We start from the raw sequence: 54,698 nt of genomic DNA, 5'->3' as shown, positions 1-54,698 counted from the left end.
GAGAAGGAGCGCTTGGCAATCGAAAGCGAGTTCGCCGTCAAGGCGATCTATTCGCCCGCGGACATGGCGAAGCCAAGCGAAATCGCCGGGCTGATCGCGCTGGGTGAAGCGACGTTCGGGGCCGTGGATATCCTCGTCAACAATGCCGGCGTCCAGCACGTCTCTCCAATCGAAGAGTTTCCGCTCGAGAAATGGGATGCGGTCATCGCCATCAATCTATCCGCCGCATTCCATGCAATCCGTGCGGCGGTGCCGGGCATGAAGAAGCGTGGCTGGGGCCGGATCATCACGACGGCTTCGGCGCATTCGCGTGTAGCTTCGCCGTTCAAGTCAGCCTACGTCGCAGCCAAGCACGGGATCGCCGGCCTGACCAAGACCGTCGCGCTGGAGCTTGCGCGTTCGAAGATCACCTGCAACTGCATCAGCCCCGGGTATGTTTGGACCCCGCTGGTGGAAAAGCAGATCCCGAACACGATGAATGCACGCAAGATGAGAAGAGATGAGGTCATCAGCGACGTGCTGCTCGCGGCCCAACCCACCAAGGAATTTGTCACTGTCGAACAGGTGGCTTCGCTCGCACTTTTTCTGTGCAGTAACGAGGCCGCGCAGATCACCGGCGCCAATCTCGCGATCGATGGCGGCTGGACGGCGGCGTAGGCCCGCGGCGGTCGCCTCATGGCTGTCCCCACAGTGAGGCGATCCGCGCGCGCAACACGGAAAGTGCACGACATGGCATCAGACGCAATCGACGGTGACATCGACGAATCCAGCGGCCTGGCCGTCCAGCATATCGGCGTGCGCGGACGCACTCTGCAGCATGGTATGAGAAATGGCAGGCCGCTTGATCTTGGCGGAGACCGGAAAATGTCCGTCGCTCTGCGCAAGTGCGAGCACGCGTTCAACGAGGACGTATTGCCGCCTCATGCCAAGGTGGCAGAGCCACTCGAGTTCTACGCGGCGTCCAAGTTGGATAACCCGTCCCGCAGTCTCAGGGACGCGATAGGCAAGAAATCAGCTTCATCTGGAACGTCAATGCTCCTTCCTCATGTCGCTGCTTGAGATGACGTCGCTTCGGACGCAGACGCAACGAGTCGCTTGACGCAGGTTCAAAGTCGAGAACGATGAAGCCATGTGATGATCGCCAGCGCATCCGCTAATCAATGGAGATAGGTCATGTCAGAGCACAGCAGCATGCATTTTTACCTCAATTCGGCCAAGGAGCGAATCGACGAGATGGATGCCGCATTGGCTTCGTTTGAGGTGAAGGCGACGGAGGCCAAGGCGGAGTCCAAGGTGAAGGCAGAGCAGCTCATCGCCGATCTTAAAAAGAGGCGGGATGAATTTCAGGCGCACCTCAAGACGCAAGCGGAAGCCGGCGAAGCAGTCTGGGCGCGCACCAAACCCGATCTCGAAGAGCACTGGATCGGCTTCGAAGCGCAGATGAAGACCTATTTTGAGAGCGCCGGCAAGCAGATCGAGCAGCAGCAGGCCACGTTCAAAGACATCGCAGCGGCGCAGGGCAAGGCGTGGCACGAGGCCGCGAATCGATTCCGTGAGGCGGCCGGCAAAGTGGCCGGAGCGCGGATCACCGATCTCGATGCCGCGCTCAAGCAGCTGAAGTCTGACGCGTCCCAAGCGGAAGCACGTCTCCAGAAGCTGAAGCAGGCGGGCAGCGAGTCCTGGTCCGTGCTAAGCGCGGCGTTGGCAGAGTCCCGCAAGTCGTTCGATCAAGCAAGTCGGGCCGCGTGGGACACCCTGAGGGGCTCTGGCGCGAAGGGCTGATTCCATCCGGTCACAAGAAACCGCAGAAAGGCGCAGATTGCGTGTAAATCGGCACGGGATCTGGCCCAGTTGCAGCCCACCGTTCATGATCGAGCAGGGCGGGGAGCCCGCATGAGATCGCGGCGCGACGGCGCAAGCTCGCTCCGGCGCGGTAGACGCCGAACCGTCCAGAGCGTGTCCTCATTGACGGGGCGCAGCGGACCTCATCTGCGCCTTGACTGCCGCGGTTGTCTCCGGGAATGGCGCAAGGGCAGGCTGCGGCGCCGCCAATTCCTGACAATACATCCGATCGATCTTGTCCTGCATCAGCGCATAACAATCGCATGCAACGCGCTCGAGCCGCGCCCGGTCGATCTCCACAAACCCGCGCCGGTCGGACGGGACGGCGCCGGCCGCGCGCAGCTTGCCCATCGTCAGCGTCGCCGTCGTCCGCCGCACCCCGAGCAACTGCGCAAGCGCCTCCTGCGTCACCGGGAGGAGATCGGTGGGAACGCGGTCGTGGAGCTGCAGGAGCCACCGCGCCATGCGGCCATCCACCAGGTGCAGCGCATTGCAGGCCGCGACGTGCTGGAGCTGCAACAGCAACGCGCGGACGTGGACCTGCACGACATTCCTGATGGCCTCGCTTCGCGCATAGGCAGCCCGAAACCTGGCGGCGGAGATCTGCGATGCCGTGCCGGCCACACGAGCAACCGCGGTCACCGATGACAGCGACGGGCCGAGCGCGGAGAACGAGGCCAAGGCGCCTTCCCGTCCGATCAACGTGGTTGCAACCGTTTGCCCGTCCGGCATGTCGAGCATGAAGGCGATTGCACCGCTATGGGGAAAGAAAACCGGGTCGAGCTCATCGCCCGACCGCACCAGGACGGTATCGGGTTCGAACGAGACCTTCTGGAAGTGAGGCGTGAGCAAGCCGAGATCCGCCGGCGGCAACGCCGCCAGCAACCGATTGCCGACGCCAGCGCGGTGGACGGTCGCGATGCTTTCCGGTGAACGAGCCGTCATGAGCAACGGTATCCATTTCTCAGCTTCACTACGATGACCCGAAATTCGAATTGGCCAACGAAAATATCCAAACAGAGCCCTTGAGCGAGATCAAGCACGGACTATTGCGGTCCCAACCGGCATATCCTCCCGCGCAAACAGGATCTTGAACCCATCATACGGTTAACGATCGTCTGCATCCTAAGGGTTTCGATGAGATGGTCGACCAGCAAAGGTTGCGGCAGCGCAGGAGTGGGCGATTGGCCCCATGCGGAGGCCCCGCGCCGCCAATAAGGGCATGGCCGACGTCAAACGTGCCCCCTATCCGGGGGCCGCCGCTCTCGCCGGGGCGACGTTGACAGCGAGCTTGCCGTAGCGGTCGGTGAAGGCCTGGGTGTCGATCTCTTCCAGCTTGATTTCGCCGCTCATGACGCTCCTCTTCCAGGCGGCCTGGGCGGGATCGTTCTGGAACTCCGGCATCACCTCGCGGCCGAACAATTCGAGCGATTCGCAGATGTGCTCGTGGCTGTTCTTGCCGGCCTGGTTGAGCAGGATGACCTGGTCGATATGCGAGCTCTGGAAGCGCCTGAGCTTCTTGCGGATCGTCTCCGGCGAGCCGATCAGGCCGCCGCGCAGCGCCGCCTCCTGGGCCTCTGGATTGTCGCGCTTCCACTTGTTGTACTCGTCCCACATATTGACGGTGTAGGGCGCGGGCCGCTGGCGGTTCTGCGCGGCGCCGTAGAAGCGTAGCGCGAACTGGAAGAAGGTGGCGCCGTCGGCGCGGGCGCGCGCCTCCTCGTCGGTCTTCGCGCACATGAAGAACGACACCAGCGCCATGTTCGGGTTGATCTCGTAGTCCGCAAGCTTGTGCAGCCGCTTGGTCATGGCGTTGTAATAGGCGTGCACCCAGGCATGGGCGGCGTCGGCGCTGACGAACTGGAAGCCGAGCGCGCCAAAACCATGACGGCCGGCGCGCTCGATGGTCGGAAGCTGCGAGCAGGCCATCCACAGCGGCGGATGCGGCTTCTGCACCGGCTTCGGCACCACGTTGCGCAACGGGATGTCGAAATATTTGCCGTGATGCTCGCTTCCCGCGTCCCTGAACATCGGGAAGATCGCGGCTACGGCCTCCTCGAACACCTCCTTCTTGGTCTCCATGTCGCGGCCGAATGGCTCCAGTTCGGTGATCGAGGCGCTCTCGCCCATGCCGAATTCGCAGCGGCCGTTGGAGAGCAGGTCGAGCACCGCGACACGCTCGGCGACGCGCGCCGGATGATTGGTGGTGAGCTGGAGGATGCCGTGGCCGAGCCGGATCTTTTGCGTGCGCTGGCTCGCCGCGGCCAGGAAGGATTCCGGTGACGGCGAGTGCGAATATTCCTCGAGGAAGTGATGCTCGACGACCCAGGCATGGTCGTAGCCGAGCTTGTCGGCGAGTTCCATCTGCGAGAGCGCGTTCTGATAGAGCTTCAGCTCGTCCCCGGCGACCCATGGCCGCGGCAGTTGCAGCTCGTAGAAGATGCCGAACTTCATGGCGCCGCTCTCCCGCATTATTCTTTGTTGCGCTCATCTTAGTGAGCGGGGCGGCGCTGTCTACGGAGCAGCAATTCCGCCGTGCGGGAGAACGGTCCCCTCAACGCATCCGGCGTTATTGCGCGGCGGAGCCTTCCACCGCAACGACATGCGCCGCTTCGCGTGGTGCGCGGCGGCCGTTCAGGACCACACCGATGAAGGTGAAGCGCACCAGCAGATGATAGCTCGCCAGCATCGGAGGAAGCGCGACGGCGAGAATGATGGCGAACTTGATCGGCGCGGACCAGTCGAGCTGCGACACCGCAACTTGTAGCGCCATCACGATCGGCATGTGGATCAGATAGAGCCAGTAGGACGCATCGGCGAGGTAACGCCAGGTCGGGCTGAAGCCGGACATGAAGCGGAGCGCGAGACCGAGGACCGCGAAGGTCGAGATCCATATCGCCGGGGCATACAGGGTGGCGGAGACAAGCCTGAGCGTGGCGAAGCTGACCGGCAGTTTCGGCGCACCCGGCGCGGACAGCATCACACCTGAGAGCACGAAGCTGATCAGGATCAGGCCGACCGCGAGCAGGAGGTGCGGGAGCCAGCGCCGCTCGAGAAGCCGCAGCAGATCGACCTGCCGATGCAGCAGCCAGCCGACGCCGAATGCGGTGCCGAAGCCGATCCAGGCCTGCGCGTTGGTGACGAGCGATTGATCCGGCGTCCTCACCCCCATCACGTTGATCCACCGCGGGTCCAGGCAGAAGGCGATGCCGATCGGGATCGCCAGAACCAGCGGAGCCAGCGGATTTCGCATGATCCTCGCAAAGAGGCGGTCGATGACCGTTCGCAGCGTGCCGGAGGCATCAAGCCAGACAATTGCGCCGCGCAGCAGCAGCATGGCGACATACAGCTCCAGCAACACGTAGAGAAACCAGAGATGGGCCAGGGGGAAATTCGGCAGCACCGGCGGCCAGCCACGCGCGCCGGGAGTCGGACCGCCATTGGGAAAGCCGGAGGCCCAGATGACCACCAGAGCCATCGGCGTAAACACGATCGGCCAGCCGATCACGAGCGGCAGCCCGATCCGCTGCAACCTGTCCCTGACAAAGCCCCAGCTCCCCCGGCGATGGAAACTCATGCGGGCAAAGAAACCGGCCATCAGGAAGAAGGCCGTCATCCGGAAGACGTGGATGGTGAAGGTCAGCAGGCCCAGGAGGAGGCTTGGATGGGTGTCCTGGATGAACCAGAACCGGGGCGTGGCGGGCACGAACGACATTGCCGCGTGCAGGACGATGCCGAGCAGCAAGGCGCCGCCCCTGAGCGCATCGAGAGCGTGGAGCCGTTCCGATGTGGGGGTGGCGGCGGTCGAAGGAGACATGGGTGGGCTCATTCCGGCTGGCGAGAAGCTTCTGCCGGACAGTCTGCCCAATCGGGGCGCGGCCCTCTTGCCCAATCCAAAAATCGGCTAGCCGATTTCTCGACGCAGTTCGCTGATGTCGGCCCTACCCGGCCGGCTCAGCGCCTCGCGCCGGAATTCGGTCGGGGTCACGCCGGTTTCGGCCTTGAAAGCGCGATTGAAAGGTCCGATCGACTGGAAGCCCGCGTCCATGGCGATGGTCAGCACCGGGACTTCCCGCTGCGTCACGTCGGACAGCGCCAGCTTGGCATCCTCGATGCGATAGCGATTCAGGAACGCATTGAAGTTGCGATAGCCCAGCCCTTCGTTGATCGCCTGGCGCAGCCGATGCTCGGGAACGTCGAGCCGCGCCGCGAGCGTCCCGATCGCAAGACCTTCCTGCCGGTAGGTTCGTTCCACGGTCATCAGATGGTCGAGGCGCCGGAGCAGGAGCGGGTCGACGATGACCCGCCCCGCGGCGGCGCGATCGGCGACCCGGGCCTGTCTCCCCGCCTCGCCGGATGCGATCGCAGCCGTGGCGTCGTCGACGGCCACCGCCGCCGGTGCGCTGAACAGGCCCAGGCCGGCAAGCATGGCCACCACGAACAGGCTGAGCGCGGTCGGAAGACTGCCGGACGCGCCGGGCGCGGCAACCGGAATATCGGCGAAGCCCGCGACGGCGACGAGCCCGATCATCGCGACATTGATGGCGAGCATTGCCAGCCGCAGCCGGCGCCGCCGCATCACCAGATCCACGCGCCAGGTCTTGACCGTCTGGGCCGCGGCCGCGAGCGCCAGCACCAGGGCCACGATCGCAAGGACCTTGCCGCCGCCCTTGGCCAGAGTCGGCCATCGCGGCCAACCGAGCGACAGCGCAAATCCAAAGGCGACGATGGCCAGCCACAAGGCGCCATGCCACCGCCTGAGCACGAAATCGTCGTCAAACGCCGCGCGGGCCCACAACCAGAACACGGCAGGCATCGCGGACAGGATCGGCAACGTCCACCACCATGACGCCTTGGGAAAGAACGGCGCGGTGACGATCGCATAGAACACGCCCCCGGCGGACATGGCCATGCCCAGCAAAGCGTTCTGATTTGGAATGCGGCGCTGGAGCGCCACGAGGACGATCAACAGGAACACGCCGCTCGCCGCGCCGCGAAACCCGAGATCGATGGCCGTGAGCCCCATCTGGTTCACAATTCGCATTGCCCCGTTCGAGAGCTAAGTTTCGCATCGCGCCGGCCCGGGCACAACCCAAACTTGCGGTTGTGGTCACGGCCCAACCATCCTCGCAAATCGACGGATTGATACAGATCAACGCGTTGACGCCGCGGTTGCAGCACAAGCAAGGCAAGGTAACGGCCCGGATGCCGTCCCAATTCCCAAAATTTCAGAGAGACCGAATATGTCGGCCCCTGACGACACGACTTCGCGCGTGCGCCGTAGGCGCATGGAGATTTTCGCCTTCCTGTTCCTGACCGCGGTCGTGATGCCCGTCCTCGCCGTCGGAACGGTCGGCTCCTACGGGCTTGGCGTCTGGATCTACCAGATGTTTGCCGGTCCTCCCGGCCCACCAGCCTCCCCGCATTGATCCCCAAGGATCCCCAAGAGCGAAAGACAGGCATCATGGCCCAACCCTCACTCAATCATAAAGTCACGCTCAACCGCCGCGCCTTGATCACCGGCCGGGTGCTCAGCGCCGACCGCATCGTGCCGCCGCCGGGCGCCGAGATCGCCAGCATCATCGTGCAGGCGCGGCCCGAGCGCCTCGCCGAGGTCGAAGCCGAGATCATTGCGCTTGCCGGCTGCGAGATCCACGGCCGCGATCCGCGCGGCAAGCTCATCGTCGTGACCGAAGCGCCGGATGCCAGCAGCCTCGGCACCATGCTCAACACCATCCAGTCGCTGCAACACGTCTATTCCGCGGCGCTGGTCTTCCACGCCATCGAAACCGCCTGAGTCAGGAAGAGCCATCATGACATCGCCGAAGCTCGACCGCCGCCAGATGCTGAAGCTCGAGGCCGCCGCGATCGCGGCCGCCGCCGCTGGCCTCCCGGTGCCGGCGCTCGCCGCCAACCTCGCCACCGAGCGCGAGGTGAGCGAACTGAAATGGGACAAGGCCGCCTGCCGCTTCTGCGGCACCGGCTGCTCCGTGATGGTCGCCACCAAGGAGAACCGCGTCGTCGCGACGCACGGCGACATCAAGGCCGAGGTCAATCGCGGCCTCAACTGCGTCAAGGGCTACTTCCTCTCCAAGATCATGTACGGCCACGACCGCCTGACACAGCCGATGCTGCGCAAGGCGAACGGCAAATACGACAAGAACGGCGACTTCACGCCCGTGCCCTGGACCGAAGCCTTCGACATCATGGAGGTGAAGTGGAAGGAGGCGATGAAGAAGCGCGGCCCCAACGGCGTCGCCATGTTCGGCTCCGGCCAGTGGACGATCTGGGAAGGCTATGCCGCCTCAAAGCTGTTCAAGGCCGGCTTCCGCACCAACAACATCGACCCCAACGCGCGGCACTGCATGGCCTCGGCCGTCGCCGGCATGATGCGCACCTTCGGCATCGACGAGCCGCCCGGCTGCTATGACGACATCGAGGCCACCGACGCCTTCGTGCTGTGGGGCTCCAACATGGCGGAGATGCACCCCATCCTGTGGACGCGCCTGACCGACCGCCGGCTGTCCGCGCCGCATGTCCGCGTCGCCGTGCTCTCGACCTTCGAGCACCGCTCGTTCGACCTCGCCGACATCGGCATGGTGTTCAAGCCGCAGACCGATCTCTATTTGCTGAACGCCATCGCCAACCACATCATCAAGACCGGCCGCGTCAACAAGGACTTCGTCGCGGCCCACACCGTGTTCAGGCGCGGCCAGACCGATATCGGCTACGGCTTACGGCCCGAGCATCCGCTGCAGAAGAAGGCGACGGGCGCGGCGAAGGCCAACGACTCCACGGACATGAGCTATGACGAGTACGTCAAGTTCGTCTCGGAGTACACGCTGGAGAAGGCGGCCGAGATGTCCGGCGTGCCGCTCAACCGCCTGGAGGCGCTCGCCGAGCTCTACGCCGATCCCAAGACCAAGGTGGTCTCGTTCTGGACCATGGGCTTCAACCAGCACACCCGCGGCGTCTGGTGCAACAACCTCGTCTACAACATCCATCTTCTGACCGGAAAGATCTCCTCGCCCGGCAACAGCCCGTTCTCGCTGACCGGCCAGCCCTCGGCCTGCGGCACCGCGCGCGAGGTCGGCACCTTCTCGCACCGCCTGCCCGCGGACATGGTCGTCACCAACAAGGAACACCGCACCAAGGCCGAACACATCTGGCAGCTGCCCGAAGGCACCATTCCCGACAAGCCCGGCGCGCATGCCGTGCTGCAAAGCCGGATGCTGAAGGACGGCCTGATCAACGCCTACTGGGTGCAGGTCAACAACAACCTCCAGGCCGGCCCCAACGCCAACGAGGAGACCTATCCGGGCTTCCGCAATCCCGACAATTTCATCGTGGTCTCGGATGCCTATCCGTCGGTCACCGCACTCGCGGCCGACTTGATCCTGCCCACCGCGATGTGGGTCGAGAAGGAAGGCGCCTATGGCAATGCCGAGCGGCGGACGCAGTTCTGGCATCAGCTCGTCCCTGCCCCGGGCGAGTCGAAGTCCGATCTCTGGCAGCTCATGGAATTCTCCAAGCGCTTCAAGATCGAGGAGGTCTGGCCCGAGGAGTTGATCGCCAAGAAGCCGGAGGTGCGCGGCAAGACGCTGTTCGACGTGCTCTACAAGAACGGCCAGGTCGACAAGTTCCCGGTCTCCGACATCGAGCAGGGCTATCTCAACGACGAGTCCAAGGCGTTCGGCTTCTACGTGCACAAGGGCCTGTTCGAGGAATATGCCTCGTTCGGCCGCGGCCACGGCCATGACCTCGCGCCGTTCGACGCCTATCACAAAGAGCGCGGCCTACGCTGGCCTGTCGTCAACGGCCAGGAAACGAGATGGCGTTTCCGCGAGGGCAGCGATCCCTACGTCAAGCAGGGCACCGACGTGCAGTTCTACGGCTATCCGGACGGCAAGGCGCGCATCTTCGCGCTGCCGTACGAGCCGGCGGCGGAATCGCCCGACGGCGAATATCCGTTCTGGCTCTCGACCGGCCGCGTGCTGGAGCACTGGCATTCCGGCACCATGACGCGCCGCGTGCCCGAGCTCTACAAGGCCTTCCCCGAGGCCGTCTGCTTCATGCATCCGGACGATGCGCAGAAGGCGAAGATCCGGCGCGGCGACGAGGTGAAGGTGGTGTCCCGCCGCGGCTTCATCCGCGTCCGCGTCGAGACGCGCGGCCGCGACCGGCCGCCGCGCGGCCTCGTCTTCGTGCCGTGGTTCGACGAATCCAAGCTGATCAACAAGGTGACGCTGGACGCCACCGATCCGATCTCGCTGCAAACCGACTTCAAGAAATGCGCTGTGCGCATCGAGCGGGTGAACGTGTCATGATGAAACGATTTGGAATCGCATTGCTTGCGGTCGCGATCGCCGCGGGCGCGAGCTCGCTGACCGCGCAGACGGTGACGTCGGGCCTGCGCGGCCCGGCCCCGCTCAATGACGAGGGGCCCGCGCCGCCGATGCTGCCGAACCGCAACACCTCCGAGCGGGAGGTGCGCAATTATCCGGAGCAGCCGCCGGTGATCCCGCACACGATCGACGGCTACCAGGTCGACCTCAACGGCAACAAATGCCTGTCGTGCCACGCGCGGGCGCGCACCGCGGAATCGCAGGCGCCGATGGTCTCGATCACGCATTTCATGGACCGCGACGGCCAGTTCCTGGCCTCGATCTCGCCGCGGCGCTTCTTCTGCACGGAATGCCACGTGCCGCAGAACACCGCGACCCCGCCCGTCAGCAACGATTTCACCGACATCGACACGCTGCTGTCGCGCGCAAGCCCAGGTGGCCGCCGATGACGACGACCGCTGACGAGGCAAAAGCCAAGCGCGGCTTCGTCGCGCGAAGCTGGGATTTCGCGCGCGAGCTCTGGCAGGTGCTGATCCGGCCGAGCTCGGTGTTCGGACTCGGCGTGCTGGTGCTGGCGGGCTTTGCGGCCGGCGTGATCTTCTGGGGCGGCTTCAACACCGCGCTGGAATTGACCAACACCGAGAAGTTCTGCACCGGCTGCCACGAGATGAAGGACAACGTCTTCGCCGAGCTGAAGTCGACCATCCACTTCAGCAACCGCTCCGGCGTGCGCGCGACCTGTCCGGACTGCCACGTGCCGCACAACTGGACCGACAAGATCGCGCGCAAGATGCAGGCCTCCAAGGAGGTCTGGGGCAAGATCTTCGGCACGATCGACACCCGCGAGAAATTCCTGGACCACCGGCTCGAGCTGGCGGCGCATGAATGGGCGCGCTTCAAGGCTAACGATTCGCTCGAGTGCCGCAACTGCCACAGCGCCGATTCCATGGACATCACCAAGCAGTCGCCGCGGGCCTCGGTGGCGCACCAGCGCTTCCTGTTCACGGGGGAAAAGACCTGCATCGACTGCCACAAGGGCATCGCCCACCATCTGCCCGACATGCGCGGCGTTCCCGGCTGGCAATAGGATAGCCCGCCCCGCTTGAACCGGCGGGGCGAATGGTTAGTTTTGGGGGATGGCGAATCGCTTCGGCTCGCCCCTCCTCAAGACAGACATGGCCACTTTCACCCCGCATCAGGATGCCGCTCTCAAGGCCGTCGGCGACTGGCTCAAGGCCAAGCCCGGCCGGGGCGGCACGCCGCCGGTGTTCCGCCTGTTCGGCTTTGCCGGCACCGGCAAGACCACGCTGGCGCGGCACATCGCCGAGGGCGTCGACGGCGAGGTGAAGTTCGCCGCCTTCACCGGCAAGGCCGCGCTGGTGATGCGCAACAAGGGCTGCGACGAGGCCTCCACCATCCACTCGCTGATCTACCGCGCCCGCGAATCCGGCGAGGAGCAGCCGAGCTTCGAATTGTGGGACGACGCGCCCGCGTCCAAGGCCAAGCTGATCGTGATCGACGAATGCTCGATGGTCGATGCCGAACTGGGGCGCGACCTGATGTCGTTCGACTGTCCGCTGCTGGTGCTAGGGGATCCCGCGCAGCTGCCGCCGATCCAGGGCGGCGGCTTCTTCACCAACACCGAGCCCGACGCGATGCTGACCGAGGTGCACCGCCAGGCCCAGGACGATCCGATCGTGCGGATGTCGATGGACGTCCGCGAAGGCCGCGAGCTCGACATCGGCCGCTACGGCGAGAGCGAGGTGGTGTCGCGCAAGGAGCTCGATCCCGACCGCGTCATGGGCGCCGACCAGGTCCTGGTCGGCCGCAACAACACCCGCCGCGCCTACAACATGCGGGTGCGCCAGCGCCAGAACATCGAGGACGCCTTTCCGGTCGCCGGCGACAAGCTGGTGTGCCTGCGCAACAACCGCAAGAAGGGCCTGTTCAACGGCGGCCTGTGGCGCGTGAAGTCGCGCAACACCTCGCGCTCCAAATCGCGCATCCTGTCCATGCGGCTGTCGCCGGACGAGGATCTTGGCCACAAGGTGACGAAGGTCTCGGTGCGCGCCGACTGCTTCGAGGGCGGCGTCGAGCAGATCGCCTGGGAGCAGCGCAAGCCCTATGACGAGTTCGACTACGGCTACGTGTTGACCGTGCACAAGTCGCAGGGCTCGCAATGGGACGACGTCGTGCTGTTCGACGAGAGTTTTGCGTTTCAGGAGAGCCGGGCGCGGTGGCTGTACACGGGGATCACGCGGGCGGCGAAAAGGTTGAGTATCGTCGTTTAAGCGTCGATGCTTTGGCAACGCCGCGGCCTCAACCTCCGCTCGTCGTCCCGGACTAGCGAAGCGCAGATCCGGGACCCATACCCACAGGGAGAAGTTGGGCGAAGACCCGGAGTGGGCGCCTTGCCCGACACTTCTCCCTGGGGTTATGGGTCCCCGCCTTCGCGGGGACGACACCGGTTATGAGGCTCCGCCGTCGCATCCCACACGCAGCCCCTCACTTCCCCGCGGCGAAATAGAAATCCTCGCGCCCCGGAGGCGAGCCGTAGGTGAACGGCTGCTGCTCGTGCCTGGTGGCGGACCAGACGTCGTCGCGGACGATGTCGAACAGCTTTCTGATCTCGACGCGCGGCTCTTTGATCTCGCGGGCGAGCGCGGTGGCGAACGGGCTGTCGGTGCCGCCATCGCCGTCCATCGCGGTCTCACCGTGCTTGGCGGCGTAGACCACCATGAAGCCGGCGCCGGGCTCGATGTTGGAAAAGCCCTTGTCGACCAGCTTGAGCGACAGCGTCCGCTGCATGGTCGGCGCGAACGGATTGTCGCGGCATGCATCCAGCATCACCAGACGCACCTTTCGCGCGGCGCCGACGGCGGCGATCACCTGCTCGAGGGCGACGGCTTGAGCCTCGGCATCCCGGTCGGCGGCCAGCTTGGCGTCGACGGGAACGAGGTAGTTCACCCCGCCGATCTCGAATCCGTGGCCGGCGTAATAGACCACCGCCCAGTCGGCCTTCTCCGCTTCGGCGGCGAACGTCTGCAGCGCTTCGAAGAACTTGTCGCGGGTCAGGTCGCTGACCGATATCACGGTCTGGAAGCCGACGTCGCGCAGCGCGTTTGCGATCAACTTCGAGTCGCGCGGCGGATTGGGCAGGGCGTGCACGTTCTTGTAGGCGCCGTTGCCGATCACCAGCGCGACGCGGCGCCCGGTCGCCCCGGCCGGCGGCAGCGGCGTCAGCGCGGCGAGCCGCTCCTGCGCGACGGCGCGGGCGCGCGCGACGTCGAGCTCGTCGAATTTCGTCAGCGAATAGGCCGCCGCGCGGTAGTCGGCGCGGGCCTGGGCGAGATCCTTCCTGCGCTCGTAGATCTGGCCGCGGCCGGAATGGGCGCGGACATTGTTCGGGTTGATCTGGATGGCCGTGTTGTAGTCCTTCAACGCGGCGTCGAGGTCGCCCTTCATCATGCTGACATCGGCGCGGTTGTTGATTGCGTAGACGTTCTTCGGCTGCTTCTCGATCAGGCCGTTGCAATCGGCAAAGGCCTGGTCGTACTTGCCCATCATGCCCCAGGTGATGCAGCGGTTGCCGGCGACCTGCGGCGCGGCCGGATCGATCTTCTCGGCCTCCGCGAAATCGGCGATCGCGCCGTCGAAATCCTTCATCAGCGTGCGCACGCGGGCGCGATTGGTCCAGCCGAGCAGGAATTTTGGCGTGTACTTGATCGACAGGTTGAAGTCGTCGAGCGCGCTTTGCAGCGCGCCCCTGCGCAGATGGATGACGCCGCGGTTGTTGTAGGGGACGCCGTAGGTCGGGCGCTTCTGGAGCGCGAGGTTGTAGTCCGCCATCGCGAGGTCGTCCTTGCCCGAGCGTTCATAGGCAAGGCCGCGCAGGTTGAGAACGATGACGTTGTCCGGATCGAGATCGACGGCCATGGACAGGGTCTCGATCGCGCGGGTGTAGTCGCGCTTGTTGATCAGGGTGTTGCCGCGCACGGACAGCGCGATCGCCTTGTCCTTGCCGGCGAGGCGGTCAGCGTTGAGCAGATTGTCGCAGGCCTGCGCCCTGGCCTGGAGCTCGGCCTGCCGGTCACGGCAGATGGCGAGATCGTCGCCGGCCTGCGGCTCGGCCGCGGCGACCGCGACGGCGGAGATCAGGGTGACGAGGGTCAGGGAAACGACGCGCAGCATGTTGTCAGGCCAGCTCCAGCCACCACTTTTTTAAGTCGATCGTCGATCGCGCGGGTTCATCTAGCGCGGAGTTCCTCACCTCGCCAAGCCGGGCTGTCGCGGGCCGCGTTTTCTCACAGAGTCGTGTCCGCCGCGGCGTAACAATCGGCACCTGTCCCCGTATCTCAAGTGACTGAAATGCCGCCGGGCAGGCTGTTCGCCCGGCGCCAACCGACCTAGAATATCCACCTTCCGGAAAGAGGATCCGCCATGCGCCGTCCCGCCCTCCTGTCTCTGCTGGCTGCTACGACCGCCCTGACGCTGGCCTTTGCCGTGCCGTCCCGGGCCGCCGAGGATGCGGTCGCGATCCCCGCCCCGACCATGGACGCGGCGCCGGCGAGCGGCATCCAGACCGCCGTGATCGCCGGCGGCTGCTTCTGGGGCGTGCAGGGCGTGTTCCAGCACACTGCGGGCGTCGTCAACGCGGTCTCCGGCTATGCCGGCGGCACCAAGGCGACCGCCGACTACCAGACTGTCTCGAGCGGCCGGACCGGCCACGCGGAATCGGTCGAGATCAAGTACGACCCGAAGAAGATCAGTTACGGAAAGATCCTCCAGATCTACTTCTCGGTGGCGCACGACCCGACCCAGCTCAACCGCCAGGGGCCAGACACCGGCACGCAATATCGCTCGGCGATCTTCACCACCTCCGAGGAGCAGAAGAAGGTGGCCGAGGCCTATATCGCCCAGCTCAACGGCGCCAAGGTGTTCAGCAAGCCGATCGTGACCAAGGTCGGCGCGCTGGAGGCGTTCTATCCGGCGGAAGCCTATCATCAGGACTATCTGACGCTGCATCCGAACCAGCCCTACATCGCCTATAACGACCTGCCCAAGGTCGAGAACCTGAAAAAGCTGTTCGCGGATAACTACATTGAGAAGCCGACGCTGGTGAATGCCAGCAAGGCCACCAACTGATCGCGAGATCACCAAGAAACGGGAGACCCATGCCCGACGCCAAGACGAAGACCACGGACGACAAAGTCATCAAGAGCGAAGAGCAGTGGCGGCGCGAGCTGTCGCCGATGCAGTACGCGGTGCTGCGCGACAAGGCGACCGAGCGTCCCTTCTCCGGCGAATATGAGCACGACCACCGTGCCGGCACCTATGTCTGCGCCGGCTGCGGCAACGTGCTGTTCGAGTCCGACGCCAAGTTCGATTCCGGCTGCGGCTGGCCGAGCTTCACCCAGCCCGCCGTCGAGAGCCATGTCGACGAGGAAAGGGACGTGAGCCACGGCATGATCCGCACCGAAGTGCTCTGCGCCAAGTGCAGCGGCCATCTCGGCCATGTCTTCCCCGACGGCCCCGGGCCGACGGGCCTGCGCTACTGCATCAACTCGGCGGCGCTGAAGCTCGAGCCGAAATAAACGTTGCGCGCCGTTGGGTTCCGTCATGGAACCCGGCGGCGCGATGTGCTTTTCTTCTCTGGCGGTGCGGCCGATCATCGCGATTTGGCGGCCGCCAGGGAGGATGCCATGTCGCTCGGGACCATCCTGATCATCCTGGTGATCATCTACCTGCTCGGCGGCCTGTCCGGCCGCGTCGGCGGTTACGGCTACGGCATGGGCCATTCCGGCATGGGGATCGGTGGCGTCGTGCTCGTGGTGCTGGTCGTGCTGTTGCTTCTTGGCAAACTATAAACCATCCAACTAATTGAAATTACTTGGTTTATAGCCCTTGCGGGGCTGCCATGCGCGGATTCATCATCTCCCATCGCAGGGGTCGCAATTTTGTCAAAACGGCCTATATTAGAGGGCGAAAATGACATGTGCGGCGGGCCCACGCGATTGGCCTCCGCCCTCCCAAACCCCACGCGCTTAAAGCCCCAGAGAAGATCACGAGGTCTTTGACCATGCGTCCACTGCGTCCGTTCAACTTCAACACCTCCGCCGAGCTCTTCCCCGCCGCGATCCGCAAGAAGAAGCGTGCCGGCTTCACCTATCGCCGGTTCGGCACCGCGGCCGAAGCCGTGCAGTTCGCGATGGAGCAGTTGCCGACGGATTCGCTGAACGGCGCCTATCTCCAGGTCGAGGAAGCGCGCTTCGACCAGAATGGCATCCGCTCGCTCTATGAGAGCGAAGCCTTCCCGCTGCCCCGTCGCCGCAAGCCCGAACCGGCTGCCGAGGCCGACGCCGACGCGGCGTAAGTTTTTTCGCCAAACCCGATGTGCGCAGAAGGCGCGATGGCCGAAAGGCTATCGCGCTTTTTGCGTTTTTTTAGTTCTCCCTCTCCCGCTTGCGGGAGAGGGCTGGGGTGAGGGTGTCTACACAATCGAGGACTCTCAAGAGGCGAAAGCCCTCACCCGGCGCTACGCGCCGACCTCTCCCGCTTGCGGGAGAGGTGCACCGAGCCTGCCGCTCGCTCACCTCAATCGAGATACTTCCAGCTCCTAAATCCGCGGCTGCTTGTCGAGCCAGCGGCGGAGCAGGCGCATGTTGCGCATGTTGGCGCGGAACATGACGTCGAAGGCGTCGCCCGCAAGCGGCACCATGCCGACCACGCCGTCGACCGCGACATTGCCGAGCATGCGCGCGGTGAGGTACCAGGGCGCGCCCAGCGCGCGGGCCTCGCGCACCAGCCACAGCGAGATCGCGGTCGTGATGATGTCGCCGACGACGGGGATCAGTCCGATCAGGCCGTCGATGCCGTAGCGGATGTTGGTGCCGGGCAGGATGAAGGCGACGTCGAGCAGCCTGGCGATCGCCTCGAGCCGCGCGATGCGCTGCTCGCGCGTCAGGTTGCCGAACGGATTGCCTCCCAGCGGATTGCCCTGACCGAACTCAAAACGAAACTCGCGAAATCCCTGCTCCAGCGTCTCGGGCCGGATCTCGCGGCCGTCCTGGTCGATGATCGGCCCGCGTGGTTCCGTGCCTGAGAAGGTGGCGCGCGAACGGCTCCCGGAACGGGATTTGCGCGGAGCAAGAATATCGTCGTCGGACATGGTCATGGCCCAGGGGAAACTCGCGAGCGCGGCGGAGGTTGCTGCACCGCGCCCGAACGTCGCGCGGGTCAGGTCGGCGCCGCCGCCGCTTGCGGCTCCTCGACATATCTATGCACGAGCCAGGAGGAAAGCACCGACGGCACGAAGCCGACCAGGCCGTACAGGATGAACTGAACCGCACCCGAATCCGGCCCGCGCGAGCTGTAGGTCAGCGAGGCCAGGACGAAAGCGAACAGGCCGACCAGCAGCATCCGCAGCACCGGGCCGACCCGGCGGATGTGGAGCAGGATGTCATCGACCGCGCCGATCATCAGCGACGGCAGGAAGCCGAACAGATAGCTGTATTGCAGGGTCTTGAAGAATACTGCGAACAGCTTGCCGACCTCGCCAAGATTGGTCTGGGTCCAGTAACCGGACTGGTAGGTCGTCGTCAGCAGCAGCAGGAACCCGCCGACAAACGGCCCGACCAGCGCAAACACCAGATAGCGTTTCATCAAAGACCCTCACACTTTGGCCCTGTTATAGCAGCGCCTCGGGAACCTTGAATAGCGGGCGCCGACTCCTCCCCGGGGGAACAAGTGGCAAGGCGACGAGTTCAGACAGGACCTGAATGACCCCTCTCGGACCGGAGCCGCCGATGTCCCGCAAATTTCTTCTGGCGACGATCACGCTTGCAACCCTCGGTGGCCTGTCGAGCGCGCCGGCTCTCGCGCAAGGCCACATGGGCACACCGCAGGAGCAGAACGCCTGCTCGCGCGATGCCTCGCGGCTGTGCCGCAAGGACCTCGGCAATGACGGCGCGGTGCAGAACTGCCTGCAGGCCAACCGGGCCAAGCTGTCGAAATCGTGCAGCAAGGTGTTCGCCAGTCACGGCATGTGAAGATCGGAAACAGTCCCTGCGAACGGAGAGGTGAAGCCATGCTGCGCGACGAACAGCTCTCGATCCTCAGGGACATCAGTCAATCCATTGCCTTTGCCGACGACCGGCAAGGCAAGATGGGACAGTTGATCGCCGACGGCTACGTGATGAAGGACGGCGATCTGTTCGAGCTCACGGCGAAGGGCGTCACCGCCGTCGAGGAACACGCCGCCGCACTTGGCGAGAGCGACGCCACAAGCACGCCATCCTATCGCCTCATCTGACGCAACGCGTCGCTTTCTGCGTGACGTGCGCGCAACAATTGCGAATTCGTTCGCGCGGACCATTGCAGCCATACGACAATGGCGCATACTTGGCTCGGGCGGCGCAGCACTTTTCGATTCGAACATCACGAGAAATCGAGCAACCACATGCGGGATGAGGTTCCCGGCGTGATGGCTGAGACATGCGGCAGGTCAAGCCGCGTGAGGCGCCCCAAAACCAAGCGGCTCAAGCCCACGGAACTCGGGGACACATTCAGCATGACACGCAACCGGACCATCGCAACTCTCTTCGCCCTCGCCACCACCGTCGTCGCATTCCAGACATCGCCCGGCTTCGCCTTCTCGTCCGAAGCGCAGCAGATGTGCTCGGGCGATGCGATGCGGCTGTGCTCCAGTGAAATTCCCGACATCCCGCGGATCACCGCGTGCATGGTGCGGAACAAGGCGCAGGTCAGTCCCGGCTGCCGCGCCGTGATGGACCGCGAGCACGCCGCCGCCGCGGCATCGCGCAAGCGGGAAGCGGCCGCGCAGTAGTCATCCATCCAGGATGTCATTCCGGTTCGGTGCGCAGCACCAGTGGTCTAATCGCCCCACTGCGCGAAGGCGTCGTTGAAGGCGCGCTCGCCGGGGGCGCCCTTCTCGATCGCGATGATGGCGCGGCGCTGGTTGGCGTAGACCAGGGGCACGTCGAACCAGGAACGCTCCTTCAGGAGCTGGACGTTGCGGGCGCGGTCGGCGTCGACGTTGGACAGGCCGACCAGGAAGAAGCCGTCGGTGACCTTGACCGCGAGCCCTGCGAGCGGCGTGCCGCGCGCCTGCTCGTTCGACTTCATCAGAATGCCCGGCACGTTGGAGACGCTGCCGCCCGGGAAATCCTGCGGCAGGATGAAGGTCAATTCCGCGGTGTGGCTCGCCGGCAGCGAGGAGTCGGTGTTGCGGCGGAACGACATCGTCATCTTGAACTTGCGGTCGGGAATCTCGATGTCGGCGCGCACGGCGACGTCGGCCTTCTGGTTGCCCGACGCCTTGATCGGCTCGAGCCGCCACACCACCGAGCCGACATATTGCTTGCCCTTCGGATCGGACGGATCCTCGTCATAGAGCACGACCTTCTGCGCCACCGGCGCGACCGGCTGGTCGCTGGCCGAGGGCTGGCCGACACGATCGGGGATCTTCGGCTTGCTCTGCGGCTGGGACGCATCCTTCGGCGCCTCCACCACCTGGGTCGGCGAGGACTTGAACAGGCCGCTCACGGTCTGGAGCAGCGGCTTGCCCCAGAGAATGCCGGCGCCGACCAGAATCAGCACGATGCCGACGGCGATCGCACTCTTGAACGGGAAGACGGAGCGCGCGCGCTTGGGCTTCTTGGCGTCGCGGTCGAGGACGGGGATGTGCGGGCGCCCCGACGGCTGCCGCGGCGCATAGCGCTCGGCCTCCTCGACCGACTCGTCATAGGAATAGGGCGCATCGCCCTCGCCGGCGCGGTTCTCCAGGCTCGGCTCCAGCCGGTCGAATTCCGGCGAGGGCGAGGGCACGTTGGCGTAGGTGCGGCGCGCGGCGCGATTGGCCTGCGCGGCGGCGCCGCCGAGATCGTTGACGTCGGCGGTGATGTCGCGGAAGCCGCGCACGCCAGGTGCGGGCGGCAGCGGCGGCGGAGGTCCGATGTCCGGCGGACGGCGCCCACCCGCGCGCTCGCGTCCGGCAGGCGGCGGGACCGGCGGCTCGGGCGGCGGCGCCGGCGGACCGGGCTGGCGCGGCGCATCGAAACGGGGCGCGCGCGGCGGACGCTGGGCCTCGCCCTGGTCATCGACGTTGAAGGACGGGCGGTCGGCGCGCGGCGGCGGTGGTGCCGGACGGGCGCGCGGCGGAGCAGCCGGTGGGGCTGCGGCCGGGTTGCCCTCGGTGGCACGGGTGCTGGCGCGGCGGAAGGCATCGCCGCTGCCGCTGCTGCGGGTGCCGCCACCACCGGGGCGCGAGGCCTCGCGGGCACGCTGGGCGGCCTCCGATTCGACCTTGCGGACAGCCTCTTCCAGCGACAGCCGTTCGCGGGTGATCTCGGATTCGGAGAGCGGCGGCTGCACGCTGCGCAGCTGTGCGATCAGCGCCGTGCGCGCCCGCTCATAGAGCGCGCGACGGCTTTCGCCGGGAGCGTTGGGATCCAAGGCGGCAATAGCGCGGGCGATCAGCGGATAGTAATCAGCCATTTCTACTCAACTATACGCGCGTCCCGGTAAGAGATCGTTAAGCCTCAAACGGATTTTGCACCAGGATAGTATCTTCGCGTTCGGGGCTGGTGGAAAGCAGCGCGACCGGGCACCCCACCAATTCCTCGATCCGGCGGACATATTTGATGGCCTGGGCCGGCAGGTCGGCCCAAGACCGTGCACTGGCGGTCGGCTCCTTCCAGCCCTCGATGGTCTCGTAGATCGGCTCGACCCGGGCCTGGGCGCCCTCGCCGGCCGGGAAGTGGTCGATCTCCTTGCCGTCCAGCTTGTAGCCGGTGCAGACCTCGATCGAGTCGAAGCCGTCGAGGATGTCGAGCTTGGTCAGCGCGAGGCCATTGATGCCGCAGGTGCGGACCGCCTGGCGGACCAGCACGGCGTCGAACCAGCCGCAGCGGCGGGGCCGCCCGGTATTGGTTCCGAACTCGCGGCCACGCTCGCCGATCTTGCGGCCGATCTCGTTGTCCTGCTCGGTCGGGAACGGGCCCTGGCCGACGCGGGTCGTATAGGCCTTGCACAGGCCGAGCACATAGCCGACCGCGCCGGGGCCGAGGCCCGAGCCGGTCGCAGCCTGCGCCGCCACCGTGTTGGACGAGGTGACGTAAGGGTAGGTGCCGTGGTCGACGTCGAGCAGCGCGCCTTGCGCACCCTCGAACAGCATGCGCTTGCCTTCGCGGCGCTTGATGTCGAGCAGCCGCCACACCGTCTCGGCATAAGGCAGCAGCTGCGGCGCCAGCGCGGTCAATTCCTTCAGGATATCCTTGCCGTCGAACTCCGGCAGATTGAGGCCGCGACGCAGGGCGTTGTGGTGAGCCAGCAGCCGGTCGATCTTGTGCGGCAGCGTGTCGAGGTCGGCGAGGTCCATCAGGCGGATGGCACGGCGGCCGACCTTGTCTTCATAGGCCGGTCCAATGCCGCGGCGCGTGGTGCCGATCGCGGTCGCCGCATTGGCGGATTCGCGGTGCGCGTCGAGCTCGCGGTGCAGCGGCAGGATCAGGGTGACGTTCTCGGCCACGCGCAGATTTTCCGGAGAGACGGCGACGCCCTGCGAGCGCAGCTTGGTGACCTCGTCGAGGAACGCGGTGGGGTCGAACACCACGCCGTTGCCGATCACCGACAGCTTGTGTTCGCGCAGCACGCCCGAGGGCAGCAGCGCGAGCTTGTAGGTCTTGCCGTTGATCACCAGCGTGTGGCCGGCGTTATGGCCGCCCTGGAAACGGACGACGATGTCCGCCTGCTCCGACAACCAGTCGACGATCTTGCCCTTCCCTTCGTCGCCCCACTGGGCGCCGACGACGACAACATTGGCCATTCGCGGGTAATCCCTATTCAATCTGTCTCTAGGAGGCATGATCCTCGCGGAAAACCGGTGCCCACTTTTCCGGGATCATGCCTGCGCCAAGCCCTCTCCGCGGCCCAAGGCCGCTCGCACGCAAGGCAGCCAACCGGATAAAGGAAGCGGCCCCTCTAGGCAAGCAAGAACGGGGCTTTTTCGAGGTCGGAAAGGCACCCCAAGCCTTTGATATAACCTTAAAATCCTGAAAGATTCGCGGCCCCGCGACATCGGAATTGACACGCATCAACCGTTCCGGCCCGCGATTGCGCCAAGGGATGGCTGTCACCTCCACCGCTTACCCCTCCCGGGCCTAGAAGCCTCCATGCCGGATATGCCGTGACCAAGCCACCGAACAGCCAGGCGAGCCAGTTCTGGCGCCTCCCGACGGATGCGCTCTGCACCCAGCTCGGCTGCTCCTTGCAGGGCCTGACCGCGACCGAGGCCGCCAAGCGCCTCGGCCGGTTCGGGCCGAACAGCGATGCACCGCCGCGCATCGAGGGCGCGATGCGCGCGATCCTGCGCCGGCTGCTGGAGCCGCTGTCGCTGATCCTGCTGGTCGCCGGCATCGTCTCGATGCTGACCGGTGACGACATCGGCGGGCTCATCATCGTGCTGATTCTCGCCGGCTCGATCGGGCTCGACACCATCCAGGAGGGCCACGCAGTCCGCGCCGCCGAGATCCTCCGCCGTTCGGTGGCGCTCAAGGCCGAGGTCAGGCGCGACGGCGCCTTCTGCGAGATCGACGTCGACCACGTCGTTCCGGGCGACCTCCTGCGTGTCCGCGCCGGCGACATCATCCCGGCGGATGGGTTGATCCTGGAGAGTACCGCCTTCACGGCCGGGGAAGCCGCGCTCACCGGCGAGCCCTATCCGGTGCAGAAGCGCGCCGGCGCCGCCACCGACCCCGACGACACCTCGAACGCACTGTTCCGCGGCGCCGTGGCGCAGACGGGCGAGGCGATCGCGCTCGTCGTCAGGACCGGCCGCGACACCGTGTTCGGCGCGGCCGCCTCCGCGCTCGCCGAGACGCAGGCCCCCTCCCCCTTCGAGCGCGATTTGCGCGAGTTCGGCCTCGTGATCGCGCGGGCCACGCTCGCGCTGGTGCTGGTCGTGCTCACCGTCCGCGTCGTGTTCGGCCGGCCAGTGCTCGATTCGCTGCTGTTCGCGGTCGCGCTCGCGGTCGGGCTGACGCCGGAGCTGCTGCCGATGATCACCACGGTGACGCTGTCGCGCGGCGCACTTCGGATGGCCGGCCGCAAGGTGATCGTGAAGCGGCTGGCCGCGATCCACGACCTCGGGGCCATGACGGTCCTGTGCACCGACAAGACCGGCACGCTGACCTCGGCCGAGATCACGCTCGCCCGGAGCCTCGACGCCGAGGGCAAGGACAACGCCCGCGCCGCGCAGCTCGGCGCCATCGCGGCATCGCTCGGCGGCGATCGCGGCTCGCTCGATGCCGCGCTCGTCGCCGGCCGGCCGGACGCCGCACAGGGCTGGACCTTGGCCGGACGGCAGGCCTTCGACTTCTCGCGCCGGCTGGGATCGGTGCTCGCGACCGGCCCCGAAGGCACGCTGCTCATCGTCAAGGGCGCGCCGGAAGCCGTGCTCGTATTGTGCACGATGGACGAGCGCGCGCGCACGGCTGCGCTGGCGCGCGTGCGTGAGCTCGCGAGCGAGGGCCTGCGCACCGTGGCGATCGCCTCGCGGGCGTGGAGCGGCGTGCTGCGCGAGGTCGAGACGGAGGACGAGACCGATCTCGCCTTCGAGGGCTTTTGCGCCTTCGCCGATCCGCCGAAGCCGACGGCCGCGGCCGCAATCGCGCGGCTCGCGGCGAGCGGCGTGGGCCTGAAGATCCTCTCGGGCGACGACCCCGTGGTGGTGAAGCGGCTCGCGAGCCTGGTCGGACTGAACCCCGAGCGCGTACTGTCGGGGACCGACGTTGCGGCGCTCAGCGACGCGGCGCTCGCCGTGCAGGTGCGCTCCACGGACGCGTTCGGCCGCCTCGCGCCGGACCAGAAGTCGCGCATCGTGAGGGCGCTTCAGGCGGGCGGCGAAGTGGTCGGCTTCCTCGGCGACGGCATCAACGACGCACCGGCCCTGAAGGTCGCCGACGTCGGATTGTCGGTCGACGGCGCGACCGGCGTGGCGCAGGCCGCCGCCGACATGATCCTCCTCGCTTCGGATCTCGAGGTCGTCGCCGACGGCGTCGCGGAAGGACGGCGCACCTTCGCCAACATCCTCAAATATGTCCGCATGGGCGCAAGCTCGAATTTCGGCAACATGCTGTCGATGGCGATCGCCTCGATGGTGCTGCCGTTCCTGCCGATGCTGCCGACGCAGATCCTGCTCAACAACCTGCTGTACGATCTCTCGGAGCTCGGCATTCCCTTCGACCGGGTCTCGGCGCAGGCAACGGCGCAGCCGCAGGTGTGGAGCATGTCGAACCTGGCGCGCTTCGCCGCGATCATGGGACCGCTGTCGTCGGTGTTCGACTTCCTGACCTTCGGCGCCCTCATCATGCTGTTTCACGCATCGCCCGGCGAGTTCCGCACCGCCTGGTTCATCGAATCCATGGCGACGCAGATCCTGGTGATCTTCGTCATCCGCACCAACGGCCGACCGTGGCGCAATTGGCCCGATCCAGTGCTGTCGGCCTCGTCGCTGATCGCCTTGCTGGTCGCGATGGTCGTGCCGTTCACCCCGGTCGGCACCTGGTTCGGCTTTGTCGCGCCGCCGCCGTTGATGATGGCCGGCATCGCGCTGCTCGTCGTCGTCTATCTCGCCTGCGCCGAGCTGCTGAAGCCCTTCGCGATCCGCAGCAAACGCAAGCGATAGAGATTTGTGACCGCGATATTTCAGATCATTTCGGACCCGCACAAATTTCCACCGACAGCGATTGACGCAGGTCAATCGCGCCCCCTGCTGCGCGCTCCTAGTATGGAACCGGGAGCCATGGAGGCGGACCAGGCGTCTGCCTCAATGTTGCAGCGAGGTCACCCGAGATGTCACGCAGCTTTGACGCCATCACCATCGGATCGGGGCTCGGCGGCCTGACCGCGGCGGCCCTGCTCGCCCGCGCAGGCCACGAGGTTCTGGTACTCGAGCGCAACCAGAATTTCGGGGGAGCGGCCACGGTCTATCGTCACGGCCAGCTCGCGATCGAGGCCTCGCTGCACGAGATCGACGGCCTGGACGCCTCCGATCCCAAGCTTCCGATCCTGCGCGCGCTCGGCATCGATCGCGATCTGCCCTTCGTGGATGTCGGCGCGCTGCACGAGGTGCGGAGCCCTCTGTTCGAGCGCCCCTTCGTGATGCCGCACGGCCTCGAAGCCGCCTCGGCCGCGGCGAAGGCGCAGTTTCCGGCGCACGCCAAGGGCATCGCCCAATATTTCGAGCGCATCGACGCCGTCCGGCAGGCGGTGGCGCTGATGAGCGAGCATCAGGACGACCGCGACTGGTGGCTCTGGAACGCGCCGACATTGCCGTGGCGCCTGTGGCCGCTGATCCGCGACCGGCACGCGACCTTGAGCGAAGTGCTCACCCGCCTGTTCGGTGACAGCGAGGCGATCAAGCTCGCGCTTGCCTCCAACCTCAGCTACTACACCGACGATCCCGACACGATGCCTTTCATCCAGTTTGCGATTCCGCAGGCCTCCTATCTCGTCGGCGGCGGACACTATGTCCGCGGCGGGTCGCAGGCGCTCAGCGATCGCCTGATCGCGATCATTCGCGACGCGGGCGGTGCGGTAGAGGCGGGACGCGAGGTCGAGACCATTCTGGTCGACGGCGCCCGCGCCCGCGGCGTGCGTCATCGCGCGACGAGGGCCGATGATGTGCGCGAGGAGCTGGCGCCGATTCTGCTCGGCAACGCGGCGCCCTCCGTCCTGGCCTCGATGCTGCCGCAGGACAAGCGCGCCGCGTTCCTGTCGCGCTACGAAGACCGGCAACCATCGATCTCACTTTGGAGCATAGCGATCGGTCTCAGCCGGCCGTCCGGCGATTTCGGCGTCAGGCACTATTCGACCAGCGTGCTGCCGGGGTGGTTGACGAAACTCTCCGGTTTCCGCGAGGCCGGCGCACTGCTGGGCGAGGATCCACCGGCACGTCTCCCCCCCTACGGCTTCGTCGCCTACGATCAGATCGATACGGGCCTGAACGAGAGACCGCCTTATCTCGGCGCGCTCGTCGGCGTCGACCGGCTCGCGAACTGGACCGGTCTGTCCGCCGAAGCAAAGCGCTCCCGCAAGGAGCGCTGGATGGATCTCGTCATTGCCGATCTCGACCGGAATTATCCCGGAATCGCCGGCGCGATCACGCAGCGCGAGATGTCGACGTCCGAAACCTTCGCGCATTACCTCAACACGCCCGGCGGCGCGATCTACGGCTTCGCACCGCAAACGCGCGGATTCAAGCCAATGCCGGCGACCGCCATCAACGGCCTTTATCTCGCCTCGGCGTTCACGGGCGGCGGCGGCTTTACCGGCGCGATTCTCGGCGGAGGTTGGGCCGCACGGGCAGCGATGCACCCGAATGCGGGGCCAAGCGGCGCACAGGCGGCTTCCTGAAGTTTCGCCGTTCCGCGCGGCGCATGATGGCGATGCATCTGCGCCATTGATATCAGGCATATTTCCGTGTCTTTGGACGGTGCCGGGCTGCGAGCCGGCCCGGACATCGCCGGGCCGGGGCTTCGGCGCATGACGCGGGGCCATAACAATCACGATGTCCGCCACCAGCCAGACCACGAGCACCGAAACATCCGGTCACAACTGGGTCGCGAACCAGCCTTACCTGCTGCTCAGCATCACCGCGTTGTGCTGGGCCGGCAACGCCATCGTCGGGCGGCTTGCCGCCGGCCACATCCCGCCGGTGACGCTGTCGTTCCTGCGCTGGTCCTTCGCGTTCCTCCTGGTGCTGCCGTTCGCCTGGAAACATCTCGCACAGGACTGGCCGGCGATCCGCGGCAAGCTCGGCCTGATGGTGACGCTCTCGATCACCGGCATCGGTGCCTTCAACACCCTGCAATACTGGGCGCTGGAGCACACCCAGGCGCTCAACACGCTGCTGCTCCAGTCGGCCGCGCCGCTGCTCGTGGCGCTGTGGTCGCTGGCGATCCTCGGCATCAGGCTCACCGCGGCGCAGGCCTTCGGCGTACTGCTGTCGATGTGCGGCGTGCTGACCATCCTGCTGCATGGCGATTTCACCACGCTGTCGAACATCGAGTTCAACAAGGGCGACCTCATCTTCCTCCTCGCGCTGCTGATCTTCGCGCTCTATTCGGTGCTGAGCCTGAAGCGGCCGGCGATGCACGGCCTGTCGTTCCTCGCCTTCACCTTCGGCGCCGGCGCTGCCTGCCTCATTCCGCTGGAGATCTGGGAATTGTCCGCGCGGCCCGTGATGAAGTTCGACGCGCCGAACCTGCTGACCCTGTTCTATGTCGCGGTCTTCCCCTCCACCCTCGCCTATCTCTGCTTCAATCGCGGGGTGCGCCTGATCGGCGCCAACCGCGCCGCGCCGTTCTTCCACGTCGTGCCGGTGTTCGGTTCGATCATGGCGATGCTCTTCCTGGGCGAACTCCCGCAGGCGTTCCACTTCATCGGCTTCGCGCTGGTGCTGTCGGGCGTGTTCGCGGCGTCAAGGAAGCAGGCGAGCTAGCCCGCCTTGTCAGCTCGCCGCGCAGCGTTCTGCGGTCAGGTGCTCGCTGACGGGTTCATCCATACGATTTCCCAAACATAGCCGTCCGGATCTTCAATGTGGCGGTTATACATGAAGCCGAGATCCTGTGCCGGGTTGGGATCGGCGCGACCACCCGCCGCCACCGCGCGAGTCAGCGTTGCATCGACGGCGTCGCGGTCATCGACCGTGAGGGCGATCAAGACCTGACTGTCGCGGCGCGGGTCACCAATCGGGCGTTTGGTGAATTGGCGATAGTGGTCGTGGGTCAGCAGCATCACGCCAATCGCGTCCGTGACCATGAGCGAGGTCGAACTCTCGCCCGAGAACTGAGGGTTCACCGTACCGCCGAGCGCCACATAGAACTCCGTCGATGCGGCGAGATCGCGCACGGGCAGGTTCAGCAGAATCATCCTGGACGTTGCTTTTCCTTCTTCAGCGGCGGGATGCCGCGCTATTGCAAAGTTCTGCCTGCGAGAGTGCCTGCCGGCCTCAGGGCCGTTGTGGCGCCTCGCCGTCGGCTGTTATCTTGGATGAACGAGCCCCTAGATGTAGCGCGCCGCGCCCATGCAGAGGGCGGTGATGGCGAGCAGAGCGGCGGCCACGCGCTGGGCGGTCGCGATGCGCGAACGCACATTGGTCGCCTCGCTCGTGCCACGACGCAAGCTCAGCAGCGCACGAGGACCGGTTGCGGCCTGAACGCCGGCTGCGATCAGCGCGCAAACCGCACCAAGCGCGAGCACTTGCTCGGCCGCGCCAAAACTGCCGGAATGAACGAGATGCCCGAGATAGCCGCCGGTGAGGATCGCAATCATCGCCGCGCCGAGTTGCGGACCGACGAGCTGCTCGCCCCCGGCTGCTCCGGTTCGCGCCAGCGCAAAGCTTGATCCGGCCCAGAACACGGACGACAACACATGAAGCGACAGTGCGATTACGAGGGCAGTCTGCATGGCAAGCTCCAAACCGGCTTCTAAATTGGATATACATTATGTATAATCAATACGTCAAGACAATGGCAGGGCGATGCCGAAGCGCAGCTATGTGAGCTCGGTCCGCGCCTCCGCGGCCGCGGAGACGCGCGAACGCATCATCGCGGCCGGCGCGCGCCTGCTGCGCAAGGATGCGAGCATCGCGAACTTCTCGCTCGACGTGGTGGCGAAGGCGGCCGGCGTCACGCGGCTGACCGTCTACAACCAGTTCGGATCCCGGCGCGGACTGCTGGAGGCCGTGTTCGACGACATCGCACGGCAGGGCGGGCTGTTCGAACTGGCCGACGTGATGGCGCTGCCGGATCCACGCGCCGCGCTCGATCGCGTCGTCGCGATCTTCTGCACCTTCTGGGCGCACGACCCCGCGATCGGCGGCCTCAACCAGGCGATCGCAACCGATCCCGAATTCGGCAATGCGCTGGTCGCGCGCAACGAACGGCGGCGTGAGCTTGTGACGGGACTGGTGACACGCATCACCGAGAGCCGTGCCGCAAAGCGGGCCATGCAGGATGCCGTCGACCTGATCTTCGTACTGACGAGCTATCCGACCTTCGCAGCGCTGAGCCCGCAGCGGTCGACGGAGGAGGTCTGCCGCCTGTTGCAGACGGCGTGCCACGCCGCTGTGGATGCGTCGATGCCGGATGCGCGCGCGGAGCGGAAGAAATAGGCCGGCGGCTCTGCCTTCGCGAAAGGCTCACATGCAAGAGCGCGCGCTACTTCATCTTGAACTTGCTGTACGCCTCGCTCGTCGCGATGATGACGTGCTCGGCGCAGCCGTTGACGCGGTGGGGGTCGGCTTCACGCTCGTAGGCCTCCGACGTCATCATGTCGAGAAAGGCTGCGACGGTGGGGTAGTGGACCAGCGCGACGAAATCCCAGTCGTTGCCCGGTTGCGGGCCGAGCGCGACCGCCTTGGCCTCGCCGGTCCAGAGCAGTGTGCCGCCGCGTGCCTTGATCATGGGAACGGTGATCGCGCTGTAGCGCAAATAGGCGTCCCAGCCCGAACCGTCACCGTCGCGCGAGCGCGCGTGGAAGCGCATCAGGTTCAGCATCACCACCGGCGCATGCCGGTCGAGCCCTTCCAGGCCCTTGATGTTCAACATATTGACCGCCAACGGCACCTCCTCAGGTCATGCGTGCATTGTAGCATTGCGGCGGCGTGACTTGTGTCGCGACGGCAATCCGGCGCAAGGTTGTATCTGACCCCAATGACGACCGCTTCGCCCGCGCCACCAGCCTCGAATCCGGCCAGTTGGCTCAACAACCAGCCCTATCTGCTGCTCAGCCTGAGCTCGTTGTTCTGGGCCGGCAACATCGTGCTCGCGCGCCATGTCGGCGCGCATGTGCCGCCGCTGACGGTGACCACGATCCGCTGGTTCGGCGTGTTCCTCATCCTGCTGCCGTTCGCCTGGCCGCATCTGAAGCGCGACTGGCGGGCTCTGCGCAAGAGCCTGCCCCTGATGCTGTTCCTGTCGCTGGTGGGTTTTGCCTTCAACAACGCGATCTCGTACTGGGCGCTGCAATACACCGAAGCGCTGAACGCGCTGCTGATTCAGTCGGCCGGACCGCTGTTCGTCGCGCTGTGGTCGCTGGCGCTGTTCGGCGTGCGGCTGACGGCTGCGCAGCTCGCCGGCATCGCGATCTCGCTTCTCGGCGTGCTGACCATCATCCTGCGCGGCGATCTCTCCGCCCTTGCTAGCATCAGCTTCAACAGGGGCGACATCATGTTCGCGTCCTCGCTGGTGGCATTCGGACTCTACTCCGCCTTCATCCCGCGCCGGCCGAAGGTCCATCAGCTCTCCTTCCTGTCCTTCACGACCTGCTGTGGCGCGATCATGCTGCTGCCCACCGCCGTCTGGGAGGCCTGGAGCGGCAACGTCATGCAATTCGATGGGGTGACGCTGGCAACGTTCGGCTACATCCTGATCTTCCCCTCGACGCTCGCCTATCTCTTCTTCAACCGCGGCGTGGCGCTGATCGGGCCGAACCGGGCCGCGCCGTTCTTCCATCTCGTGCCGGTGTTCGGCTCGGCGATGGCGATCCTGCTGCTCGGCGAAAAGCTCCAGCCGTTTCACCTGATCGGCTACGCGCTGGTGCTCGCCGGCGTCGTCATCGCCTCGCGCCAGGGTGCAGCGGTGAAATAATTCCGCGACGCGGAGACAAGGCAACAAACTCGAGCCTTCCGATTCCAACAAAGAGAAGCTAGGTTCCCCGCCAACGAAAAAGAGGGAACGACCAGACATGCTTTCAGCGTTGATTCGAAACCTGCGCACCATCGGCACGGCCGCGCTCTGCCTCGCCGCCTCGACCGCCGCACAGGCCGACAATTACCCCAGCCGCAACATCACGCTGGTGCTGCCCTTCGCCGCCGGCAGCGGCACCGACACCACGACGCGGCTGATCTCGCAGCATCTGTCGCAGGCGCTCGGCGTTGGCATCGTGATCGAGAACAAGGCGGGCGCCAACGGCATGATCGCGGCAACCTTTGTCGCGCGCGCCGCCCCCGACGGCTACACGCTGCTGGTGACGACCAACACGACGCATTCGGCCAATCCCTACCTGCTCAAGAGCCTCACTTACGATCCGATCAAGGATTTCACCCCGATCGCGCGCACCGGCGATTTGCCCTTCATGCTGGTCATTCACCCCGAGGTGCCGGCCAAGACCGTCGGCGAGCTGGTCGCCTACGGCAAGGCCAATCCGGGCAAGCTGAGCTACGCCTCGGGCTCGTCGTCGGCGATCGTGTCGGGGGCGACCTTCGCGCACAATGCCGGGCTCGACCTGCTGCACGTGCCCTACAAGAGCTCGCCGCCGGCGCTCAACGACGTCATGGGCGGCCGCGTCTCGATGATGTTCGTGGACATCCTGACCGGCCTGCCGCACGTCAACGGCAACGCGCTGCGCGCGCTCGCCGTCACCACCAAGGACCGCTCTCCGCTGGTGCCGAACCTGCCCTCGATGCAGGAGGCCGGCGTGCCGGACTTCGACATCTCCTCGTGGCAGGGCTATTTCGGTCCGGCCGGCATGCCGAAGGAGATCGTGACGCGGCTCAACGCCGAGATCAGGAAGATCGTCGAGAAGCCGGAGATCAAGGCGCAACTCGCCACCCTCGGCATGGATGCCTTCTCGGGCACGCCGGAACAGCTCGGCACCTTCGTGAACGAGCAGCTGGTGCTGTGGGAGAGGCTGATCCGGGAAGCGGGGATCGAGAAGCAGTAGGCGCTGTCATTCCGGGGCGCGCGCAGCGCGAACCCGGAATCTCGAGATTCTCGGGTGCGCAATTGCGCACCAGAGTTCGATGCTTCGCATCGCCCCGGAATGACTGTCCCAAGAACGTGGATGCCCGGGACAAGCCCGGGCATGACGAATTCGTGGATTGTCGCGCGAGTTCGTTCAGCCTTACGCCGCGCGCACCTTGGCGAGGAAGCCGTCCACCGCGCTGCGTAGCGCGCCGGACTGGCTGTCCAGCTCGCGGGCGTTGGTGAGCACGTCGGTGGCGGCGGTGCCGGTCGCTTCCGCGGCCGAGGTGACGCTGCCAATATTGGCATTGATCTCGTTCGATCCGGCGGCGACCGACTGGATGTTGCGGGCGATCTCGCGCGTCGCCTCGCCTTGCTGCTCGATCGAGGCGGAAATGCCCGCGGTGATCTCGCTCATCTCGGCAATCGTCTGGGTGATGCCGCCGATCGCCGCGACCGCATCGCTGGTCGAGGTCTGCATCGCCGCGACCTGGGCGGAGATTTCCTCGGTGGCCTTCGCGGTCTGGTTGGCGAGCGCCTTGACCTCGGAGGCGACGACGGCGAAGCCGCGGCCGGACTCGCCGGCGCGCGCCGCCTCGATGGTGGCGTTGAGCGCGAGCAGGTTGGTCTGCGCCGCGATCGAATGAATGAGCTTGACCACCTCGCCGATCTTCTCCGCGCCGGTGGAGAGCTCCTGCACCGTGGCGTTGGTGCGTTCGGCGTCGTTGACCGCCCGGCTCGCCACTTCGGTCGAACGCGTCACCTGGCGGGAGATTTCCGCAACCGAGCTCGACAACTCTTCGGCGGCGGCGGCAACCGTGCCGACATTGCCGGAGGCCTTCTGCGAAGCCGCGCCGACTGTCGCCGCGCGCGAGGAGGCGTCGCTCGCGGTCGCCGTCATCGACTGCGCCGTGCTCTGCATGCCGGCCGCGGCCGAGGAGACCGAGCGAACGATGCCGTTGACGCTGCGTTCGAAGTCGTTGGCGATCTCTTCCATCGCGCTGCGACGATCCGCCGCGGCGCGTTCCTTGGCGTCCGCCTCGGTCTTCTCGAGGTCACGAATACGGACCGCATTGTCCTTGAAGATCTGAACGGTCGAGGCCATTGCGCCGACCTCGTCGCCGCGGCCGACGCCGGGAATGTCACCCTCGAGCTTGCCGTCGGCGAGATCCTTCATGCGGGCGCCGAGCAGCGCCAGCGGACGGCTGATGCTGCGTCCGATCATCCAGGCGACGCTGCCGGCGACGATGACGATGCCGAGCATGGCGAGGCCGAGCAGCCAGTAGACCGGCCCCATCTTGGCGTCGATATCCTCGAGATAGGCGCCGGTGCCGAGATACATGTCGAAGCCGGGGACGGCGACCGCGTAGCCGAGCTTGCGGATCGGCTTCTCCTGGCCGGGCTTCATGTATTCATAATACAGCAGGATCGAACCATTGGCCTTGACGCCATCCATCAGCTCGACGGACAGCCTGCGGCCGTTGGTCACCACATCCATGCGGTTGGCGCCGATCTGCTTCGGATCGGGGGCAAGCTGCGTGATGCCGTCATAGGACGTGCCGAACAGGTAGCCCGCACCGTTGTCGTAGGTCATCGCATTGCCGTAGCGGCGAAGCTCGGCCATGGCCGCGTCCTTCGTCATCTCGCCGGCATCGACGCGCTTCTTCAGCGCAGCGGCGTAGTTGCGCCCCAACTCGACGATCGCCTTGGCCTGGTCGATGCGCGCATTCACCATCTCCTGCTTCATCAGGTAGCCGGCGAGAACACCAGAGATGCACAGGCCGAACAGGGTAACACCGACAAGGATGCCAAGCTTGGGGGCGATCTTCAGATTGCTCAACTTCACGATGGGCTCCTCGGGTGACGCGGGCTCGCGCAGACCTTTTTATTTGAATCAACTTTTAGTGTGTGACCCCTTAGCAAGTTACTTACGTGCCTCCGTAGAAGCCCTGACGATGCCGCGAAAACCGGCAAATAATGGTCAAGCCGGCAACCGGCGATTGTACGCACGCACCCCGATTTCGCGTAAAAGACGCAAAGGCCCGCCGAGAAGGCCGGGCCGCAACAAGAACCGACAAACCAAATCGGGAGCAGGAAATGCCGAAATACAGGGTGGTGACGCCGAAGGGCGCGAGCTTCACGGTCGCGGGCAGCGATTATTCCTACGAGCGCGAGGCGCTCGATCCGATCGACGCCGAGATCATCGAAGCTCCGGCCAACGAGGCCGAGTTCATTGCCGCCGCGAAAAACGCCGACGCCATCTATGCCAAGGGCATCCCGATCACCAAGTCGATCATCGACGCACTGGAGAACTGCAAGGTCATCACGCTCGGCTCGGTCGGCGTGGACAGCGTCGACGTGAAGGCCGCCACCGCGCGCGGCATTCCCGTCACCAACATCCCCGACACCTTCATCGAGGAGGTCGCGGACCACGCCATGATGTTGCTGCTCGCCGGCTTCCGCCGCCTGGTCGAGCAGGACAGGATGGTGCGCAGCGGCCGCTGGGCCGAGGGCCGGCCGGCGCTGCTGAAGATCCCACGGCTGATGGGCCAGACGCTCGGCTTCATCTCGTTCGGACGCGTCGCGCGCGCGGTTGCGAAGCGCGCCGCGCCGTTCGGCCTGCGCATGATGGCCTACGACCCCTTCATCCAGGAAACGCTGATGTACGACCACGGCGTCATCCCCGCGACGCTGAACGAGGTGCTGTCGCAATCCGACTTCGTCTCGATGCACGCGCCCGCGCGGCCCGAAGTGCACCACATGCTGACCGAGAAGCACTTCCGGCAGATGAAGAAGGGCTCGATCTTCATCAACACCGGTCGCGGCGCCACGGTGGACGAGGAGAGCCTGATCAAGGCGCTGCAGGAGGGCTGGATCGCGCACGCCGCCCTCGACGTGCTGGAGAAGGAGCCGCCCTCGCACAACAATCCTATCCTCAGCATGGAGAACGTGACCCTGACCGCCCATGTCGCCTCGGCCTCGGCACGGTTCGACGAGGCACGCAAGCGCCGCGTGGGCTACGAATTGTCACTGGTGCTTCAGGGCATGTGGCCGGTAAGCTGCGTCAATCCGTCGGTGCTGCAAAGCACCGCGCTCCGCCGTTGGCAGCCCGTCAGCATGGATCGCGGACCGAACAGCTAGGCGGCCGGCCGCACGACGCGCCGGAAACCGGAAGACCCTTCACCGGCGATCAACGCCGGGAAGGGAGACAACAGGGAGGAACTGATGAGGAACGACCTGACACGTCGTGACGCCTTGGCGCTGGGCCTGTCCGCTGCGACGTTCGCGGCAACCGGTGCTGCGGCGCAAACACCGCCATCACAGATCAAGGCCGCCGACGTGCCGGCCCCCAAGCTCGCGATCGAGAAGGGCGCGAGCCTGCGCATGCTGCGGCCGGTGCGGTTCGTCCAGGCCGACGAGGACGTGTTTCGCACCAACGCGGCCAAATTCACCAAGGAGACCGGGGTCGAGGTCAAGGTCGATTTCGTCGGCTGGGAGGACATCAACCAGCAGACCGCGGTGACGGCCAATTCCGGTGCCGGCCCCGACATCATAATCGGCTTCTCCGATGCTCCGCACATCTACATCGACAAGCTGATCGAGCTGACCGACGTCGCCGACTATGTCGGCAAGCGTTACGGCGGCTGGCTGCCGCTGGCGCAGCGCTACGGCAAGAGGAACAAGAGCGACGCCTGGATCGGACTGCCGTTCGGCGCCACCGCGGGTCCGCTGATTTACCGCAAGTCGATCCTGCAATCGGTCGGCTTCGAAAAGGTGCCGGAGGACCACGCCGGCATCGTCGACCTCTGCCAGAAGCTGCAGAAGGCCGGCAAGCCGGCCGGCTTCGCGCTCGGCAACGCCAAGGGCGACGGCAACGGTTTTGCGAACTGGGCACTGTGGTCACACAACGCCGCCCTGCTCGACGAAGAGGGTAACGTCACCATCAACAGCAAGGAGACGATTGCCGCGCTGAACTGGGTCAAGCAGCTCTACCCGACCTTCATCGCCGGCACGACCTCGTGGAACGACGTCAGCAACAACCGCGCCTACTCCTCGCAGGAGATCGCGCTGACCGCCAACGGCGTCTCGCTGTACTTCTCGCTGAAGAACGATCCGGCGACCAAGGCGATCGCCGACGACAGCGAGCATCAGTTGCTGCCGAAGGGCGTCGCCAAGATCTCGCCGATGGCCGGCCTGACGTTGAACGCCATGGTGTTCAAGCACAGCCAGTATCCCAACGCCGCAAAGGCCTTCCTGCAATACATGTTGGAAAAGGACCAGTACGAGCCGTGGCTCAATGCCAACTCCGGCTACTGGGCCCAGCCGCTGGCCGCCTATGCCGATGCCGCCGTGTGGTCGCAGGACCCCAAGGTGAAGCTGTTCAAGGACACCATGAACAGCACCTATTATGACGGCTACAGGGGCCCGATCTCGACGGCGACCGGTGCCGTCAGCGCCGACTACGTTCTGATTCAGATGTGCGCGTCGGTCGCGACCGGCGCTGCCACGCCGGAAGCCGCAGCCGCGGAAGCCGAACAGCGCTGCAAGCGATACTTCCGGCGGCAGAAGTAACGGCCGCCGACAAAGCAACCGTTATTGCGAGGAGCAAAGCGACGAAGCAATCCAGACTGCATCCGCGGAAACACACTGGATTGCTTCCGCCTTCGCCAAGGCCTCGGCGGACAAGTCGCTTCGCTCGCAATGACGGTGTGGTGATAGCCCTGAACAGGACAACGACACGATGTCCGTGACCACACTTCCCCCTCTCGCCCTGGCCCAGCGGCAGCCGTCCTGGCTGGTGCGCCTGTTCGACTACAAGCCGTTCCTGATCGTGATGTGCCTTGCGCCCGCGATCGGGCTGCTGGCGGTGTTCCTGACCTATCCGCTCGGCCTCGGCATCTGGCTCGCCTTCACCGACACCACGATCGGCCGCAAGGGCGACTATGTCGGCCTGGAAAACTTCCAGTATCTGCTCACCGACCCCCTGTGGTGGAACGCGGTATTCTACAGCGTGGTCTACACGGGCATAGCGACGTTCGGGAAGTTCGCGCTCGGCTTCTGGCTGGCGCTCCTGCTCAACAACCATTTTCCGTTCAAGAGCCTGCTGCGGGCGATCATTCTCCTGCCCTGGATCGTGCCGACGGTGCTCTCGGCGCTGGCGTTCTGGTGGATCTACGATCCGCAATTCTCGATCATCTCCTATCTCCTGGTCGACGTGCTGCACTGGCGGTCGAGCAACATCGACTTCCTCGGCTCGCCCTGGCCGGCGCGCTTCTCGCTGATCGTCGCCAATATCTGGCGCGGCATTCCCTTCGTCGCGATCTCGCTGCTGGCGGGCCTCCAGACCATCTCGCCCTCGCTCTACGAGGCTGCGATGCTCGACGGCGCCAGCGCCTGGCAGCGCTTCCGCTACATCACCTTCCCGATGATGATGCCGATCCTCGCCATCGTGATGACGTTCTCGATCATCTTCACCTTCACCGACTTCCAGCTCGTCTACGCCATCACCCGCGGCGGCCCCGGCAACTCCACCCATTTGCTGGCAACGCTGGCCTTCCAGCGCGGCATTGCCGGCGGCGAGCTCGGCGAAGGCGCCGCCATCGCGGTGTCGATGATCCCGTTCCTGGTGTTCGCGACGCTGTTCTCCTATTTCGGCCTGGCGCGCCGCAAATGGCAGCAGGGAGAGAGCAATGACTGACACGGTCGCGCAAGCCACACCCGACACCAAGGCGGCGCCCGACACCATGGCCTGGGATTCCGGGCTGCGGCGGCTGATGATGATCTACCTGCCGCTCGGCTGCTTCGTGCTGATCCTGCTGTTTCCGTTCTACTGGATGGCGATCACCTCGTTCAAGCCGAACGCCGAGCTGATGAACTACAAGGCGCACAATCCGTTCTGGATCTCCTCGCCGACGCTGGCGCACATCAAGCATCTGCTGTTCGACACCGCCTATCCGCGCTGGCTTTGGACGACGATGCTGGTCGCGATCGGCTCGACCACGCTGTCGCTGATCGCGAGCACGCTTGCCGCCTATGCGATCGAACGCCTGCGCTTCCGCGGCAGCCCTTATGTCGGCCTCGGCATCTATCTCGCTTACCTCGTGCCGCCGTCGATCCTGTTCATTCCGCTCGCCACCGTCGTGGTGCAGTTCGGCCTGTTCGACTCACCGATGGCGCTGATCCTGGTCTACCCGACCTTCCTGGTGCCGTTCTGCACCTGGCTCCTGATCGGCTATTTCAAGTCGATCCCCTACGAGCTCGAGGAATGCGCGCTGGTCGACGGCGCGACGCGGCTCCAGATCCTGCGCCGGATCACGCTGCCGCTCGCTGTGCCCGGCCTGATCTCGGCTGGCATCTTCTCCTTCACGCTGTCCTGGAACGAGTTCATCTATGCGCTCGCCTTCATCCAGAGCGGCGCCAACAAGACCGTGCCGGTCGCGATCCTGACCGAGCTCGTCACCGGCGACGTCTACCAGTGGGGCGCGCTGATGGCGGGCTCGCTGCTCGGCTCGCTGCCGGTTGCGATCTTCTACTCGCTGTTCGTGGATTACTACGTGTCCTCGCTGACCGGCGCGGTAAAGGAGTAATCGGCGGTTGCACGCGACGATCGTGCAATCGCGATAGACTGCTCACTTCTTCCGTCCCATCATGTCACGGTGATGGCGGGTCGATCGCTGGCGCCGTCAATTTATCGCTCGAGAAAGCGAGAATTGCATGGGATCGCCAAATTCGTTATCGCGGCGCGGCTTTTGCCTGTGTTGCGTCGGCGGCGCCACGTTCGCCGCCTCCGCCGGATGGCTCACACCGCGCGAGGCCTACGCCGAGGCGCGCGGCCTCGTCAGCCTGATCAAGGACAGTGCGGCAATTTCTCCGATCACGGCCTCCAGGCTGCGCAACAATATCAGCGTGCTCGAAGGCTCCGGCGGCAACATCGCCGTCCTGACCGGGTCCGACGGCAAGCTCCTGGTCGATGCCGGCATCCGCGTGTCGCGCGCCCAGCTCACCGATGCGCTGGCCGGTCTCGGCACCGATCCCGTCACCCATCTCGTCAACACCCACTGGCATTTCGACCATGCCGACGGCAATGAGTGGCTGCATTCGGCCGGCGCGAAGATCATCGCACACGAAAACACCCGGAAGCATCTCCTCGGCGTTCAGCGCGTCGAAGACTGGGACTACAATTTCCTTCCGCTCGGACCCGGCGGGATTCCCAGCGAAGTGTTTGCCGGCAGCCACAAGCTCGGTCTCAACGGCGCCTCGATCAGCCTGAAATATTTCGGGCCCGCACACACCGACAGCGACGTCTCCGTCACCTTCGTGGAAGCCAACATCGTCCACGTCGGCGACACATTCTGGAACGGCATCTATCCGTTCATCGACTATTCGACCGGCGGCAGCATCGACGGGATGATCGCGGCATGCGACGCCAATCTCGCGGCGACCGACAAGGATACGATCATCATTCCCGGTCATGGCAAGCCGGTCAGCAACAAGGCCGAGCTGCAGGCGTTCCGCGACATGCTGGTCGCGATCCGCGACAACGTCGCCCGGCTGAAGGCGCAGGGACGCACCCGGGACGAAACCGTCGCGGCGAAGCCAACCGCGGCCTTCGACGCGCAATGGGGGCAGTTCGTGATCGACCCCGGCTTCTTCACCAGGCTGGTCTACCAAGGCGTTTGAGGAGCGGACGACTGACGTCCGACCACCGAGTTTAACGGGGAGACCGACATGAGCATCGCAGAATTCACACCGGCGCCAGCCCGGCTCGATCGGCGGCGCCTGATTCTCGGATTGTCCGGGATGGCTGTTGCCGCGGCTCCGCAGGCTGCATCGGCCAAGTCGCAAGCCGGCGCGCAAGGCGGCGGCTATCCGGTCGTCCATCATCGAACCACGACCGTCGACGGCATCAGGATCTTCTATCGCGAAGCGGGGCCCAAGGACGCACCTGCGGTGCTGTTGCTGCACGGCTTCCCGACCTCGTCGCACATGTTTCGCAACCTGATCCCGGCACTGGCCGACCGCTACCACGTGATCGCTCCCGACTACCCCGGCTACGGCCAGAGCGACATGCCGCCGCGCGCGTCGTTCAAGTACACGTTCGACCGTTTCGGTGAGCTCGTCGACGGCCTGCTCGATCAGCTCGGCGTCACCCGCTATGCGATGTATGTCATGGATTACGGCGCTCCCGTGGGCTGGCGGCTGGCGCTCAAGCATCCCGAGCGCGTCAGCGGCCTGATCGTGCAGAACGGCAACGCCTATGACGAAGGGCTGAAGAAGTTCTGGGATCCGATCAAGCAATACTGGGCCGACGGATCCGATGCGAGCCGGCAGGCGTTGATGAAGCTCGTCACGCTGGAGACCACGAAATTCCAGTACACCGACGGCATGTCCGACGTCAGCCGGATTTCACCGGACAACTGGGTGCACGATCAGGCGCTGCTCGACCGTCCCGGCAACAGCGAAATCCAGATGGACCTGTTCTACGACTACCGGACCAACCTGCCGCTGTATCCCGCGGTGCAGGCCTACTTCCGCAAGCACAAGCCGCCGACACTGATCGTCTGGGGCAAGAACGATTTCATCTTTCCCGCCGACGGCGCCCATCCCTACAAACGCGACCTGCCCCAGGTGGAATTTCACCTCATCAACACCGGCCATTTCGCGCTCGAGGACAAGTTCGACGAAATGGTCCCGCTCATCCGCGACTTCCTCGCCCGCAAGATCGCCTGATCCTTTCGGAAGGAACGGCCATGTACGCCCCCCTCGACTGCATGGCCGTTCTGGCGGCCTCCACATTGTTTGCAGCGACCGCCGTCGCCCAGACCGCCAGAGACGTGCGTGGCCCCTCCCCGCTGGTTGCGATCGAAAACGAGGCGCCCGCCCGGCTGATCGTCGATTCGCCGCTCGCCGAGCAGTTGGCGCGAGGCCTCGTCTTCATCCAGTATGCGACGGAAAACCTGCGCGTGGTGCCGGTGTTCGGTAAGGGCGCGCTCGACGTATCGCCACGCATCGGCCACGTCCACGTTACGGTCGACGACGCGCCGTGGCATTTTGTCGATGCCAGTGGCGAGACCGTGATCGTGGTCGGACTGAAGCCGGGCCCGCACAAGGTGCTGTTCGAGCTGGCCGATCCCACACACCGCGTGATCGACAGCAAGACGGTCAGCTTCGAGATTCCGCCACAGCCAAAGCCAGTGCCCTCGCCGGCGCGGTAAAGGAATAGGACGAATTCAAGCCTGTGAGGCGCACGAAACGCGCCCGGATCGCGTTCTCGGGCGCCTTTACAGACGACGATCTGCTGCATAGGCTCCAGAACATTATTTTTTGATTTTTTGGAGCATTTGACATGAAGACATTGGCGTTGACCGTCATCGCTGTTCTGTTTCTCGTCCCCGTTGCGTCGAGCGCGCAGGCCCAAACCGGAACGTCGACTGCAACCAAGAAGAGCAGCAAGCAACCACAGACCAAAAATCTGCCGCGGTGCAGCCGCGCAAATCAGATGGCCGGCAAACCGTGTTACGGTGGGTAGCGCCGAGCAAGGAGTGACAAAACCCCGGCAACGCGCCGGGGCTTTGGCTGCGGCCTTTGGCCCGCTTTCACAAAACTGAAACAAGGGATCCGCATAAGGCATGCGTCCGCCAACAGGAGACGCACATGCGCGCGACTTTTCTTGCCACCGTCGCAACGATCATTCTCACCGCGAGCACGGCGCTCGCGCAGAGCGAAGGTGAATTCCCGGCCAGGCTCGCCGGCCACGTGGTGATGCCGGCCGAATCGTTCATCGACGCGCCGGCGGATGCGCCCGCCGATCTCAAGACCTCCGGAAAGTACACCACCGGCAAGCGCGTCGACGCGCTCGGCACCGTGATGGGCAAGTCCTATGAGCGGGCGACCGGCGTGTCGCTGCCGTTCAAGGGCCAGCCGCTCCAGGGCCATTCCGGCATCAAGACCATGCCCGACGGCAGCTTCTGGGTCATCACCGACAACGGCATGGGCGCGCGCGCCAACTCGCCGGACTCGATGCTGTATCTCAACCGCTACAAGATGGATTGGGCGAGCGGCAAGATCGAGCGGCAGGAGACGATCTTCCTGCACGATCCCGACAGACGCGTGCCGTTCCGCATCGTCCATGAGGACACGCAGAAGCGCTACCTCACCGGCTCCGACTTCGACACCGAAGGTTTCCAGATCATCGGCGATACTTTCTGGATCGGCGACGAGTTCGGCCCCTACATCCTCAAGGCCGACAAGACCGGCAAGATACTCGGTGTGTTCGAGACGGTTGCCGACGGCAAGCCGGTGCGCTCGCCCGATCACTGGGCGGTGGCGACGCCGGGCGCGCCGGGCGCGACCTACACCAACGTCAACCTGCGCCGCTCCAAGGGGTTTGAGGGCTTTGCCTCGTCCAAGGACGGCAAATTCCTCTACGGCCTGCTCGAGGGCCCGCTGTGGGACGCCGACAAGAAAGACTGGGAGAAGGTCGACGGCAAGGAAGCCTCCCGCATCCTCGAATTCGACGTCGCCGCGGAAAAATTCACCGGCCGCTACTGGCAATATGTGTTCGAGCAGAACGGCAACGCCATCGGCGATTTCAACATGATCGATCCGACCAACGGCCTCATCATCGAGCGCGACAATGGCGAAGGCACGGCCGACAAGGCCTGCCCGCAGGGCACTCGCGGCGACAACTGCTTCCCTGATCTCGCCAAATTCAAGCGCGTCTACAAGATCGAGCTCACCGAGGCCAACGTCGGCAAGCCCGTGCGCAAGATCGGCTATATCGACCTGTTGAAGATCAAGGATCCCGACAAGAAGGCGAGAAAGCCGCTCAACGACGGCGTCTACACGTTCCCGTTCTTCACCATCGAGAACGTCGATCGCGTCGACGACACCCACATCATCGTCGGCAACGACAACAACCTGCCGTTCTCGTCCAGCCGCGATCCCAACAAGGCCGACGACGACGAGTTCATGCTGCTCGAGGTCGCGGACTTTCTGAAGGCGAAGTAAGGCCCTTCTCTCTCAACACGGTCATCGCCCGGCTTGACCGGGCGATCCAGTACTCCGTGACAGGAGTACTTGAATCGAGAGGCCGCGGAGTACTGGATGCCCCGCCTTCGCGGGGCATGACAACGGAGCTACCTCACCGTAAACTCCACCGGGATCGAAAAGCTCATCGCGCCGTTCTTGATCTCGTCGGGAAACGGAGGGAACGGTGAGGCTTGGCGGATCATCGACATGGCCTGGGCGTCGAAGGCGGCAACGCCGGAGGAGCCGCCGAGACGGCTCGACGTGACCTGCCCGCTGCGGCTGAGGGTGAAGCTCAGCCTGGCAACGCCGCGCTGACCGCCGCCACCGGACGGATATTGGTGGAAACGCATCAGATGCGCGCGGACGCGTTGATTGTAGGACGCGATCGCCGAGGCCACCGCGCCCGCGCTCATCGCGGACGCCATTGGCGCCTCGCGCTCGGCGCGCGGCGGCGCGCTGGTGCGCGGCGCGGGCGTCGCCTCCGAGGGCTTTCTTGCCTCGCGGCGAACGATCTTCGGCTTCTCCGGCACAGGCTTTTCAACCGGCACGATCTTCGCGGGTTCGGGCCTCGCCGGTGTCGGCTCCAGCTTCCGCTCAGGCGGTGCCGCCACGTCAGGCTTGTCCTGCGGCGGTGTCGGCGCGACGGTCTCCTCGACCGCCTGTCGCTGCGTGGGCTTCGGCGGCGAAGCGTCGGCCTCCTGCATCACGGGCCCGGGCGCGATTTCGTCCGGCATTGACTGCGGTGCCGATGTCACCGGCGCCATGTCGACCATGATCGCGGGAAGGCTGACGCCCTGTTCCGGCTGCGATTTCAGCCAGCTCATCGCAAGCAGCGCGACGGCAACATGCAACGCCACGATCACTGCTCCCGAGACGCCCCAGCGTGCGCCCTCGCACTCGCCGAGCGGCTCGTGCAGGGCAAAGGCGCTCGCGGCCATCAGCTGCGTCCGTCGAGGCCGACCAGGGCGACCTTCAAGTAGCCGGCATTGCGCAAGCTGTTCATCACCTCCATCAGATCGCCATAGGAGACGGCCTTGTCGGCGCGGAGATAGATGCGCTCGTCCTTGCGGCCCCTGGTGGCGGCGTCGAGCGAGGAACTGAGCGCCTCGCGGGCCACGACGTCTTCGCCGACGGCAATCGAGAGGTCCGGCTTCACGGTGACGAAGACCGGCTTGTCCGGCCGCGGCGCCGGCTCGGCGGCGGTTGCCGGCAACTCGACGCCGATGTCGACGGTGGCGAGCGGCGCGGCCACCATGAAGATGATCAGCAGCACCAGCATCACGTCGATGAACGGCGTGACGTTGATCTCATGGGTGACGTCGAGATCACCGGGGTCACCGCGCTTGAGCGGCGATCCCGAACCTGCGCCGAGCTTCGCCGCCATGGCCTACTCCGCCGCCCGCGCCAGGCGGAAATCACTGATATCGCGCTGGCGGCTCACCAGCAGCATCAGCTGCGCCGAGGCATCGCCAAGCAGCGCGCGGTAATTGGCGATGCCGCGGACGAGATGATTGTAGATCACGACCGCCGGGATCGCGGCGACGAGGCCGAGCGCGGTGGCGAGCAGCGCCTCCGCAATGCCGGGCGCAACCACCGCAAGGCTGGTGGTGTGGCTCTCGGAGATGCCGATGAAGGCGTTCATGATGCCCCACACCGTGCCGAACAGGCCGACAAACGGCGCGGTGGCGCCGATGGTCGCGAGCACGCCGGTGCCGCGCGCGATCTGCCGCGACATCGCCGCCTCGACCCGCTCCAGCCGCAGCGCCACGCGCTCCTGAAGACCGTCGTCGACAATGCCGCCGGAGAGCTCGGCCTCCTTCGCGCAGGACTGGATGAGCTGGGCAACCGCGTCATGCGCGTCCCCGGTCCGCGCCGCCGCCTCCGCCAGCTTCATCCAGCCCTCGAGCGCGCGCGTCCGCTGCACGGCAAGCACGCTCTTGCGGCGCAGCTCGACGGTCTTGGCGAGCCACACCGTCCACGTCACCAGCGAGGCGACGGCCAGCCCGATCATCACCGCCTTCACGATGATGTCGGCACCGAGGAACATGCCCCAGGGCGACAGATTACGCGGCAACAGCGCTTCGTCGATCGCGAAGGCCGGAGCCGGCGCGAGCGCCAGCGCGATGGTTAGGATCACGTGCCGAAGCCTGGAATTGCCTTGCATCCTGATCACCCGACAGACAGAAGGAAGCTATGCCGCGATCCGGCCCGAAAGCTGGCGAAACCGCACGAGCTGATCCGCACGCAGCGCCCGGGTCTCGTCGCGGCCGACGAAGACCTTGAACATGATGCCGCCGTCGGCATTGACGAAGGCGATGAAGGCCGAATTCTTGCCCATGAAGGGACGCTCGACGAAGGCGATGCCTGCGCAACGCTCATGGCGCAGATGGCCATGCAGGCCCTTCGGCTGCATCAGGTTGAAATAGCCGCAGCCGATCTCGCCCGCGGGAATTGATCCGGTGAATTCGAAGATCGCGTCATCCGTGTGCACGATCAGCGTGACCTCGCCCCATTGTGCGATGTCCTGCATGGCGGCGGCAAAATGCTCGCCGCCTCCCATGCGCACCATCGACGAGGGCAGTGCCTCGATCACGGCACGTGGCGTGACATTGCGCACCCGCGCGACGTCCTCGATCACCGCGCCGGGATTGTCGGCCATGTACGCCTTGAGATCGGCGAGATCGGTGCTCAACATGTCCAGCTCCTCTCCTGCGTCGCGGCCTCAAGCGGCCGCGGCCTTGCCTTCGCTCTGGATCACCTCGAAGCCCTCGAACTTGGGATGGCCGAGATAGAGGCTCTCGCCGGTCCGGTTGTCGGCGCGGGCATGGGCGCGGCGGAATTCCTCGGAGCGCGTCCAGGCCTCGAACGCCGCCTTGTCGACCCAGGTGGTGTGCGACGAGTAGAGCGTGTGATCCTCGGCCTCGGGGCCCTTCAGGAGATGAAACTCGACGAAGCCCGGCATGCCGCCGAGATAGGATTCGCGCGTGGCCCAGACCGTTTCGAACGCGGTCTCCGCACCCTTCTTCACCTGGAAACGATTCATGGCGATGAACATAAAAGTCTCTCCTTCTGATCAAGATGACAACGCGCCGAAACCGCGCTGGAACATCAGCGCGGCCCGGCGGAGATTGCTGGCGTTGCGACGCCTGTCGGCTCACGCACCTCCAAAGTGGATCTTCATGCCGGCCTTGTAGACCCGGCCCGGTCCCGGGCTCGACCACAGCACGTCGTTCTGCGTGGTGCCGTCGGTCGAGCTGCCGGGAATGGCGTAAGGCCGGTAGTACTGGTTCAAGAGGTTGTCGATCGAGGCCGACAACACGATGTCCCTGGTCGCGTTGTAAGTCAGGTACAGGTTGACCAGCTCGTAGCCGGTCGCGGGCAGATAGCCGGCGGGCACGTCGTTGTTGGGACCGTACGAGGCCCACTGCGCCGTCAGGATCAGCGTACGATCGAGCAGGCGGACGCCGCCGGTCGTGACGACCTTGCGCGGGGTGATGGTCGCAAGCCCGATATTGGTCGCGACGTTCTTGCCCTGGATGTAGTGACCGGCAACACCGATGAACCAGTCGCCGGCATCGTACATCGTCTCCGCCTCGAAGCCCTGGATGCGAGCATTGGCGATGTTCTGGTACTGATAGAACTGGCTGAACGAGCCGAATGGCGGCACCGCGACCGGCGCCGAAGCAACGAGGTCGATGTAATCGCCGACATCGTTGCGGAACAGATTGATCTTGCCGCGGAACGAATCGTTGGCACTGAAGATGTTGTCGTATTTCAGGTTGATGCCGACTTCCTTGTTCTTGCCGACCTCGGGGCGAAGGTTCGGGTTTGGCAGGAAGCAGAACAGGCCGGCCGTGCCGTCCGGACAGACGAAGAAGGCCGGTCCGCCACCGGTCGCATGCGCGCCCGAGATCACGGTCTCGGTGATCGATGGGGCGCGATAGCCCTCGGCATAGCTGACATAAGGCTGGAAGCCCGGAACCGGCGTCACACCCAGGGTGATCTTCGGCGAGAAGCGGTCGCCACCGGTGCTGGTCTTGCCGGAATCCAGGTCATAGCGGTCGTAGCGGATCGCGCTCACCGCCTCGAACCAGGTGCTGTAATTCTGCTTCAGCTGGAGGAAGCCACCCGACACTGTGCGGATACCGCTTGGCGTGGTGATGTTGGAATTGCCGCGGCTGTCGGTCGTGATCACGTCGTCCTGGAACGCGTCGACGCCCCAGGTGAGCGCATTGCGCCAGTTGCCGACGTTGAAGCGCGTGGTGTTGTTGGCGTCGATGCCATACGTATTGAGGACGTAGCCGCGCTTGTCGCCGACGCAGCCCGAGACGTTGTTGCCGAAGCCGCCGTTGCAATAGGCCGATGGTGTCGTGCCGTAGTGATAAGTCTTGGTCTGGTCGTTGTCGGTGCGATTGCCGTAGACCGACATGTGCCAGTCGAACAGATTGTCGCTCGGAAGCGAGTAGTTCCAGGTGACGGTTCCGGAGTAGTTCTTGGCGTCGGACGCGTAGACCGACGACCCGCGATTCAACGCAATCAGCGCCTGGGTGGTCGTCGGACCGCGATTGAACTGCCCGATATCGTATTGATAGTCCTGGAACACGGCGCCAAACTTGACCTCGTGACCGAGGGCCGGCCGCACGGTGAGCTTCATCAGGCCGGCCTCGACCTGGTTGCCGGTGTTGCCGATCTCGGTGCCGTTGCCGTCCTTGTAATTGCCCTGCGTGCGGTAGACCGCGCCGCCGAAGATATCGACATCGGGCGTGGCGCGCACGCCGCCGAATACCGAGCCGAGGCCGCGATTGTTGTTGGAGCCGTAGGATCCCGAGAGATCGACACCCCAGCGCTCGCCGGGACGCAGCACGTCGTTGATGTCCTTGGTGCGGAACGAGACCAGGCCGCCGATCGCGCCGGAGCCGTAGATGTTGGCGGTCGGTCCCCGCACGACGTCGACGCCGCCGATCAATTCAGGATCGAGGAAGAAGGAGCCGTTGGCATTGTGGCCGGTGCGTTGATAGTTCTGCCGCGCGCCGTCGACCACGACCGCGACGCGGCCGAAATCCTGCAAGCCGCGAATGTTGATGACGGTCGCGGGATCGTCGCCGCGCTCCTGGAACGAAACACCGGGAACCGAATAGAAGACGTCCGACAGCCGGCTCGGCTGAAGACCCTGGATCTGGTCGAGCGAGATCGAGCTGACGGGCGCGAGCGCGTCGATCGCTCGCTCCCTGGTCTTGGTTGCGGCGACCGTGATGGTGTCGAGCGTCTGCACCGGCGCGGCGCTGCCCGCCTGCGCACGGGCGTTCAAGACGTCAGGCGTTGCCTGCTGAGCGGCTAGCGGCTTGCGCTTGGCCTGCTTCGGCCGATCCGGCGACGCATGTTCGGCCTGCGGCGATGCGGTCTGCGCGAGACCGCTCCCCGTCGTCACTGCCGCGATTGAAACCACCGACGCGCCCAAAATCAAGGCGCGCGAATACCTAGCCCCGTCAGCCATGTCAGCCCCAGCCTGCACTTCACTTTATTTTTTGGAGTCGTTTGGCTGGCGTGCGCTCGCGCGGCGAGCGACTGGCTGGCTGATTTTCTTAAGAGGCGGGCATGTTCCCGCTGTCATGATTGGTAACGTGGCAACACTCTGACGGTCAATGACGTCTGGTTGCAGTTTATATCGATTGTAAATTTCCGCCGTTGGAATGCGCCAGATGCCGCCTATACAAACAGGCAGCATCTGAAATTTCGAAGGCGCATCACACGGGCAATGTCAGCAACATCAGGAGACAGCGGCAGCGGCGCGGCAGGGCCTGCAGAAAGTCCTTCTGCAACAACGAGAACCCTCACCATGCGCGGGAGCCGGATCGACAGCCGCGAGCTCTTTGCGCACGAGCGCGAGATCATCATCGCGCATGGCGAGGACGCCTATCGCCTGCGTTTGACCTCGCAGAACAAGCTGATCCTGACGAAGTAACCTGCAATGACATTTTGCCGCACCCTCACACAGATCCTGCTGACTGGTACGATCGCAGTCGCTTCCGCCGCGCACGCCGCTGGCATCACGGTGCATGACGCCCGCAATCGCGACGTCGCTGTTGCCGACGTCGCACGCACGGTCTCGATCGGCGGCGCCATCACCGAGATCCTCTATGCGCTCGGGCTCGAGAGCCGGCTGGTCGGCGTGGACACCACAAGCCTTTATCCGGCGGCGGCGCTGCACGACAAGCCCAATGTCGGCTACATGCGCCAGATCTCGGCCGAGGGCGTGCTCGGCCTCAATCCCACGCTGATCCTGGCGATCCAGGGATCGGGCCCGCGCGAGACCATGGACATCCTGGAGACGGCGAAGGTGCCGCTGGTGCTGGTGCCCGAAACCTTTTCCGAGGACGGCCTGATCGAGAAGATCAGGCTGGTCGGCCACGCCATGGGCGTGGATGCACGCGCCGAATGCCTCAGCGCCGCAGTCGGCGCCGATCTCGCCCAGCTCCGCGCGCTGCGCGCCAAGGTGAAAAAGCCGGTGCGCGTGATGTTCGTGATGTCGCTGCAGAACGGGCGTGCCATGGTCGCCGGCCACAAGACCGCAGCCGACGAGATCATCCAGCTCGCCGGCGCGGCGAACGCCGTCGACGATTACGACGGCTACAAGATCATCGGCGACGAGGCGATCGTGGCGGCCAGGCCCGAATTCGTGCTGTCGATCGAGCGCGGCAAGGAGTCGCTCCAGGCCGACGCGGTCTATGCCCATCCCGGCTTCGCGCTGACGCCGGTCGCGGCCAACAGGAGCTTCATCACCATGGACGGGCTTTATCTGCTCGGCTTCGGGCCGCGCACGGCGGCGGCGGCGCGCGATCTCTCCGTCAAGCTCTATCCGGCATTGGCCGACCAGGGCGGCGCGTTCACGTCGGCTCTGTCGGCGGCGAACTGCCGGCAATGAGCGTGGCGGTCGGGACCGAGGCACGGAGCCTGCAGCGACACGCCGGCGCGAGACGGCGATCCGCATCGCTCGCGATTCCTCTTCTGCTCGCGGTGCTCGCGGCCACCGCGGTCGTCGCACTGACCGTGGGCGCGGCCGGCATTCCCCTTTCCCGTCTACCTGCTGCGCTCGGCGTCATGAGCAGCACGACCGCCGATGCGATGACGGCGCGCGACCAGCTCGTGCTGTGGTCGATCCGCATTCCCCGGATCGCGGCAACCGCGATGGTCGGCGGACTTCTCGCCGCGGCCGGTGCGATCATGCAGGGCCTGTTCCGCAATCCGCTCGCCGATCCCGCGCTGGTCGGCGTCTCCAGCGGCGGGGCGCTTGCGGCCGCGAGCGCGATCGTCTTCACCGACTCGCGCTTCGGCGAGACGCTGCGCTTGCTCCAGACCGAGCTGCTGCCGCTCGCCGCCTTCGCGGGCTCGCTGGCGACCACCGCGATCCTCTACGGGATCAGCAGCCGCGCGGGGCGGACCTCGATCGCGATCTTCCTGCTCGCCGGCGTCGCCATCACCGCCATCACCAATGCCGGCATTGGCTTGCTGGTGTTCATCGCCGACGACCGCCAGCTTCGCGACATCACGTTCTGGCTGCTGGGCTCGATGAGCGGCGCGACCTGGACCAAGGCCGCCGTGCTGGCGCCTATCCTCGTCATCGGGCTTGCCGCCTGCGCCTTCATCGGACGCGGCCTCGATCTGCTGGTGCTTGGCGAGGCTGACGCCTTTCACGGCGGCGTCGACGTCGAGCGCCTCAAGCGGATCTCGATCGTCATGGTTTCCGCCATGACCGGGGTCGCGGTGTCGATCAGCGGCGTCATCGGCTTCGTCGGCATCGTCGTGCCGCATCTCCTTCGCCTCGTCATCGGACCGGCGCATCGCCTGCTGCTGCCGGCTTCGGTGCTGCTCGGCGCCATCCTGATGGTCGGCGCCGACACGCTGGCGCGCACCATCGTGGCGCCGGCGGAGATGCCGATCGGCATTCTGACCGCGGCGGTCGGCGCCCCGGTCTTCTTGGGGATCCTGCTGCGGCAACGCGGGCTCGCCTCGCTATGAGCGCGGTGATCGAGGCGCGACACTTAAGCAAGCGCGCCGGCCGCGCGAAGCTGCTGGATGGCGTCGGCCTCACGGTTGCGGCCGGCGAGATGGTCGCCATCATCGGCCCGAACGGCGCCGGCAAGTCGACCCTGCTGCGGCTGCTCTCCGGCGACCTCCGTCCGAGCCAGGGCGAGGTATGGCTGAAGCAGCGCGACATCGGCAGTTACACGCCGCGCGAGCTTGCCGCGCGACGCGCGATGCTGTCCCAGCACATCAACGTCACCTTCCCCTTCACCGTCGAGGAGATCGTGCTGATGGGCGCAGGCGACCGCAGCGCGCGCGAGGCAGGCAAGCTCGTCGATGCCGCGCTGGACGAGGTGGGGCTGGCGCATTTCCGCGAACGGCAATTGCCGACGCTGTCGGGCGGCGAGCAGCAGCGCGCCCATTTCGCCCGCGTGCTGGTGCAGCTCGCCTGCGGCGAGGCCGAGCATGGACCGGGGCTTCTGCTGCTGGACGAGCCAACCTCGAGCCTTGATCTGCGCCACCAGATCGACCTCGTCGAGGCCGCGCGCCGCCGCGCTGGCACCGGCACCGCCGTGATCGCGATCCTGCACGATCTCAACCTGGCGATCCGCTTCGCCGACCGGCTGGTCGTGCTGAGCGGCGGCAAGCTCGCCGCCGACGGCCCGCGCACCGAGGTCGTCACGCGCGAGACCATCCGCGACATCTTCGAGATCGACGCCGTCGTCCACCAGGCCGACGGCGTTCCTTACGTGCTGCCGCAATCGATGCGGGCGGCTGCGTCTGCGGCGAGGATTTAACCCGCCGGCACGATCACCATGCCCTTGTCCTTCGGCCAGCGGATGCGCCAGGCGAAGTTGACGTCCCTGACCTCGCCGGGCTTGGCGTCGAACGACCATTCCAGCACGCCGCGCTTGTCGCGAATGTTGCTCGCGGTCGGCGGCGTGGTCGAGGGCAGCATCTCGACGACGATGTCCTCGTTCTCGCTGACCGGCAGCTGATCCTCGATCGCGACACGAATCGGAAAGTCGTGACCGTTGCGAACGGTGGTCTTGAACGAACGCTCGTCGGTCTTCGACGTCGTGACGAGCAAGCCGGCCGAGCCTTCGTTGCGCTTCAGCACAGCGCGCTCGATCTTGACCTTGTCGTCGGCGCCGAAGCCCAGCCGCACGATGTCGTCCTTGGCCGAGGCCGAGATCTTGCCGCGGCCGACGAAGACGCCGTCGCGATAGATCGCGACCTTGCCCGGCAGCAATGTCGCCTCATCGGTCTGCTTGAAGCTGGCTTCGAGGAACGCGGTCGGGTCCATCACAGGTGCCGCGCGCACGGCGAGGTCGGCCGGCACACTCATGGACGCGATACGCAGGCTCTTCGCGCCCTCGGCAGCGCCGAGGCTGACGCGGCCGGGAATCCTGAACGTGGCCTGGAAGTCGCCGATCTCGGCGACCGCCTGCTGCTCGTCGGCACGCTCACGCGGTTCAGGCGCTTCGGCGAGCTTGGACATGGGCTCGAACTGCGCCGAGCGCTGGCGGACAGTTGGCGCGGGCCGCGCCAGATCGGAGGCCGCACCGAGCGCCATTGGTTTCGGCGGTTGCGGATATTGCGCGACCAGCGAGCCCAGCTCCGGCGCACTGCCGCCGCGGCTGACGCGGACCGTGGAGACGCCAAGCGTGACGTTCGACCAGTCCTCGCCGGTCGACTGCGTGATTTCGGCACGGCGGACCAGCTCCAGCTGCGGCTTGCGGTCCTTGGCGCCGGTGTCGAGCCGGGCGTCGTAAAGCGGCAGCCAGCGCGCGTTACGCACATTGTAAGTGACCCGCAACGTCGCCTTGGCCGCGGCCGGCGCGGCGATGTCCATACGGACTTCGAGCTTGCTCGGCGGTTTGGCCTTGCGCTCGACTTCGAGCTGGGCGATCTGCCGATCGATCTCGCGCATCTTGCGCGTGGCGTCGCGAACAGCGGTATCGGCGCTCGCAATTTCCTCGCCGACCGCGGCGAAGGCCGTGCGCCATTCGGCGATCGGCCGCGCCTCGCCCTTGTCGCCGATGCCCGCGGGGGACGCTTCCGCAAAGTGCTCCGCAAATTTGCGCCGGGCATTGGCTGAGTCGATCGCGCCTTGCAGGTCGGCGCGCTGGTCGTTCAGGGCCTCGATGCGCTTGTCCAGCTCGGGCAGGTTGACCGGCGCCGCACGCGGCGTTCGCGCATCGATCGTGCCGATGGTGAGCTTTGCACCACCCTCACCCTCCACCCGGATGGAGGAGGTATCGAGACCAAGCGGGAAGTCCTTGGCAACGAGCGTCGAGTCACCGGACGGCAGGTCGACCGTGATGATGCGAGTGACGGTGGCACCATCCGGGTAAACCGTGACGGTATCGATGGCCGATGTGGCGTCCACATCGGCGGCCCACGACGGCAACGCGAATGCCGTGGTCACCAGAACCAGGCTCGTCGTTGCCAGACATTTTGCGGTGATGCGCATGAAGTCCCTCCTGCCGGGATCGCTGCGCCGCCAGCCGGACGCGCGATCAAATGCCTCGCCATCGTGGTGAGACGCGGCAGGGAAGGAACTGGTTCGATTGGGGTTTCCGTGGGGCGCCGCTGCGGCGGCACCATGGCCGCGGAACGCGTCGCGCGCCGAGCTTTACATTTGGGTCGGCGAACCCTGGCCGAAGATGCGGCGGAGCAGATCGGTCACGTTGCGGGCGCCGGCCTTCTTCAGAATGCTGGCACGGTAGCCTTCCACCGTCCGAGCGCTCAGATGCATGCGCCGGGCGATCTCCTTGTTGGTGAGGCCGACCGCAAGGTGCTCGAGCACGTCGCCTTCGCGCGCCGTCAGGGGCTCGCAGCCGGGCAACCAGCGCTGGCGGTTTGAGTTGGGCTGCCCGAACTCGTCGATGGCGGCATCGATCCGGTTGACGACGTCGCGGCTGCGGAACGGCTTTTCGATGAAGTCGGCCGCGCCGCTCTTGATCGCGTCGACCGCCATGGCGATGCTGCCGTTCGCCGAAGTCACCAGAACCGGCGCCATGCAATTCTCCTCGCGCAGCCGCCTGAGCACGTCGAGGGCGGAGCGATCCGGCGGCATCTCGAGCAGCACGCAGGCCGGCATCCGCGCCCTCGCTTCCGAGAGCAGGGACGCGCCGTCGGCGAAGCAGATCACGTCATAGGCGCTCTGTTGGAGCGCGGCGGAAAGTTGTTCGCGGGAGGCGGCGTCGGTGTCGATGACGAATACCTCGCCCTTGGAAAGCATGTTCCCCGGCATAATCCCGATCCAGCAATGTCTTGGTCAAATGATCCGAGACGGCCGGGGCCTCATCGCGCCCGGCGTCATGAGCACGGCATTCACGCCCGTGCTTCGGTTTCCCTTATGTATGTTCCGTCATGTTCCTGGATTTGACGGAACGGGACAGAAACTTTACATTTCGGGACATCTGCGGGAATGGCTGGCAGGAACGGTTTGCATGACCGACCTCATTCGCAGCGCAGGCTTGAGCTATTACCCGGAGGTCGCCCGGTCGGTCGGGCTCGACCCCAAACAGATGATGCGCAAGGTCAGGCTGCCGCTGACCTGCCTCGACAAGCCGGATACCCCCATTGCCGTGACCGGCCTGCGCCGCCTGCTCGAACTATCGGCACAGATGTCCGGCGCCGAAGATTTCGGCTTGCGCCTCGCCGAACGCGGCGGCCTGACCAA

Annotated in this window: 56 protein-coding genes (2 of these 56 cut by a window edge); 35 read left to right on the top strand and 21 right to left on the bottom strand. The window is 65.4% G+C overall.

Translation table 11 applies throughout. The features are described from left to right. The 3 genes from ACVWW6_RS16115 to ACVWW6_RS16105 all read left to right on the top strand — a co-directional run. Positions 1-657, top strand: partial view of a 3-hydroxybutyrate dehydrogenase gene (locus ACVWW6_RS16115; RefSeq protein WP_039186968.1) — the 3' portion only. 129 nt of this gene lie to the left of the window's left edge; 657 of the gene's 786 nt are visible here — the last part of the coding sequence; its start codon lies beyond the left edge, outside the window; its stop codon occupies positions 655-657. A 72-nt stretch (positions 658-729) separates the two neighbouring features. After that, positions 730-1,059 carry a hypothetical protein gene (locus ACVWW6_RS16110; RefSeq protein WP_161536502.1) on the top strand — a complete coding sequence of 110 codons (330 nt, stop codon included), beginning with the start codon at positions 730-732 and terminating at the stop codon, positions 1,057-1,059. A 114-nt stretch (positions 1,060-1,173) separates the two neighbouring features. Beyond that, complete coding sequence (locus ACVWW6_RS16105; protein ID WP_456681018.1) at positions 1,174-1,782, top strand: sll1863 family stress response protein; 609 nt, start codon at positions 1,174-1,176, stop codon at positions 1,780-1,782. Between the two features lie 180 nt (positions 1,783-1,962). On the opposite strand, the gene ACVWW6_RS16100 is transcribed toward ACVWW6_RS16105, so the two are convergent. From ACVWW6_RS16100 to ACVWW6_RS16085, 4 genes are all read right to left on the bottom strand, one after another. After that, on the bottom strand, positions 1,963-2,787 hold the full coding sequence (locus tag ACVWW6_RS16100; RefSeq protein WP_404526015.1) for a Crp/Fnr family transcriptional regulator: 825 nt from the start codon (positions 2,785-2,787) through the stop codon (positions 1,963-1,965). Between the two features lie 300 nt (positions 2,788-3,087). Beyond that, positions 3,088-4,296: an LLM class flavin-dependent oxidoreductase gene (locus tag ACVWW6_RS16095; protein ID WP_456681017.1), complete on the bottom strand. Its 1,209-nt coding sequence runs from the start codon at positions 4,294-4,296 to the stop codon at positions 3,088-3,090. Positions 4,297-4,411: 115 nt separating this feature from the next. Then, the gene (locus ACVWW6_RS16090) at positions 4,412-5,659 is read right to left on the bottom strand and encodes an acyltransferase family protein (RefSeq protein WP_456681016.1); all 1,248 of its coding nucleotides are present in this window, start codon (positions 5,657-5,659) and stop codon (positions 4,412-4,414) included. Positions 5,660-5,746: 87 nt separating this feature from the next. Beyond that, positions 5,747-6,868 carry a helix-turn-helix domain-containing protein gene (locus ACVWW6_RS16085; protein ID WP_456681015.1) on the bottom strand — a complete coding sequence of 374 codons (1,122 nt, stop codon included), beginning with the start codon at positions 6,866-6,868 and terminating at the stop codon, positions 5,747-5,749. Positions 6,869-7,085: 217 nt separating this feature from the next. Here ACVWW6_RS16085 and napE point away from each other — a divergent pair, with 217 nt between their 5' ends. From napE to ACVWW6_RS16055, 6 genes are all read left to right on the top strand, one after another. Further along, positions 7,086-7,271, top strand: a complete 186-nt coding sequence (gene napE / locus ACVWW6_RS16080; RefSeq protein ID WP_011089773.1) for a periplasmic nitrate reductase, NapE protein — start codon at positions 7,086-7,088, stop codon at positions 7,269-7,271. A gap of 35 nt (positions 7,272-7,306) precedes the next feature. Continuing rightward, on the top strand, positions 7,307-7,639 hold the full coding sequence (locus ACVWW6_RS16075; protein ID WP_456681014.1) for a chaperone NapD: 333 nt from the start codon (positions 7,307-7,309) through the stop codon (positions 7,637-7,639). A 16-nt stretch (positions 7,640-7,655) separates the two neighbouring features. Then, positions 7,656-10,169: a nitrate reductase catalytic subunit NapA gene (gene napA, locus ACVWW6_RS16070; RefSeq protein ID WP_456681013.1), complete on the top strand. Its 2,514-nt coding sequence runs from the start codon at positions 7,656-7,658 to the stop codon at positions 10,167-10,169. Next, positions 10,166-10,636 (top strand): nitrate reductase cytochrome c-type subunit, encoded by a 471-nt coding sequence (locus tag ACVWW6_RS16065; RefSeq protein ID WP_028173083.1) that lies wholly within the window; start codon positions 10,166-10,168, stop codon positions 10,634-10,636. Before napA ends, ACVWW6_RS16065 begins: the two co-directional genes overlap by 4 nt. After that, complete coding sequence (locus ACVWW6_RS16060; protein WP_028173082.1) at positions 10,633-11,274, top strand: NapC/NirT family cytochrome c; 642 nt, start codon at positions 10,633-10,635, stop codon at positions 11,272-11,274. The genes ACVWW6_RS16065 and ACVWW6_RS16060 overlap by 4 nt, the downstream gene beginning before the upstream one ends. A gap of 88 nt (positions 11,275-11,362) precedes the next feature. Continuing rightward, the gene (locus tag ACVWW6_RS16055) at positions 11,363-12,478 is read left to right on the top strand and encodes an ATP-dependent DNA helicase (RefSeq protein ID WP_456681012.1); all 1,116 of its coding nucleotides are present in this window, start codon (positions 11,363-11,365) and stop codon (positions 12,476-12,478) included. Between the two features lie 214 nt (positions 12,479-12,692). On the opposite strand, the gene ACVWW6_RS16050 is transcribed toward ACVWW6_RS16055, so the two are convergent. Then, positions 12,693-14,378 (bottom strand): tetratricopeptide repeat protein, encoded by a 1,686-nt coding sequence (locus ACVWW6_RS16050; protein WP_456681011.1) that lies wholly within the window; start codon positions 14,376-14,378, stop codon positions 12,693-12,695. 249 nt (positions 14,379-14,627) lie between these two features. On the opposite strand from ACVWW6_RS16050, the gene msrA reads away from it, so the two are divergent. The 4 genes from msrA (at position 14,628) to ACVWW6_RS16030 (ending at position 16,560) form a co-directional block, all read left to right on the top strand. Beyond that, positions 14,628-15,332: a peptide-methionine (S)-S-oxide reductase MsrA gene (gene msrA, locus ACVWW6_RS16045; protein ID WP_456681010.1), complete on the top strand. Its 705-nt coding sequence runs from the start codon at positions 14,628-14,630 to the stop codon at positions 15,330-15,332. 29 nt (positions 15,333-15,361) lie between these two features. After that, positions 15,362-15,781 carry a peptide-methionine (R)-S-oxide reductase MsrB gene (gene msrB, locus ACVWW6_RS16040; protein ID WP_456681009.1) on the top strand — a complete coding sequence of 140 codons (420 nt, stop codon included), beginning with the start codon at positions 15,362-15,364 and terminating at the stop codon, positions 15,779-15,781. A gap of 108 nt (positions 15,782-15,889) precedes the next feature. Further along, entirely contained in the window at positions 15,890-16,054 is a 165-nt protein-coding gene (locus ACVWW6_RS16035; RefSeq protein ID WP_053815155.1) for a DUF3309 family protein, read from the top strand. 212 nt (positions 16,055-16,266) lie between these two features. Then, on the top strand, positions 16,267-16,560 hold the full coding sequence (locus tag ACVWW6_RS16030; protein WP_028173077.1) for a hypothetical protein: 294 nt from the start codon (positions 16,267-16,269) through the stop codon (positions 16,558-16,560). A gap of 243 nt (positions 16,561-16,803) precedes the next feature. Here the strand turns inward: ACVWW6_RS16030 and ACVWW6_RS16025 are convergent, their stop codons facing one another. Next, the gene (locus tag ACVWW6_RS16025; protein WP_404523789.1) at positions 16,804-17,361 is read right to left on the bottom strand and encodes a DUF4112 domain-containing protein; all 558 of its coding nucleotides are present in this window, start codon (positions 17,359-17,361) and stop codon (positions 16,804-16,806) included. Positions 17,362-17,423: 62 nt separating this feature from the next. Continuing rightward, the gene (locus tag ACVWW6_RS16020) at positions 17,424-17,849 is read right to left on the bottom strand and encodes a DUF5413 family protein (RefSeq protein WP_011089784.1); all 426 of its coding nucleotides are present in this window, start codon (positions 17,847-17,849) and stop codon (positions 17,424-17,426) included. Positions 17,850-17,992: 143 nt separating this feature from the next. Here ACVWW6_RS16020 and ACVWW6_RS16015 point away from each other — a divergent pair, with 143 nt between their 5' ends. The 3 genes from ACVWW6_RS16015 to ACVWW6_RS16005 all read left to right on the top strand — a co-directional run bounded on the left by ACVWW6_RS16015 (position 17,993) and on the right by ACVWW6_RS16005 (position 19,032). Next, positions 17,993-18,235: a hypothetical protein gene (locus ACVWW6_RS16015; RefSeq protein WP_456681008.1), complete on the top strand. Its 243-nt coding sequence runs from the start codon at positions 17,993-17,995 to the stop codon at positions 18,233-18,235. A gap of 38 nt (positions 18,236-18,273) precedes the next feature. Continuing rightward, complete coding sequence (locus tag ACVWW6_RS16010; RefSeq protein ID WP_028173074.1) at positions 18,274-18,498, top strand: hypothetical protein; 225 nt, start codon at positions 18,274-18,276, stop codon at positions 18,496-18,498. A 171-nt stretch (positions 18,499-18,669) separates the two neighbouring features. Then, positions 18,670-19,032 carry a hypothetical protein gene (locus tag ACVWW6_RS16005; protein WP_456683160.1) on the top strand — a complete coding sequence of 121 codons (363 nt, stop codon included), beginning with the start codon at positions 18,670-18,672 and terminating at the stop codon, positions 19,030-19,032. Positions 19,033-19,079: 47 nt separating this feature from the next. Here ACVWW6_RS16005 and ACVWW6_RS16000 read toward each other — a convergent pair whose 3' ends face one another. Then, entirely contained in the window at positions 19,080-20,702 is a 1,623-nt protein-coding gene (locus ACVWW6_RS16000; protein WP_456681007.1) for a hypothetical protein, read from the bottom strand. 37 nt (positions 20,703-20,739) lie between these two features. Then, positions 20,740-22,032 (bottom strand): adenylosuccinate synthase, encoded by a 1,293-nt coding sequence (locus ACVWW6_RS15995; RefSeq protein ID WP_028173071.1) that lies wholly within the window; start codon positions 22,030-22,032, stop codon positions 20,740-20,742. A 360-nt stretch (positions 22,033-22,392) separates the two neighbouring features. Here ACVWW6_RS15995 and mgtA point away from each other — a divergent pair, with 360 nt between their 5' ends. From mgtA to ACVWW6_RS15980, 3 genes are all read left to right on the top strand, one after another. After that, entirely contained in the window at positions 22,393-24,891 is a 2,499-nt protein-coding gene (mgtA, locus tag ACVWW6_RS15990; RefSeq protein ID WP_456681006.1) for a magnesium-translocating P-type ATPase, read from the top strand. 167 nt (positions 24,892-25,058) lie between these two features. Continuing rightward, complete coding sequence (locus ACVWW6_RS15985) at positions 25,059-26,621, top strand: phytoene desaturase family protein (protein WP_404523793.1); 1,563 nt, start codon at positions 25,059-25,061, stop codon at positions 26,619-26,621. A 154-nt stretch (positions 26,622-26,775) separates the two neighbouring features. Then, positions 26,776-27,708: a DMT family transporter gene (locus tag ACVWW6_RS15980; RefSeq protein ID WP_456681005.1), complete on the top strand. Its 933-nt coding sequence runs from the start codon at positions 26,776-26,778 to the stop codon at positions 27,706-27,708. A gap of 35 nt (positions 27,709-27,743) precedes the next feature. Here ACVWW6_RS15980 and ACVWW6_RS15975 read toward each other — a convergent pair whose 3' ends face one another. Continuing rightward, positions 27,744-28,139: a VOC family protein gene (locus tag ACVWW6_RS15975; protein WP_456681004.1), complete on the bottom strand. Its 396-nt coding sequence runs from the start codon at positions 28,137-28,139 to the stop codon at positions 27,744-27,746. Between the two features lie 132 nt (positions 28,140-28,271). Next, entirely contained in the window at positions 28,272-28,676 is a 405-nt protein-coding gene (locus tag ACVWW6_RS15970) for a hypothetical protein (protein WP_011089794.1), read from the bottom strand. A 73-nt stretch (positions 28,677-28,749) separates the two neighbouring features. Between ACVWW6_RS15970 and ACVWW6_RS15965 the strand changes: the two genes are divergently transcribed. Then, complete coding sequence (locus tag ACVWW6_RS15965; protein ID WP_028173067.1) at positions 28,750-29,382, top strand: TetR/AcrR family transcriptional regulator; 633 nt, start codon at positions 28,750-28,752, stop codon at positions 29,380-29,382. A 46-nt stretch (positions 29,383-29,428) separates the two neighbouring features. Here the strand turns inward: ACVWW6_RS15965 and ACVWW6_RS15960 are convergent, their stop codons facing one another. Continuing rightward, positions 29,429-29,818, bottom strand: a complete 390-nt coding sequence (locus ACVWW6_RS15960) for a DUF1330 domain-containing protein (protein WP_171463860.1) — start codon at positions 29,816-29,818, stop codon at positions 29,429-29,431. Between the two features lie 105 nt (positions 29,819-29,923). Here ACVWW6_RS15960 and ACVWW6_RS15955 point away from each other — a divergent pair, with 105 nt between their 5' ends. Together ACVWW6_RS15955 and ACVWW6_RS15950 are read left to right on the top strand one after the other, a co-directional pair. After that, entirely contained in the window at positions 29,924-30,859 is a 936-nt protein-coding gene (locus tag ACVWW6_RS15955) for a DMT family transporter (protein ID WP_028173065.1), read from the top strand. A gap of 97 nt (positions 30,860-30,956) precedes the next feature. Next, on the top strand, positions 30,957-31,934 hold the full coding sequence (locus ACVWW6_RS15950) for a Bug family tripartite tricarboxylate transporter substrate binding protein (RefSeq protein ID WP_456681003.1): 978 nt from the start codon (positions 30,957-30,959) through the stop codon (positions 31,932-31,934). Between the two features lie 180 nt (positions 31,935-32,114). Here ACVWW6_RS15950 and ACVWW6_RS15945 read toward each other — a convergent pair whose 3' ends face one another. Further along, on the bottom strand, positions 32,115-33,800 hold the full coding sequence (locus ACVWW6_RS15945; protein WP_028173063.1) for a methyl-accepting chemotaxis protein: 1,686 nt from the start codon (positions 33,798-33,800) through the stop codon (positions 32,115-32,117). A 251-nt stretch (positions 33,801-34,051) separates the two neighbouring features. Here ACVWW6_RS15945 and ACVWW6_RS15940 point away from each other — a divergent pair, with 251 nt between their 5' ends. The 8 genes from ACVWW6_RS15940 (at position 34,052) to ACVWW6_RS15905 (ending at position 42,964) form a co-directional block, all read left to right on the top strand. Next, a complete protein-coding gene (locus ACVWW6_RS15940) occupies positions 34,052-35,095 on the top strand; it encodes a C-terminal binding protein (RefSeq protein WP_028173062.1) in 1,044 nt (347 codons plus the stop codon). A gap of 84 nt (positions 35,096-35,179) precedes the next feature. Next, the gene (locus ACVWW6_RS15935; RefSeq protein ID WP_456681002.1) at positions 35,180-36,526 is read left to right on the top strand and encodes an ABC transporter substrate-binding protein; all 1,347 of its coding nucleotides are present in this window, start codon (positions 35,180-35,182) and stop codon (positions 36,524-36,526) included. Between the two features lie 169 nt (positions 36,527-36,695). Continuing rightward, positions 36,696-37,652, top strand: a complete 957-nt coding sequence (locus tag ACVWW6_RS15930) for a carbohydrate ABC transporter permease (protein ID WP_011089802.1) — start codon at positions 36,696-36,698, stop codon at positions 37,650-37,652. Continuing rightward, positions 37,645-38,541, top strand: coding sequence for a carbohydrate ABC transporter permease (locus ACVWW6_RS15925; RefSeq protein WP_011089803.1), 897 nt, complete (start codon positions 37,645-37,647; stop codon positions 38,539-38,541). Before ACVWW6_RS15930 ends, ACVWW6_RS15925 begins: the two co-directional genes overlap by 8 nt. A gap of 127 nt (positions 38,542-38,668) precedes the next feature. Then, a complete protein-coding gene (locus ACVWW6_RS15920) occupies positions 38,669-39,634 on the top strand; it encodes an MBL fold metallo-hydrolase (protein WP_456681001.1) in 966 nt (321 codons plus the stop codon). Positions 39,635-39,682: 48 nt separating this feature from the next. Beyond that, positions 39,683-40,684 carry an alpha/beta fold hydrolase gene (locus ACVWW6_RS15915; RefSeq protein ID WP_011089805.1) on the top strand — a complete coding sequence of 334 codons (1,002 nt, stop codon included), beginning with the start codon at positions 39,683-39,685 and terminating at the stop codon, positions 40,682-40,684. A gap of 20 nt (positions 40,685-40,704) precedes the next feature. Continuing rightward, a complete protein-coding gene (locus ACVWW6_RS15910; protein ID WP_011089806.1) occupies positions 40,705-41,169 on the top strand; it encodes a DUF6130 family protein in 465 nt (154 codons plus the stop codon). A 439-nt stretch (positions 41,170-41,608) separates the two neighbouring features. Beyond that, on the top strand, positions 41,609-42,964 hold the full coding sequence (locus ACVWW6_RS15905; protein ID WP_456681000.1) for an esterase-like activity of phytase family protein: 1,356 nt from the start codon (positions 41,609-41,611) through the stop codon (positions 42,962-42,964). Between the two features lie 128 nt (positions 42,965-43,092). Here ACVWW6_RS15905 and ACVWW6_RS15900 read toward each other — a convergent pair whose 3' ends face one another. From ACVWW6_RS15900 to ACVWW6_RS15875, 6 genes are all read right to left on the bottom strand, one after another. Next, positions 43,093-43,923, bottom strand: a complete 831-nt coding sequence (locus tag ACVWW6_RS15900) for a TonB family protein (RefSeq protein ID WP_456680999.1) — start codon at positions 43,921-43,923, stop codon at positions 43,093-43,095. Continuing rightward, positions 43,923-44,369 (bottom strand): TonB system transport protein ExbD, encoded by a 447-nt coding sequence (gene exbD / locus ACVWW6_RS15895; RefSeq protein WP_456680998.1) that lies wholly within the window; start codon positions 44,367-44,369, stop codon positions 43,923-43,925. The genes ACVWW6_RS15900 and exbD overlap by 1 nt, the downstream gene beginning before the upstream one ends. Positions 44,370-44,372: 3 nt before the next feature. Then, on the bottom strand, positions 44,373-45,149 hold the full coding sequence (gene exbB / locus ACVWW6_RS15890) for a tonB-system energizer ExbB (protein ID WP_456680997.1): 777 nt from the start codon (positions 45,147-45,149) through the stop codon (positions 44,373-44,375). Between the two features lie 27 nt (positions 45,150-45,176). After that, positions 45,177-45,680: a heme utilization cystosolic carrier protein HutX gene (hutX, locus tag ACVWW6_RS15885; protein WP_456680996.1), complete on the bottom strand. Its 504-nt coding sequence runs from the start codon at positions 45,678-45,680 to the stop codon at positions 45,177-45,179. 27 nt (positions 45,681-45,707) lie between these two features. Beyond that, positions 45,708-46,040, bottom strand: a complete 333-nt coding sequence (locus ACVWW6_RS15880) for an antibiotic biosynthesis monooxygenase family protein (RefSeq protein WP_271552443.1) — start codon at positions 46,038-46,040, stop codon at positions 45,708-45,710. 99 nt (positions 46,041-46,139) lie between these two features. After that, positions 46,140-48,479 carry a TonB-dependent hemoglobin/transferrin/lactoferrin family receptor gene (locus ACVWW6_RS15875; RefSeq protein ID WP_456680995.1) on the bottom strand — a complete coding sequence of 780 codons (2,340 nt, stop codon included), beginning with the start codon at positions 48,477-48,479 and terminating at the stop codon, positions 46,140-46,142. A 261-nt stretch (positions 48,480-48,740) separates the two neighbouring features. Here ACVWW6_RS15875 and ACVWW6_RS15870 point away from each other — a divergent pair, with 261 nt between their 5' ends. Genes ACVWW6_RS15870 through ACVWW6_RS15855 form a run of 4 tightly spaced genes read left to right on the top strand, consistent with a single transcriptional unit; the run spans position 48,741 to position 51,804 of the window. Further along, complete coding sequence (locus ACVWW6_RS15870) at positions 48,741-48,947, top strand: hemin uptake protein HemP (protein ID WP_456683159.1); 207 nt, start codon at positions 48,741-48,743, stop codon at positions 48,945-48,947. Positions 48,948-48,953: 6 nt separating this feature from the next. Beyond that, entirely contained in the window at positions 48,954-49,907 is a 954-nt protein-coding gene (locus ACVWW6_RS15865; RefSeq protein WP_456680994.1) for a heme/hemin ABC transporter substrate-binding protein, read from the top strand. Next, a complete protein-coding gene (locus ACVWW6_RS15860; protein ID WP_456680993.1) occupies positions 49,904-51,001 on the top strand; it encodes a FecCD family ABC transporter permease in 1,098 nt (365 codons plus the stop codon). The genes ACVWW6_RS15865 and ACVWW6_RS15860 overlap by 4 nt, the downstream gene beginning before the upstream one ends. Continuing rightward, positions 50,998-51,804: a heme ABC transporter ATP-binding protein gene (locus ACVWW6_RS15855; protein WP_456680992.1), complete on the top strand. Its 807-nt coding sequence runs from the start codon at positions 50,998-51,000 to the stop codon at positions 51,802-51,804. Before ACVWW6_RS15860 ends, ACVWW6_RS15855 begins: the two co-directional genes overlap by 4 nt. Here ACVWW6_RS15855 and ACVWW6_RS15850 read toward each other — a convergent pair. Together ACVWW6_RS15850 and ACVWW6_RS15845 are read right to left on the bottom strand one after the other, a co-directional pair. Further along, positions 51,801-53,483: a mucoidy inhibitor MuiA family protein gene (locus tag ACVWW6_RS15850; RefSeq protein ID WP_028173047.1), complete on the bottom strand. Its 1,683-nt coding sequence runs from the start codon at positions 53,481-53,483 to the stop codon at positions 51,801-51,803. The two genes, ACVWW6_RS15855 and ACVWW6_RS15850, sit on opposite strands and share 4 nt — an antisense overlap. Before the next feature lie 162 nt (positions 53,484-53,645). Beyond that, positions 53,646-54,266: a response regulator transcription factor gene (locus tag ACVWW6_RS15845; RefSeq protein WP_456680991.1), complete on the bottom strand. Its 621-nt coding sequence runs from the start codon at positions 54,264-54,266 to the stop codon at positions 53,646-53,648. Positions 54,267-54,465: 199 nt separating this feature from the next. Between ACVWW6_RS15845 and ACVWW6_RS15840 the strand changes: the two genes are divergently transcribed. Next, a protein-coding gene (locus ACVWW6_RS15840) for an AraC family transcriptional regulator (RefSeq protein WP_060910280.1) crosses the window boundary here: on the top strand, positions 54,466-54,698 show its 5' portion. Its footprint extends 805 nt past the window's final position; only the first 233 of its 1,038 coding nucleotides appear in the window; the start codon lies at positions 54,466-54,468; the stop codon falls past the right edge of the window.

Source organism: Bradyrhizobium sp. USDA 3311 (assembly GCF_054062495.1).
This window is presented reverse-complemented; position numbering and strand designations above follow the sequence as displayed.

Bases quoted from the DNA above. Each gene is read 5' to 3' on its own strand.
- ACVWW6_RS15865 (WP_456680994.1), top strand. From the start codon at position 48,954: ATGACATTTTGCCGCACCCTCACACAGATCCTGCTGACTGGTACGATC.
- ACVWW6_RS15920 (WP_456681001.1), top strand. From the start codon at position 38,669: ATGGGATCGCCAAATTCGTTATCGCGGCGCGGCTTTTGCCTGTGTTGC.
- ACVWW6_RS16020 (WP_011089784.1), bottom strand. From the start codon at position 17,849: ATGAAACGCTATCTGGTGTTTGCGCTGGTCGGGCCGTTTGTCGGCGGG.
- ACVWW6_RS15860 (WP_456680993.1), top strand. From the start codon at position 49,904: ATGAGCGTGGCGGTCGGGACCGAGGCACGGAGCCTGCAGCGACACGCC.
- ACVWW6_RS15875 (WP_456680995.1), bottom strand. From the start codon at position 48,479: ATGGCTGACGGGGCTAGGTATTCGCGCGCCTTGATTTTGGGCGCGTCG.
- exbD (WP_456680998.1), bottom strand. From the start codon at position 44,369: ATGGCGGCGAAGCTCGGCGCAGGTTCGGGATCGCCGCTCAAGCGCGGT.
- ACVWW6_RS16005 (WP_456683160.1), top strand. From the start codon at position 18,670: ATGGCTGAGACATGCGGCAGGTCAAGCCGCGTGAGGCGCCCCAAAACC.
- ACVWW6_RS16065 (WP_028173083.1), top strand. From the start codon at position 10,166: ATGATGAAACGATTTGGAATCGCATTGCTTGCGGTCGCGATCGCCGCG.
- ACVWW6_RS15905 (WP_456681000.1), top strand. From the start codon at position 41,609: ATGCGCGCGACTTTTCTTGCCACCGTCGCAACGATCATTCTCACCGCG.
- ACVWW6_RS15880 (WP_271552443.1), bottom strand. From the start codon at position 46,040: ATGTTCATCGCCATGAATCGTTTCCAGGTGAAGAAGGGTGCGGAGACC.
- ACVWW6_RS16030 (WP_028173077.1), top strand. From the start codon at position 16,267: ATGCGTCCACTGCGTCCGTTCAACTTCAACACCTCCGCCGAGCTCTTC.
- ACVWW6_RS15940 (WP_028173062.1), top strand. From the start codon at position 34,052: ATGCCGAAATACAGGGTGGTGACGCCGAAGGGCGCGAGCTTCACGGTC.
- ACVWW6_RS15950 (WP_456681003.1), top strand. From the start codon at position 30,957: ATGCTTTCAGCGTTGATTCGAAACCTGCGCACCATCGGCACGGCCGCG.
- ACVWW6_RS16010 (WP_028173074.1), top strand. From the start codon at position 18,274: ATGCTGCGCGACGAACAGCTCTCGATCCTCAGGGACATCAGTCAATCC.
- ACVWW6_RS15975 (WP_456681004.1), bottom strand. From the start codon at position 28,139: ATGATTCTGCTGAACCTGCCCGTGCGCGATCTCGCCGCATCGACGGAG.
- ACVWW6_RS16075 (WP_456681014.1), top strand. From the start codon at position 7,307: ATGGCCCAACCCTCACTCAATCATAAAGTCACGCTCAACCGCCGCGCC.
- ACVWW6_RS15900 (WP_456680999.1), bottom strand. From the start codon at position 43,923: ATGGCCGCGAGCGCCTTTGCCCTGCACGAGCCGCTCGGCGAGTGCGAG.
- ACVWW6_RS16015 (WP_456681008.1), top strand. From the start codon at position 17,993: ATGTCCCGCAAATTTCTTCTGGCGACGATCACGCTTGCAACCCTCGGT.
- ACVWW6_RS16055 (WP_456681012.1), top strand. From the start codon at position 11,363: ATGGCCACTTTCACCCCGCATCAGGATGCCGCTCTCAAGGCCGTCGGC.
- ACVWW6_RS15855 (WP_456680992.1), top strand. From the start codon at position 50,998: ATGAGCGCGGTGATCGAGGCGCGACACTTAAGCAAGCGCGCCGGCCGC.
- ACVWW6_RS15955 (WP_028173065.1), top strand. From the start codon at position 29,924: ATGACGACCGCTTCGCCCGCGCCACCAGCCTCGAATCCGGCCAGTTGG.
- msrB (WP_456681009.1), top strand. From the start codon at position 15,362: ATGCCCGACGCCAAGACGAAGACCACGGACGACAAAGTCATCAAGAGC.
- ACVWW6_RS15960 (WP_171463860.1), bottom strand. From the start codon at position 29,818: ATGTTGAACATCAAGGGCCTGGAAGGGCTCGACCGGCATGCGCCGGTG.
- ACVWW6_RS16085 (WP_456681015.1), bottom strand. From the start codon at position 6,868: ATGGGGCTCACGGCCATCGATCTCGGGTTTCGCGGCGCGGCGAGCGGC.
- ACVWW6_RS16025 (WP_404523789.1), bottom strand. From the start codon at position 17,361: ATGACCATGTCCGACGACGATATTCTTGCTCCGCGCAAATCCCGTTCC.
- ACVWW6_RS15980 (WP_456681005.1), top strand. From the start codon at position 26,776: ATGTCCGCCACCAGCCAGACCACGAGCACCGAAACATCCGGTCACAAC.
- ACVWW6_RS16060 (WP_028173082.1), top strand. From the start codon at position 10,633: ATGACGACGACCGCTGACGAGGCAAAAGCCAAGCGCGGCTTCGTCGCG.
- ACVWW6_RS16110 (WP_161536502.1), top strand. From the start codon at position 730: ATGGCATCAGACGCAATCGACGGTGACATCGACGAATCCAGCGGCCTG.
- ACVWW6_RS15850 (WP_028173047.1), bottom strand. From the start codon at position 53,483: ATGCGCATCACCGCAAAATGTCTGGCAACGACGAGCCTGGTTCTGGTG.
- ACVWW6_RS15910 (WP_011089806.1), top strand. From the start codon at position 40,705: ATGTACGCCCCCCTCGACTGCATGGCCGTTCTGGCGGCCTCCACATTG.
- ACVWW6_RS16035 (WP_053815155.1), top strand. From the start codon at position 15,890: ATGTCGCTCGGGACCATCCTGATCATCCTGGTGATCATCTACCTGCTC.
- ACVWW6_RS15935 (WP_456681002.1), top strand. From the start codon at position 35,180: ATGAGGAACGACCTGACACGTCGTGACGCCTTGGCGCTGGGCCTGTCC.
- ACVWW6_RS15970 (WP_011089794.1), bottom strand. From the start codon at position 28,676: ATGCAGACTGCCCTCGTAATCGCACTGTCGCTTCATGTGTTGTCGTCC.
- ACVWW6_RS15915 (WP_011089805.1), top strand. From the start codon at position 39,683: ATGAGCATCGCAGAATTCACACCGGCGCCAGCCCGGCTCGATCGGCGG.
- ACVWW6_RS15995 (WP_028173071.1), bottom strand. From the start codon at position 22,032: ATGGCCAATGTTGTCGTCGTCGGCGCCCAGTGGGGCGACGAAGGGAAG.
- ACVWW6_RS16000 (WP_456681007.1), bottom strand. From the start codon at position 20,702: ATGGCTGATTACTATCCGCTGATCGCCCGCGCTATTGCCGCCTTGGAT.
- napA (WP_456681013.1), top strand. From the start codon at position 7,656: ATGACATCGCCGAAGCTCGACCGCCGCCAGATGCTGAAGCTCGAGGCC.
- ACVWW6_RS16050 (WP_456681011.1), bottom strand. From the start codon at position 14,378: ATGCTGCGCGTCGTTTCCCTGACCCTCGTCACCCTGATCTCCGCCGTC.
- ACVWW6_RS15845 (WP_456680991.1), bottom strand. From the start codon at position 54,266: ATGCCGGGGAACATGCTTTCCAAGGGCGAGGTATTCGTCATCGACACC.
- ACVWW6_RS15925 (WP_011089803.1), top strand. From the start codon at position 37,645: ATGACTGACACGGTCGCGCAAGCCACACCCGACACCAAGGCGGCGCCC.
- ACVWW6_RS16100 (WP_404526015.1), bottom strand. From the start codon at position 2,787: ATGACGGCTCGTTCACCGGAAAGCATCGCGACCGTCCACCGCGCTGGC.
- exbB (WP_456680997.1), bottom strand. From the start codon at position 45,149: ATGCAAGGCAATTCCAGGCTTCGGCACGTGATCCTAACCATCGCGCTG.
- msrA (WP_456681010.1), top strand. From the start codon at position 14,628: ATGCGCCGTCCCGCCCTCCTGTCTCTGCTGGCTGCTACGACCGCCCTG.
- ACVWW6_RS15985 (WP_404523793.1), top strand. From the start codon at position 25,059: ATGTCACGCAGCTTTGACGCCATCACCATCGGATCGGGGCTCGGCGGC.
- ACVWW6_RS16090 (WP_456681016.1), bottom strand. From the start codon at position 5,659: ATGTCTCCTTCGACCGCCGCCACCCCCACATCGGAACGGCTCCACGCT.
- hutX (WP_456680996.1), bottom strand. From the start codon at position 45,680: ATGTTGAGCACCGATCTCGCCGATCTCAAGGCGTACATGGCCGACAAT.
- ACVWW6_RS16105 (WP_456681018.1), top strand. From the start codon at position 1,174: ATGTCAGAGCACAGCAGCATGCATTTTTACCTCAATTCGGCCAAGGAG.
- ACVWW6_RS15965 (WP_028173067.1), top strand. From the start codon at position 28,750: ATGCCGAAGCGCAGCTATGTGAGCTCGGTCCGCGCCTCCGCGGCCGCG.
- ACVWW6_RS15870 (WP_456683159.1), top strand. From the start codon at position 48,741: ATGTCAGCAACATCAGGAGACAGCGGCAGCGGCGCGGCAGGGCCTGCA.
- ACVWW6_RS15930 (WP_011089802.1), top strand. From the start codon at position 36,696: ATGTCCGTGACCACACTTCCCCCTCTCGCCCTGGCCCAGCGGCAGCCG.
- ACVWW6_RS16095 (WP_456681017.1), bottom strand. From the start codon at position 4,296: ATGAAGTTCGGCATCTTCTACGAGCTGCAACTGCCGCGGCCATGGGTC.
- napE (WP_011089773.1), top strand. From the start codon at position 7,086: ATGTCGGCCCCTGACGACACGACTTCGCGCGTGCGCCGTAGGCGCATG.